Annotated in this window: 50 protein-coding genes, 2 pseudogenes and 1 riboswitch (2 of these 53 running past the window's edge); of the genes and pseudogenes, 17 read left to right on the forward strand and 35 right to left on the reverse strand. The window is 51.1% G+C overall.

All coding sequences use genetic code 11. From position 1 onward, the window contains the following. The 5 genes and pseudogenes from B208_RS23190 to B208_RS0122200 form a co-directional block, all read right to left on the reverse strand. Positions 1-164: the 5' end (the start) of a hypothetical protein gene (locus tag B208_RS23190; RefSeq protein ID WP_018129180.1), read on the reverse strand. 430 nt of this gene lie to the left of the window's left edge; only the first 164 of its 594 coding nucleotides appear in the window; the start codon lies at positions 162-164; its stop codon lies beyond the left edge, outside the window. 82 nt (positions 165-246) lie between these two features. Next, positions 247-1,128, reverse strand: coding sequence for a sulfurtransferase (locus B208_RS0122195; RefSeq protein ID WP_007979174.1), 882 nt, complete (start codon positions 1,126-1,128; stop codon positions 247-249). Between the two features lie 145 nt (positions 1,129-1,273). Next, a pseudogene (gene crcB, locus B208_RS23630) lies at positions 1,274-1,633 on the reverse strand (fluoride efflux transporter CrcB). Beyond that, on the reverse strand, positions 1,633-2,025 hold the full coding sequence (locus tag B208_RS23635) for a CrcB family protein (protein WP_007979172.1): 393 nt from the start codon (positions 2,023-2,025) through the stop codon (positions 1,633-1,635). The pseudogene crcB and the gene B208_RS23635 overlap by 1 nt, the downstream one beginning before the upstream one ends. Before the next feature lie 9 nt (positions 2,026-2,034). Then, a riboswitch (Fluoride riboswitch) is annotated at positions 2,035-2,103 on the reverse strand. Between the two features lie 169 nt (positions 2,104-2,272). Further along, on the reverse strand, positions 2,273-2,998 hold the full coding sequence (locus B208_RS0122200) for a helix-turn-helix domain-containing protein (protein WP_007979170.1): 726 nt from the start codon (positions 2,996-2,998) through the stop codon (positions 2,273-2,275). A 189-nt stretch (positions 2,999-3,187) separates the two neighbouring features. On the opposite strand from B208_RS0122200, the pseudogene B208_RS23640 reads away from it, so the two are divergent. Further along, positions 3,188-4,141, forward strand: a pseudogene (locus B208_RS23640) (transcription initiation factor IIB). Between the two features lie 12 nt (positions 4,142-4,153). Here the strand turns inward: B208_RS23640 and B208_RS0122210 are convergent. The 4 genes from B208_RS0122210 to B208_RS0122225 form a co-directional block, all read right to left on the reverse strand. Then, a complete protein-coding gene (locus tag B208_RS0122210; protein ID WP_232423937.1) occupies positions 4,154-4,423 on the reverse strand; it encodes a hypothetical protein in 270 nt (89 codons plus the stop codon). A gap of 77 nt (positions 4,424-4,500) precedes the next feature. After that, positions 4,501-5,331, reverse strand: a complete 831-nt coding sequence (locus tag B208_RS0122215; RefSeq protein ID WP_026178035.1) for a DUF1641 domain-containing protein — start codon at positions 5,329-5,331, stop codon at positions 4,501-4,503. Positions 5,332-5,335: 4 nt separating this feature from the next. Next, the gene (locus B208_RS0122220) at positions 5,336-6,562 is read right to left on the reverse strand and encodes an NAD(P)/FAD-dependent oxidoreductase (protein ID WP_073096810.1); all 1,227 of its coding nucleotides are present in this window, start codon (positions 6,560-6,562) and stop codon (positions 5,336-5,338) included. A gap of 110 nt (positions 6,563-6,672) precedes the next feature. After that, positions 6,673-7,671 (reverse strand): YeiH family protein, encoded by a 999-nt coding sequence (locus B208_RS0122225; RefSeq protein ID WP_026178036.1) that lies wholly within the window; start codon positions 7,669-7,671, stop codon positions 6,673-6,675. 426 nt (positions 7,672-8,097) lie between these two features. Between B208_RS0122225 and B208_RS25130 the strand changes: the two genes are divergently transcribed. Then, positions 8,098-8,511, forward strand: coding sequence for a hypothetical protein (locus B208_RS25130; protein ID WP_073096808.1), 414 nt, complete (start codon positions 8,098-8,100; stop codon positions 8,509-8,511). Positions 8,512-8,792: 281 nt separating this feature from the next. Here the strand turns inward: B208_RS25130 and B208_RS0122230 are convergent, their stop codons facing one another. The 5 genes from B208_RS0122230 to B208_RS0122265 form a co-directional block, all read right to left on the reverse strand. Beyond that, positions 8,793-9,257, reverse strand: coding sequence for a DUF2243 domain-containing protein (locus B208_RS0122230; RefSeq protein WP_007979161.1), 465 nt, complete (start codon positions 9,255-9,257; stop codon positions 8,793-8,795). A gap of 914 nt (positions 9,258-10,171) precedes the next feature. Further along, positions 10,172-11,110: a cytochrome c biogenesis CcdA family protein gene (locus tag B208_RS0122240; RefSeq protein ID WP_007979157.1), complete on the reverse strand. Its 939-nt coding sequence runs from the start codon at positions 11,108-11,110 to the stop codon at positions 10,172-10,174. 547 nt (positions 11,111-11,657) lie between these two features. Continuing rightward, a complete protein-coding gene (locus B208_RS0122250) occupies positions 11,658-12,395 on the reverse strand; it encodes a DsbA family protein (RefSeq protein ID WP_026178038.1) in 738 nt (245 codons plus the stop codon). A gap of 180 nt (positions 12,396-12,575) precedes the next feature. Beyond that, positions 12,576-13,121: a class I SAM-dependent methyltransferase gene (locus tag B208_RS0122260; protein ID WP_007979320.1), complete on the reverse strand. Its 546-nt coding sequence runs from the start codon at positions 13,119-13,121 to the stop codon at positions 12,576-12,578. A 17-nt stretch (positions 13,122-13,138) separates the two neighbouring features. Next, entirely contained in the window at positions 13,139-14,263 is a 1,125-nt protein-coding gene (locus tag B208_RS0122265; RefSeq protein WP_007979318.1) for an MBL fold metallo-hydrolase, read from the reverse strand. Positions 14,264-15,249: 986 nt separating this feature from the next. On the opposite strand from B208_RS0122265, the gene B208_RS0122270 reads away from it, so the two are divergent. Continuing rightward, positions 15,250-15,783 carry a ribbon-helix-helix protein, CopG family gene (locus tag B208_RS0122270; protein ID WP_018129182.1) on the forward strand — a complete coding sequence of 178 codons (534 nt, stop codon included), beginning with the start codon at positions 15,250-15,252 and terminating at the stop codon, positions 15,781-15,783. Between the two features lie 171 nt (positions 15,784-15,954). On the opposite strand, the gene B208_RS0122275 is transcribed toward B208_RS0122270, so the two are convergent. After that, positions 15,955-16,362, reverse strand: a complete 408-nt coding sequence (locus B208_RS0122275) for a hypothetical protein (protein ID WP_007979313.1) — start codon at positions 16,360-16,362, stop codon at positions 15,955-15,957. Between the two features lie 1,002 nt (positions 16,363-17,364). On the opposite strand from B208_RS0122275, the gene B208_RS23655 reads away from it, so the two are divergent. Further along, complete coding sequence (locus tag B208_RS23655) at positions 17,365-18,555, forward strand: orc1/cdc6 family replication initiation protein (RefSeq protein WP_007979312.1); 1,191 nt, start codon at positions 17,365-17,367, stop codon at positions 18,553-18,555. Between the two features lie 738 nt (positions 18,556-19,293). On the opposite strand, the gene B208_RS0122300 is transcribed toward B208_RS23655, so the two are convergent. Together B208_RS0122300 and B208_RS24855 are read right to left on the reverse strand one after the other, a co-directional pair. Continuing rightward, complete coding sequence (locus tag B208_RS0122300) at positions 19,294-20,163, reverse strand: hypothetical protein (protein ID WP_232423938.1); 870 nt, start codon at positions 20,161-20,163, stop codon at positions 19,294-19,296. Positions 20,164-21,261: 1,098 nt separating this feature from the next. Then, positions 21,262-22,395 (reverse strand): transcriptional regulator FilR1 domain-containing protein, encoded by a 1,134-nt coding sequence (locus B208_RS24855; protein WP_232423939.1) that lies wholly within the window; start codon positions 22,393-22,395, stop codon positions 21,262-21,264. A 116-nt stretch (positions 22,396-22,511) separates the two neighbouring features. Between B208_RS24855 and B208_RS0122320 the strand changes: the two genes are divergently transcribed. Further along, on the forward strand, positions 22,512-23,849 hold the full coding sequence (locus B208_RS0122320; protein WP_007979306.1) for a cytochrome P450: 1,338 nt from the start codon (positions 22,512-22,514) through the stop codon (positions 23,847-23,849). Between the two features lie 168 nt (positions 23,850-24,017). Here B208_RS0122320 and B208_RS0122325 read toward each other — a convergent pair whose 3' ends face one another. Together B208_RS0122325 and B208_RS0122330 are read right to left on the reverse strand one after the other, a co-directional pair. After that, positions 24,018-26,021 carry a hypothetical protein gene (locus B208_RS0122325; RefSeq protein ID WP_007979304.1) on the reverse strand — a complete coding sequence of 668 codons (2,004 nt, stop codon included), beginning with the start codon at positions 26,019-26,021 and terminating at the stop codon, positions 24,018-24,020. A gap of 140 nt (positions 26,022-26,161) precedes the next feature. Then, positions 26,162-27,013: a geranylgeranylglycerol-phosphate geranylgeranyltransferase gene (locus B208_RS0122330; protein WP_026178040.1), complete on the reverse strand. Its 852-nt coding sequence runs from the start codon at positions 27,011-27,013 to the stop codon at positions 26,162-26,164. Between the two features lie 133 nt (positions 27,014-27,146). Here B208_RS0122330 and B208_RS0122335 point away from each other — a divergent pair, with 133 nt between their 5' ends. After that, positions 27,147-27,587, forward strand: coding sequence for a helix-turn-helix domain-containing protein (locus B208_RS0122335; RefSeq protein WP_007979302.1), 441 nt, complete (start codon positions 27,147-27,149; stop codon positions 27,585-27,587). A 276-nt stretch (positions 27,588-27,863) separates the two neighbouring features. On the opposite strand, the gene B208_RS0122340 is transcribed toward B208_RS0122335, so the two are convergent. Further along, positions 27,864-28,730, reverse strand: coding sequence for a hypothetical protein (locus tag B208_RS0122340; protein ID WP_007979301.1), 867 nt, complete (start codon positions 28,728-28,730; stop codon positions 27,864-27,866). Between the two features lie 597 nt (positions 28,731-29,327). On the opposite strand from B208_RS0122340, the gene B208_RS23205 reads away from it, so the two are divergent. Next, a complete protein-coding gene (locus B208_RS23205) occupies positions 29,328-29,705 on the forward strand; it encodes a hypothetical protein (RefSeq protein WP_007979300.1) in 378 nt (125 codons plus the stop codon). A gap of 20 nt (positions 29,706-29,725) precedes the next feature. Here the strand turns inward: B208_RS23205 and B208_RS0122350 are convergent, their stop codons facing one another. From B208_RS0122350 to B208_RS0122370, 4 genes are all read right to left on the reverse strand, one after another. Continuing rightward, complete coding sequence (locus B208_RS0122350) at positions 29,726-30,130, reverse strand: hypothetical protein (protein ID WP_007979299.1); 405 nt, start codon at positions 30,128-30,130, stop codon at positions 29,726-29,728. A 102-nt stretch (positions 30,131-30,232) separates the two neighbouring features. Continuing rightward, a complete protein-coding gene (locus tag B208_RS0122355; RefSeq protein ID WP_018129189.1) occupies positions 30,233-31,114 on the reverse strand; it encodes a ParA family protein in 882 nt (293 codons plus the stop codon). A 261-nt stretch (positions 31,115-31,375) separates the two neighbouring features. Next, positions 31,376-31,579, reverse strand: coding sequence for a hypothetical protein (locus tag B208_RS0122360; protein WP_007979297.1), 204 nt, complete (start codon positions 31,577-31,579; stop codon positions 31,376-31,378). Positions 31,580-32,033: 454 nt separating this feature from the next. Further along, on the reverse strand, positions 32,034-32,276 hold the full coding sequence (locus tag B208_RS0122370) for a hypothetical protein (protein ID WP_007979292.1): 243 nt from the start codon (positions 32,274-32,276) through the stop codon (positions 32,034-32,036). 177 nt (positions 32,277-32,453) lie between these two features. Here B208_RS0122370 and B208_RS0122375 point away from each other — a divergent pair, with 177 nt between their 5' ends. Next, entirely contained in the window at positions 32,454-32,852 is a 399-nt protein-coding gene (locus tag B208_RS0122375) for a hypothetical protein (RefSeq protein WP_026178042.1), read from the forward strand. Between the two features lie 22 nt (positions 32,853-32,874). Beyond that, complete coding sequence (locus tag B208_RS0122380; RefSeq protein ID WP_007979290.1) at positions 32,875-33,441, forward strand: SprT family zinc-dependent metalloprotease; 567 nt, start codon at positions 32,875-32,877, stop codon at positions 33,439-33,441. 1,298 nt (positions 33,442-34,739) lie between these two features. Here B208_RS0122380 and B208_RS0122385 read toward each other — a convergent pair. Then, positions 34,740-35,873, reverse strand: a complete 1,134-nt coding sequence (locus B208_RS0122385) for a DUF63 family protein (RefSeq protein ID WP_007979289.1) — start codon at positions 35,871-35,873, stop codon at positions 34,740-34,742. Between the two features lie 395 nt (positions 35,874-36,268). Here B208_RS0122385 and B208_RS0122390 point away from each other — a divergent pair, with 395 nt between their 5' ends. Next, positions 36,269-36,805, forward strand: a complete 537-nt coding sequence (locus B208_RS0122390) for a cell division control protein 48 (protein ID WP_007979288.1) — start codon at positions 36,269-36,271, stop codon at positions 36,803-36,805. A 574-nt stretch (positions 36,806-37,379) separates the two neighbouring features. On the opposite strand, the gene B208_RS24065 is transcribed toward B208_RS0122390, so the two are convergent. The 3 genes from B208_RS24065 to B208_RS0122405 form a co-directional block, all read right to left on the reverse strand. Then, positions 37,380-38,243, reverse strand: a complete 864-nt coding sequence (locus tag B208_RS24065) for a halocin C8-like domain-containing protein (RefSeq protein ID WP_139025500.1) — start codon at positions 38,241-38,243, stop codon at positions 37,380-37,382. Between the two features lie 1,235 nt (positions 38,244-39,478). After that, entirely contained in the window at positions 39,479-39,871 is a 393-nt protein-coding gene (locus B208_RS0122395) for a PIN domain-containing protein (protein ID WP_007979287.1), read from the reverse strand. A 398-nt stretch (positions 39,872-40,269) separates the two neighbouring features. Further along, entirely contained in the window at positions 40,270-41,739 is a 1,470-nt protein-coding gene (locus tag B208_RS0122405; protein WP_232423941.1) for an MFS transporter, read from the reverse strand. 531 nt (positions 41,740-42,270) lie between these two features. Between B208_RS0122405 and B208_RS24620 the strand changes: the two genes are divergently transcribed. Beyond that, the gene (locus B208_RS24620) at positions 42,271-42,678 is read left to right on the forward strand and encodes a hypothetical protein (protein WP_171970547.1); all 408 of its coding nucleotides are present in this window, start codon (positions 42,271-42,273) and stop codon (positions 42,676-42,678) included. 738 nt (positions 42,679-43,416) lie between these two features. Here B208_RS24620 and B208_RS0122420 read toward each other — a convergent pair. Beyond that, entirely contained in the window at positions 43,417-44,151 is a 735-nt protein-coding gene (locus B208_RS0122420; protein WP_007979276.1) for a CPBP family intramembrane glutamic endopeptidase, read from the reverse strand. 264 nt (positions 44,152-44,415) lie between these two features. On the opposite strand from B208_RS0122420, the gene B208_RS0122425 reads away from it, so the two are divergent. From B208_RS0122425 to B208_RS24070, 6 genes are all read left to right on the forward strand, one after another. Further along, positions 44,416-44,769: a winged helix-turn-helix domain-containing protein gene (locus tag B208_RS0122425; protein WP_007979274.1), complete on the forward strand. Its 354-nt coding sequence runs from the start codon at positions 44,416-44,418 to the stop codon at positions 44,767-44,769. Then, positions 44,766-45,167 (forward strand): DUF7521 family protein, encoded by a 402-nt coding sequence (locus B208_RS0122430; protein WP_007979272.1) that lies wholly within the window; start codon positions 44,766-44,768, stop codon positions 45,165-45,167. Before B208_RS0122425 ends, B208_RS0122430 begins: the two co-directional genes overlap by 4 nt. A gap of 131 nt (positions 45,168-45,298) precedes the next feature. Beyond that, the gene (locus B208_RS0122435) at positions 45,299-46,090 is read left to right on the forward strand and encodes a sensor domain-containing protein (protein WP_232423942.1); all 792 of its coding nucleotides are present in this window, start codon (positions 45,299-45,301) and stop codon (positions 46,088-46,090) included. A 268-nt stretch (positions 46,091-46,358) separates the two neighbouring features. Beyond that, positions 46,359-46,964 carry a tyrosine-type recombinase/integrase gene (locus B208_RS0122440; RefSeq protein ID WP_007979268.1) on the forward strand — a complete coding sequence of 202 codons (606 nt, stop codon included), beginning with the start codon at positions 46,359-46,361 and terminating at the stop codon, positions 46,962-46,964. A gap of 230 nt (positions 46,965-47,194) precedes the next feature. Further along, positions 47,195-48,907 carry an ATP-dependent nuclease gene (locus B208_RS0122445; protein ID WP_073096796.1) on the forward strand — a complete coding sequence of 571 codons (1,713 nt, stop codon included), beginning with the start codon at positions 47,195-47,197 and terminating at the stop codon, positions 48,905-48,907. A gap of 286 nt (positions 48,908-49,193) precedes the next feature. Next, positions 49,194-50,387: a hypothetical protein gene (locus tag B208_RS24070; RefSeq protein ID WP_139025499.1), complete on the forward strand. Its 1,194-nt coding sequence runs from the start codon at positions 49,194-49,196 to the stop codon at positions 50,385-50,387. A gap of 135 nt (positions 50,388-50,522) precedes the next feature. Here B208_RS24070 and B208_RS24075 read toward each other — a convergent pair whose 3' ends face one another. The 6 genes from B208_RS24075 to B208_RS0122485 all read right to left on the reverse strand — a co-directional run. Beyond that, positions 50,523-51,326, reverse strand: a complete 804-nt coding sequence (locus B208_RS24075; protein WP_139025498.1) for a hypothetical protein — start codon at positions 51,324-51,326, stop codon at positions 50,523-50,525. A gap of 574 nt (positions 51,327-51,900) precedes the next feature. Further along, positions 51,901-52,122 carry a hypothetical protein gene (locus B208_RS25145; protein WP_073096793.1) on the reverse strand — a complete coding sequence of 74 codons (222 nt, stop codon included), beginning with the start codon at positions 52,120-52,122 and terminating at the stop codon, positions 51,901-51,903. A 145-nt stretch (positions 52,123-52,267) separates the two neighbouring features. Then, the gene (locus B208_RS0122470) at positions 52,268-53,002 is read right to left on the reverse strand and encodes a M48 family metallopeptidase (RefSeq protein ID WP_007979266.1); all 735 of its coding nucleotides are present in this window, start codon (positions 53,000-53,002) and stop codon (positions 52,268-52,270) included. Further along, complete coding sequence (locus tag B208_RS0122475) at positions 53,002-55,971, reverse strand: type I restriction endonuclease subunit R (RefSeq protein WP_018129195.1); 2,970 nt, start codon at positions 55,969-55,971, stop codon at positions 53,002-53,004. The genes B208_RS0122470 and B208_RS0122475 overlap by 1 nt, the downstream gene beginning before the upstream one ends. A gap of 3 nt (positions 55,972-55,974) precedes the next feature. Beyond that, positions 55,975-57,288 (reverse strand): restriction endonuclease subunit S, encoded by a 1,314-nt coding sequence (locus B208_RS0122480; RefSeq protein ID WP_007979264.1) that lies wholly within the window; start codon positions 57,286-57,288, stop codon positions 55,975-55,977. After that, positions 57,285-57,671, reverse strand: part of the annotated coding region (locus B208_RS0122485; RefSeq protein ID WP_018129196.1) for an N-6 DNA methylase (this coding region is incomplete at its 5' end). Its footprint extends 159 nt past the window's final position; 387 of its 546 annotated nt are in view. The genes B208_RS0122480 and B208_RS0122485, both read right to left, overlap by 4 nt.

The following is a 57,671-nucleotide window of genomic DNA, read 5'->3' on the forward strand; positions in this document are numbered from 1 at the left end:
CGGCTCTCTGAGAGTGTCTCCGCATAGGACTCAATTGTCTCGCGTGAGATCCCTGGCTGTTCGTGGGGATGATGACGCTCAATGAGCAAGAGTAGATCCTCAAGAAGGAGAGACTCTCCCTTGTGTCGAATTTCTCGGAGGGCATCCTCATCGATTTGTGCCATATCGAAGATACAACGACGAGATCAATAATTGCGTTGGCTACTCTTCACTGAGCTCGCTTCCGTTATAACTTACTCAACTGTTTTACGACTGGGGAGATGGCTTCGCGTCTGCGTATCTCCCTTGTTCGATCGGTGCACCGACAGTGTTCCCCCACTCGACCCACGAACCGTAGTAATGTCGGACGCATTCATACCCGAGCAATTCGTGCAGAACTACCCAGGCAAGTGCTGACCGCTCACCGATTCGGCAGTACACTATCGTTTCTGCGCCTGTGTCTGTGATCGATTTGTATACCGCTTGGAGTTCACTCAGGGACTTGAACTGTCCATCCTCTCTAACGACTTGATTCCACGGGATATTGATCGCACCAGGGATGTGCCCGCCGCGCTGGACCCCCTCGTTCCACCCCGGTGGAGCCAACACTTCGCCTCGATATTCCTCCGGAGAGCGGACGTCGACGATCGACACATCACCGTTGAGTGCGTCTCTGACGGTCTCCCTATCGACACGAATCTCATCATTCACGTCAGTCACTGTGTACGTCCGTTCAGCGACAGACGGACGCTCTGTGCTTAGGGGGAAGGATTGCTTGATCCAGTACTCTCTCCCGCCATTGACGAGCCTGACGTCCTCGTGCCCGTAATACTTCAACAACCAGTAGGCGTAGGCAGCAAACCAGTTCTTCATATCGCCGTATAGAATCACAGTCGTATCGGGGGTTACACCGTACGATCCGAGCAAGGTTTCGAAGTCGTCCCGGGGTGGAACGTCGAAGGTTTTTGGATCTTGTAACTTGATGTTCCAATCGAGGGCGAATGCACCAGGAATATGGCCTTCTGCATATACATCGGTGTCAACGCTGACTTCAAACAGTCGCAAAGCTGGATCATCATCTCGAATATCGTCAAGTCGGTTCTTAACCCACTCGGGAGAGACAAGAATATCGTTTGTGTACGCCACCATTCTTGATACGGATTCTTTCTGGAAGTGCTTTAAACTCGTGTTGTAGTCCGCCAACGGGAGAGGTATGTAATCCAAACACGGCTACCTGCCATAGCCTTCTAACGGTTAGGACAAGATGTGAAAGGTACTTATCGGGGAACGATACCTACAGATAAAGGGCAACTCCCCAAGCTATGGCAAGTGCGATTCCCGAACCTACAAGGGTTCCTAGAGCATTTCCTATCGCTTGCGGACGCCTACCGATCTCCCAAAGTCGAACTGTCTCAACGGAAAATGACGAGAAGGTCGTAAACGACCCACACATACCGGTTCCAAGCAGAAGTGCGACCGAATTATCCAGATTGACAAATGTAATGAGACCAAGAACGAAACTGCCGAGGACATTGACGATGAATGTCCCCACTGGAATCTCTTCAGTTTCGACCCATTAGCTGACTGCTGTTCGCAATAGTGCACCAAGCGCACCGCCCGTCCCAACGATGTGGGCTGGATCAAACACAACCATTAGGACCACCTCCAATCGACGTGCCGTGCTAGTGACCGTCCGAGAAAGACACCTGAAAATCCGAGAGTATAGTTTGCTATGACGTTCAGTGCTAACCATATTGGCGCTGCCTGCGCCGACTGGAGAACGAACGTACTGTACGTGGTAAACGACGAGAGAAATCCTGTCGAGACTACTGCTCGCGTTTCATTTGCAAGTACCCCCGAATAGAGCGTCTCGTACAAGACGAATCCAAGGACAAAACTACCGATAGCATTTACGATCAGTATTCCGTGCATCCCACCGAAGAGCGATTCGGTGAAATAGCGGAGATTCGAGCCGGCGAGTCCTCCAATTGCTATCAATACAATTGATTCGACACGAGCGAGCGGATGAGTCTCTTTGCCTGCCATGAGTATCTTCTTTGAAAAGGAGTCATCACCCGACGAATTCGGCGGTTGTATCAGGCAGACTCCATTGCCCTTCACAATAATCAAGACGGGACATTGTTATACAACCTCCAAAATTGTTTACAGATAGATAAGGAAGGAATTTATATATTATACTGTAATCTTCAATTTCTATGATGGTGAATTTCGAAGCGTCTCGAGTCACTTGCTCTCTAGCAGATCACTAGGTGACGTACATGGGTTAGTACGACTAATCCTCGACAGACTCTCCGATATACCCCCGAGCAAGCTTCGCTTCGGCTTGTCGAAGTCGATACGAGAGCGTCGAGCGGGGCATGTCCAGCTGGTCGGCGAGGTCGTCAAGTTTGATCTGCCGGGGTGTTTCGTAGTATCCGTTCTCGATTGCTACTTTCAGTGCTGCCCGTTGTGAGGTAGGGAGCGACACCGCTGCAAGTGTATCCTGTTGCCAGCCCTCCGCGTCACGAAGATGGCCCATTCGGAACGTGAGACTTGACCGCAGTGCCGCCCCGAGTGAGTCGTAAAGCATTCCAACCTTCTCGTCAGACCGCATTAGAATGCGCCAGTCGTGTCGATCTTCCTGGCGGTGGGTTTCAAAAATTAGGCCTGATGGCAAATATCGCCCTGCGAGGGTGTGGACTGATTCACAGCCACTAATGCCCTCGAGGTACGTGTACAATACCCGTTCGTTGTTCGTTCGTTTGAGTACATCGTGATGACGTGTTGCCGTACAATCTATTTCAGTTATCGATTCACCACAGATCGTATCGTCGAATCGGAGTTCTTCGATACGGTTCAGTGCCGCTGTCGGTCCGGTAATGCGTTCAATACGCCAAAATTGGTCTTCGGTGACACAACTATCGAGCGAGTGAGCGGTCATCTCCGGGTTTTCGATGAACACCTCCATCACAGGGTCGGCAGTTGCGTCGTACTCGATGCCGAACGTGAATTCGCGCATTATCCCCCTCCTCGAATCGTAGCCAGCGAGAAGTTTTGTCCTTTCGAGTTCCACTGAAGATACCTCTTCATGGATAGTCGATGGGATTGTGATCTCAGGTCCGGCATGCTCCAAACTAAGAAGTTCAACATAAAAAGTGTTGTCGTACGCCAAACACAGATCTACAGTTGCTCAACCTAATTGTACTGTATGCATGGGCAGTCGAATGTGGCCGTCCAACTCACCCACAATTCAGAGACGGAAACTACAGGTGAGTCAACGTGTCCTGAATGTGGTGCCTTGCTCCGGCAGGATGAGGAACACGGTGAAACGGCGTGCTCCGAATGTGGGCTCGTCGTCCAAGAGGACGAACTCGATCACGGGCCGGAGTGGCGAGCATTCGACGCCGCCGAAAAAAAGAATCGTTCACGGGTCGGGGCGCCGACAACAAAGTTGTTACATGACGATGGATTGAGCACGGTGATCGATTGGCAAGACACCGATGCAAACGGCAACGCGCTTTCCTCAAAGAAGCGCCAACAGATGCAACGGTTGCGGACATGGGACGAGCGATTCCGCTCGAAGGATTCCCAAGAACGAAATCTCAAACAAGCACTCGGGGAGATCGACCGGATGGCGAGTGCACTTGGTCTCCCGAAAGCCATTAGAGAAACAGCAAGTGTTATTTATCGACAGGCTCTCGACGCTGACCTCCTTCGGGGTCGATCGATCGAGGGCGTTGCAAGTGCTAGTCTCTATGCCGGTGCGCGACAGATGGGAACTCCTCGAAGTCTTCAGGAGGTGGCGACCGTGTCTCGGGTAGAAAAACTCCGTATCCAACGCGCCTAACGCTATATCGCTCAGGAACTCAGTCTCGGAGTTGAACTGGCCGATCCTCATAGCTATATCACCCGGTTCGTCTCTAATCTTGACGTCACACATGAGGTCGAGCAGATCGGACACGAACTCCTCGATGCAGGGCAGGCTCAGAACGTCCACAGCGGAAAAAGTCCGGTGGGACTCGCTGCGGCGTCGGTCTACGCTGCTTCCCGGCTCGCAAACCAACGGGTCACCCAAGAGAACGTAGCGGCTGCGACAGATGTGAGTATGGTGACGATCCGGAATCGGTATCAGGAGTTGCTCACGGCCTATGAGAATAGGTGAGTGCTGGAGTCTCTACCCCTCTGGCATTTCTTGCAGCTCCTTTGCTCGCTGAATACCTTCATTGGCCACACCTTCGATCGAACGGTCGTTGTGCTTTGCAAGAATCTGAATGAGGTGGGCTAAAAATAGGCCATAGTCGGCGCTACTTGATTCTCGACAGCCGCTCAACATCACTGGACCATCTTCCATTGCGGTGAATAGCTGAAAATACTCGACTTCCTCGCTATCAAGGAGAATCATTGCTCCCTCCCGCTGTCGTTCGAAGTCTGATGGTTCGTTCATTATGTATCTGCCTTAGTTCGCAGTAGGCTAGAGTTTAGCCAGTGGATCTCGGGAAGGGAGAAGCCCGTTAGCCCGAGTTAGTCGCCCTTCTGTGCCTGGCCCATCCGTCGGAGGAACTCTACGAGGGTCCCAAACCCTCGCTGGACATCATTGTCTCGAAGAGCGTTGAGTAATCCCCAGACGCTTGTTCGTTCCGTTGTTCGGTCATCCGTGAATGCACTCAGTCCAGCGTCGACCGAATTGATGAGGTTGGGGTCGCCGAGTCGTTCGGTCAGCGAGAGCATATTCCCGAGGTTCTGCCCCATCTCGTACGGTTCGAGTTCCCGATCGCCACGGGCATCCGAGAAGCCCGCTGCAACCATTCGGAGTTGTTCGAAGGAACTCCGTGAGTCAGCGGCAGCAGCCTTCAACTCGGGCGTCAGATCGGTCACTAACCCCTCGGTTGCCTCCAAGATGTCAAGGAGTTCGATGAATGTGTCTGTGTTCTCACCGAGTTTCTGGAGCAGGACGAGAGGTTCCTGCCCTTCGAACGCGACCCGGAGTTCTTCAAGCGGTTCGCGGGCATCAGTGGCGACGGTTTTGACCTCCGGCACGAGGTCGTCCGCGAGCGATTTCGTCGCATCCAATAGCTCAAGCAGTTCAGTGAGTGTCTCCGCGTTTTCTCCAACCGTCTGGAGAAGTACCAGCGTTTCCTCCCGTTCGAGCGCCAGTCGGAGTTGTTCGAGTGACTCACGCGATTCGGCGGTTGCAGTTTTGAGTTCCGGCGCGAGGTCGTCACCGAGTCGCTTTGTCGCTAGCAGGAGATCGAGGAGTTCAACGAACTCATCCGCGTTCGCTTCGACGCGCGTGACCAGTTCGTCCATTTCGGACTCTGATGGGGCTATCGTCCCCTCAACGTTGCTCGTCATCAGTTTACACCGGGGCAGGGTCGTACCCCTTCATCCACATGTTCCAGTAGGTCGCGGGCAATACGTTGACGTCGAGAACCCAGTTGGCGCGGCTCTCGACGGGAGCAGAGAGCGCGTCCTCGTAGTCGAACTCCGCGATAACCGCTTTCCCCTTCTGAGTGAGGAGCGGACAGGCCGCGTACCCGTCGTAGTGGCCGCGCATGGGCTCACCCTCCATGTGTGCGATGAGATTCTTGGCGACGACAGGTGCTTGTTTGCGCGCTGCTGACGCCGTCCGGGATTTGGGAGCGCTGTCACAGTCTCCAAGCGCGAACACGTTGTCGTACTCGGTGTGCTGGAGCGTATGTTGGTCGACCGTGACGTACTGCGGTGGTCGCTGTGGGTCACCGGAGTAGATCCCCTCCTGCTTGTCGAACGTAACGGGGTCACCACCCTCGGTCAGTGGTGAGTTCTCCGCGATTGAGTCAGCCCCATACTGCGGCGAAACCGGCGCATACATGTCGTACTCGATTTCGTCACCGTCCGTCGAGCGGACGACCCGGTTCTCGTGGTCGACTTCCGCGACGGAGAAGTTCGGGACGAACTCAATGTCGCGGTCGGCCCAGATCTCCTCCATCTTGCTTTTGTACGGTTCCACGCCGAAGACCGCCTCTCCGGGCTTGGTCATAATGACCCGTGAATCCTCCCGAATACCCGTACGGGACATGTAGTCTTCCATCAGCATCGACATCTTCAGCGGTGCGCCCGCGCACTTAATCGGCGTATCGGGAACGGTCACGAGGAAGGTTCCGCCATCGAACTCGTCGACGGCGTCACTCATGTCAGTCGCGGCGTCGTAGTGGTAGTACGGGAACACCTCGTCCGTTTCCTGCCATCCCTCGGTCATCCCTGGAACCGTCTCCGGTTCAAGTACGTGACCGGAAACCACGATGAGGTAGTCGTACTCAACGTTTTCGCCCGCACACTCGACGACCTGCTCGTCAGGATCGACGCCAGTCACTTCGTCCTGGTGGAAGTCAATTCCCGGTTTCAAAAGGTCATCTACCGGCCGCATCTGTGCCTCCGGCATCATATAGTCGAACGGAAGGAGGTAGTACGACGGCTGGTAGTAGTGCGTGTCGCTCTTATCGATGACTGTGATGTCGGCCTTGTCACGCTGGAGTTTTCGTCGAAGGATGTTGGCTGTCATCGCTCCTCCGGACCCAGCGCCAATGATGGCAATCCGTGTCATATGCTGCTTTTTATCAAACTCGGTGCAAACGTGTTAGGGGTTCTCTTGGCGAGCGCCAACTTTCAAGATAAGCGGTAAGAGTACCGCCTTGAACTAGACTGCGATATCGGTCAGAAGAAGTAGAGCAGTGCTCCGAGAGTGAGGCTACTCACCAAGACTAAGCTGATCGAGACGACGACAACGGGAGTAATTCCCGACTCCCGGAGTTCACCGATATTGATACTGAGCCCTAACCCAGCGAAGGCGACGAGAAACAGCCAGTTGGACGCGTTGTCGAGAGTTTGAATTTGCGCCTCCGAGAAGATGCCTGCACTCCCGAGCAGCATGAGGACGACGAATCCAATAATGAATTTCGGGAAGCTATCCCAGAGGTAGTGCCATTTGTTCTCGACCGATGCAATCGTTGCGCCTCGTCGACTGTAGTACAGGGCATATCCGATCGCGACGACGCCGATGAGAGCGTTTCGCGTGAGTTTGACCAATACCGCCCACTCTCCCGCTGCTCGCGAGTACGCAAACCCAGCTGCCGTGACTGGACCAGTACTGAACATCGTCGTGCCGGCCCAAATCCCGAAAACGACATCGGGAAGCCCAAGCATTCGTCCGACGAGTGGATAAACGACGAGCGTAGCTGCATCGAACAGTAGTACCGTCGCGGCGGCATACGCAATCTGCTGCTGGTCAGGTTTGATACTTCCTGCGACCGCAGCCACAGCCGACACACCACAGATACTCGAGCCAGCTGCGAGAAGCGATCCGATTTTCTCGGGGATGTCAAAGAGTTCTCGGGCCAGTATCTCGACTGTGAGGACCGTCACACAGACCGCGATCCCAACTACGAGAAGTACCTGCAGGCCGGCGTCAACGACTTGCTGAAGCGCGACTGTGACCCCCATCAGGACGATTCCTGCTTCCAGCCAGAGACTATGTGTATCGACACCAGCCGCAGCCCAGTCGGGGACACCGACCGTGTTGGCGACGAAAACACCTAATCCGATGACGACGATCAAATGACTCCCGAGTGGAACAACTGATGTGATGCCACGAGCGAGGAGTCCAAGCGCCAATAAAACACTCAAACCTGGAAGGAGACGATGCAGTACTCCCATCGTCACCACGGAATGGGCAGCCCCAATCCGACCGCGAGAACGAGAACTGACGAGAGACAGATCGCCTGCCATCCACGGTCTAACGACGTCCAGTAGTGACGGAGGCTGCCGAGTGGTTTATCAGAACGCTGAGTCGATTCCTGAGGTTCTGCTTTCCGGTGTCCCTCGTTACTCATCATATACTATGACCGTTGAAATTCGGATAAGAATTCGTTTGGCGAGCGCCAACTGTTATACTACTCAATCTCTGAGCTACTCGTCACTAGAACGTTAAGTCGGGCAATCATCGTTTTCTCACGGAAGACACCCGTATTAATGAGCACCGGAATACTAGCATCATTGAACAAACCAAGTTAACTGACTGCATCTGCTTCCAAGACGATGTTCGCCAATTCTATTGAGTCAGAAACCTAATGGCAGGATACTGTGGCTTCAACTTACTACACCGCTCTCAAGGGAATTGCTTTCAGTATTGGCGCGTTCCTCCTCTTTGGGATCGTGACCGGACTAATACCGAACCCCTTCTATGTACGGATGGTTCCGCGTACGCCAGCAGACTACCTGTTTCTCACCACTACCTCATTATTTGTGGGTGCATTTATAATCCAACGAGAGATGGCTGATGAACCGATCGGAGGACGTACGGCAACAGGAGGTGTCATTGGCGGGTTCTTAGCATTCGGATGCCCAATTTGTAACGCTGTGTTACTTACACTCTTCAGTTCGTCGGCTCTCATGACGTATTTCGATCCACTTCGACCTGTACTAGGCGTGGTATCCATTCCCCTATTCGCTGCCCTCCTGTACCACCAACATCAACGGAATTGTCCGACCTGTTGAGTAGACTGAGTGCTCTAAAGATCGTCCTAAGAGACCCACCCCAAAATATAGACCTCATCGTTGTACCCCAAATCGCTGTAATACTCTGTCTACCGCTATTACAGTACTGCCAATAAAGATCCATAGGGCCAGAACGGCAACAAGTAGTACTACCCAGTGTGGTACTGGTGTTGGCGCCATAGTGCCGTGTAATGGAGTGCTCCACACGAGAATGCTGAGAGACAGTAGGACGGGTGAATCAATCATGGATTCTTCGGTTATTTCGAACTAGAGACGCCAATTCAATCGAGCTCTTCCGCTCCCCTGGCTCGTTCTTGTAGTCCCGTTCTGTAGACGTAATACCCAGCGGCGATAAACAGAAGACTGACCACGAGCCAATGCGGGTTGTATTGGCCTCCAAACGATAGTGGTTGACCCCCCGGTCCTACAGGTTGATGCAGACCTAAGAGGGCATGGTCAACGACGGAGTCATACACGTCAAATACACCGAGGCCGATTATCGCAGCGCCAGCCAGTGGTCGCATGGCCAATGGAACATCAGTCCGCCGTTCGGACTGCCAGAGAAGCCCCGCCCCGACGCCCATGATAATCAGCATCCCAACAGAAAATAGACCGTCAGCGAGGATGTTTGTTTGGAGGCCATTTAGCGTGTTCATCGGGTACAGTCCTGAAACGAGATGATGCCACTGAAGGATATGGTGTAGCACGAGGACGTCAATGAGTCCGCTAAATCCAAAACCAAACACCCCTGCTGCCAGAAGCGATCGTCGAGTTATCACGTTATGTGCGCGATTAGCTGCTGAAGTCGTTCGTCCACCCATAGTCAAAGAGAGTTCGCGGGACATTCGGAAAACTCTGGGGGCACCAACTAGAAATTGGATTTCTGAACATCGTAATTTGTGCCTCGCCAATATCATTTGAACCGAGCAGGAGATATATCGAAGGATGATACACGAATTAGTTGGCGATCAGAACACCGACTGGGTGACAGTTCCATCAATACCATTCGTGTACCACGGTATATGAGTACAGGCACGAATGACAACGACGACATTGTAAAGTTCAACATGAAGGTGCCAAATCGGCCTCTCGACGAACTCTATGAGCTGGCGGCGGAATTGAATTACACTAACCGCTCAGGATTCATCCGTGATGTCTTGCAGGACATCACGGAGCCGATTTCGACATCCGGAGCACAGGAAGGCGTCTCTCAAGGATATGTAGATGTGGAAGCGAGGCGGACGATGTCGATTACGGAAGCGAAGGATCGACACCACAGACGATCGCAAGGAGTGAGAACTGACGAGTGCACGACGTCGTTCTGACAGAAATATTCTCTTTAATCGTTAGTATTTTAAAACAGAAGACTCAAAGATTGTTATTAACAAATTCAAAGACATTGGGGATGCTCTTAGATACTTCCTCGATCGGTTGAAGAGCATCCTGGCTACAAGCTTCGCATTGGTGACTTCCGTGACCTGATCGACTGGAACAAGGACAACGAGATGATATACGACATCAATGTTTTTGAGCGGAAGAAGGAGTACCGAGAGCTAGGGAAATACCGTGAAGTGTGGGGGAATTTTGGCGAGACGACGAGCAGCATACTCAGTGGGCCGAACGTCCCAGGTATGACTCCAAGATCGTAGCTTGTCGCCTCTTAGCCGAGGATCGAACCGCCAGGTATGTACCCGAACGAGCGGAGTGAATACCACGTCACATAGATGCCGATCACTACGAAGGCCGTACTCCCGACGAGGCGAGCGGTCTGTCCGTACTGGCCGAGCGAGAGCGTGTTCCCGGTGACGCGTGCAGCGACGCTTACTCCCAGCACGAGAGTCCCCATTCCCGCCGCAAACGATCCAAATACGGCGAGTCCTTCAACAATCCCCTGTGTTGTGAACGACGTGAGAACCAGTCCCAGAAAGACTGGGAGATTACACGCAAGGCTCCCAATCCCGTACACAATGCCGAACACAACAAACGCTGGAATCGTTGCTGAACCCCGCTCTGGTAGCTGAACTGACTGCAGCGGAGAGACGTTGTAGTAGTACATGATGCCAATACCAATCAAGAGCGGACCGACAAAGAGTTCCAACGACACGAGATACGGTTCGATCCACTGACCAAGAAGAAGCACGACGCCGCCGGTGAGCAGATAGACAGCAACTACACCGGCCGTAACGAATCCTCCGACGCGAAGTCCATCGAGTACAGCGCGTCGACCGAGGCCCATCAGCATAAGGATGGTACCCATGACGACAACTGCAACTGGTGGGAAGTAACTTCCCGAACCAAATTTGGCGAGTGGAACAATTAGATTGTACCCAGGGAGCAAGACACGAATGCCGGCGACCGCCATGTAGAAGAGTGGGATCGCCCCAACGATGAAAACGAGTGCGCCATTCACAAGGAATGCAATCTGTATGGGTCCAGACGTTCCTGTATCGGTTTGGTCTCCGTGAGCTGGCTCTTCGTCATGCGTAAAAAAGTACGAAAGATAGGCGGGGAGGAGCCCAACACTACAGGGGGCAAAAAACATCAAGACACCCGCAGCGTACGCTGCGACTAATACTGACGAGGATGCAAACAGTTCCATTAATTAGTCCTCTCCAGTAGACTAGTTGATCGTACAGTAACGCGGATCGCCGGCACGAGCCAAATACGCAAGTAACAGGACGACCCTGCAAAGCCGTAGCAGATTGCCGTGGAACGGCATCGTCGCCAGTGCACAGCAAAGCCAACCAAACCGAGAACGCCAGCCCCACATCTCGCACAGCCGGACGCGAGAAGGCCTGGTATGGCACTCGACAATCCACCAGTTTTGGAAAGTCCGAGTTGTGTGATCCGACCAATGACGTTCGTGATAGCAATGCCAGTCACTATCGCGTACGAAACAATCAACCCGAGACCGATGGCTCCAATCGTTGCGTACGTGTTCGCAGTGAGCGCAACAAGTGCGGTATCGAGATACCCGAGATCGGCACTGAGCATCTGCAATGAGTATTCCAGAAACGAACTCAGAATGAGAAGGAGATACGTCGCAACGGCAAATCCGACGAACAGGAGACTCCGAGCGTGAGACGTCAACGGATAGGCCAGCGCTGCAACGAGCTGTTCGGTATAGTGTTCGAGTCGAAGTTCCGTCACGCGTTCTGCACCCGAGTAATCGCTTCGTTGAATCGATCGTATGGTTGCGCTCCGACGGGTTTCCCGGCGGTATCTGCATCGCGATGGTAGAGAATGAAGGCAGGAGTCCTACGGATCCCGAACTGTGATGCCTGATCGATATCCTCGTTTATCGGCGCCTCGATCGCGTTCCGATAAGTCCGCACACAGGTGTCGACAGCACTTGCATCCACTCCGTCGACGGTTTTTGTGATCTCGAGCAGGTTTTCTTTTGACGCCCATTCCGAGTTCTCTGAGCCCTGTTTATCGAAGAGCGTCGAATGCCACCGCCAGTATGCTTGCGGGGTGTCGCCTCGTACTTGCCGCCAGACACAGCGATCCATCACCGCCGCGGTCATTGACGCCTCCCCGAGATATGGGAGTTCAATGAATACGACCCGGACAGTCCTCGATTGGACGTGATTCCGAATGAGTTTCGGAAACGCATTCTGCTCAAAGCGACGACAGAACGGGCACTGGTAATCACACCAGTAGTACATGTCGATTGGGGCGTCTAAATCGCCCATAATCGGATGGCCTTCAAGACGGATCTCGAATCCGGTCGTTTTGGAACTTCGATGGAACGGGGCTGTTGCGGATGATGACTGACTCGACTGGAGTGTCGAGTCCCCGTACACGACTTCGCCGCCTGCGAGGAGGGTTCCGACACCGCCGAGAACAGCACGTCGCGTCGTCAGTGAGTCCAGAAGGTCCATTCTATATTGTGCAGAATATCCACGACACTAAACATCTGGTGTTATTCAGTGTGGACTCGGACGAGCTAGTCGCGCTCGAAAACCAGCCCATAATGGTAGGACGGAAGTTCGACGAGTGCACAACGCTCGAATTCAGCCGATTTAACGAGTTCAGTCGTTGCTTGGGGGGATAGCCGTAGCTCAGTCGGTGGCCCTCTTCGTGTACTCCTGCTTCTTCGCTTCATATTCTTCTCGGGATAGCCGTAGCTCAGTCGGTGGCCGTCGTGGCTCACCAGCTACTGGCGTTTCCTCACGAGAAGCCGGATACCAGTTGACGATGATGAATCTCCCATTCGAAGCGAGTGCGCGCTTGACGTCGTTGGCGAACGCTTCCTGATCTGCAATCCCATGGAAGGTGTTTGCGAGTAGAACTATATCGACTATGTGGGGGAGTAGGCCAACCACGTCACGAGCATCACCATGAATGAGTTGGATGTTCTCGAGTCCTTGCTCCGTCGCTCGTGAACGTAACTCTGCAAGCAGCGTTGCATCGATGTCAATAGCAAACACGGGAGTCTTGTCGACGAGACTGGCAGCAAGGAGAGTGAAATATCCGTTACCAGAACACACGTCAGCAACTGACTGGTTTTCAGTAATTCCGAGTTGCTGTAGGACGTTCGCGGGGGTAGGCCAGAGATCGGACCACCAGTCCCAACTGGGTTGTCCCGTGTTCTGAAACTCAGCCATCAAATTGTAGTGGCGGATTAGTTCGCTGCGCAGTTGTTCGGCCCAAGTTCGAGATCTTCTGCGTCGTCGTCGAGCGGTTCGTCGCCCCAGTTGATATGCTTGATCTGCTGGTAGTTGTTGGGGGTGTCCGAAAGGGCGTCGACGATAGTCTCAACAAACTCCTTTTCGTCGTTGTCTTCGACCATCCCGAACAGTTCGTTGTTTGCTGTGAGACTGTACAGCGTCGTCGCGAGTGGGCGGACCTCTTCGTCACTGAAGTGCCCGGGCAGGACGACCGTATCGTCGGGCATCTCACCAAGTCGCTGCAGACTGTCGAAGAGGTCTGATGCAGCCTCGCGGATCGCGTCCTCGTTGCTGTCCTCGAGGTCGGGCCGTCCGACGCTCTGGAGGAATAGCGTGTCTCCGGAAAGCACAGCGCCACCGAAGTCGAAGGAAACACTTCCCGGTGTGTGACCGGGCGTGTGGATGACTTCGAGGTCACGTGCTCCCACAGACAGCGTTTCGTCGTCTTCGATGGGCGTGTACTCGTCAAGCGAGCCAGCGTCGTCCTCGTGGAGATAGTACGGGACATCGAATTTGTCGGCGATCTCGCGACCGCCACTAATGTGGTCGGCATGTGCGTGAGAATCGATGGCACCGACGATGTCGACGCCGAGGTCGTCCGCGATGTCGCGGTATCGAGTCACGTACTGGCTTGGATCCACAACGAGTGCCTCGTCACCGTCGTAGACGAGATACGACACGCAGCCGGTCCCAGGGCGAACGATCTGAAGGACACTGCGTTCGCCATCAACTTCGTACGTTTGGTGTACGCGGCCCCAGCCCCGCATTCCATCGCTCATGGACCGAGCCTCATAGCCTCGCTTTTGCAGGAATTCGGCAGCACGGGCGGAGGTAATTCCACCGACGCAGATCACTGCGATCTCCTTGTCCTTCGGGATCTCGTCAAGTGCCGATTCGAGCCCCGAGAACTCCTCGTCGAGGAGTTCATCGTAAATCGGGAGGTTGTAACTCCCACTGACGGCCCATTCCTCGTAGTCGTCCTCGTTGCGGACGTCGAGGATGAACAGCTCGTCGTCGTCGCGTCGTTCCGCGACCTCCTCTGGACTAATCTCGGTCGATGCGAAGTCTGTCTTGCTCATTCTATACAAGATTAGTAATTCTCGATGCATAAGAGTATATTTGGCGAGCGCCAAGAAATCAACCGATAGTATATTATTGCCGGTCGGTTCCCATAGAGCCACGATATTGTGCCAAGCGAAGTTAGCGCTTGCTAATTCGTCACTGCTTGATAAACTGTTTCTCCAGTTATAGGTGTCCTAAATGCATACTCTATGAGAAGATCACACCGACGTTCATCATACGAAAAGAACACCTAGTCGATTTGCAACGAAGGGGATATACTCTGGTTATGTGCGTTCAAATTCAACTAACAAGTGTATACTGACGGGACCCAGCCACTCAGGACGGTTAGCCATATACATCTGTTCCAATAATATTACACATTGCCATATATCTGTTATTGAGTGAAACCACGGTTCATTTAATTCTCTGAAAATAATATGTACTAAATCGTTCACAGCCATTACAACGAACGAGATAGCACAGAAACGCACGCAGGCCGAATAGTGCTCTTTTATGACAACTCCACTCACCGGAGTTACTAATGAGGAGCACGAAAATCCTGTAGATCACCAGTATATCGTTTCCATCGACGATATGACTGGCGTCGGTGACGGAGGAGTGGAGCGGCTGACCAGCCGCACCATCGGGCGCGCGCCTGTGACAGAATTAGTCTGCGTTAGATTCCTACTACGGAATGCGCACAGATTGATCTTGATGTCTCGGGGATAGTCTACTTCCGCTTACTCCGTTATTAGGAAGTAACCAACACACCACCACTTCCAGTGTAAACCGCCGATACAAAGCCCCTATCACCCGTAAACAACCTTTCCTATCCCTATGAATCATATGCCGCTACATCAAACAGCGCCAGACCAGGTTAGTATAGCATACTAACGAACTTCCGTTGATTGTCGATCATCTCGATTCGAAGTGGCTGTATTTTTCTTTTCTGCTGTCACATGTCTGACGCGCTTTGATGCAGGTCGTGCGTGTTCTCTGCGACATGGATCAGATCACACTCCGCCTCGATGAGGATGTCCTTGCATCTGTTGAAGAAGAGGCAGAGGAGTCAGATACAACACGGACAGAATTTCTCCGTAATGTGGTTGAATCACGGCACGAAGGCAAAAGGATCCGAGACAGCTACGAGGAGCAGCTAGAAAGCCTTCAAATCGAACACGGACAGAAGCTGAGTGAACTAGAAGCCGAACACGAGCAGGAGGTGAATCGATTGGAGGAGAAGGTCCATGAACTTCAAGCAGAACACGAGCAGGAGATGAGCGAATTAGAGACAGAACACGAGCAAGAGGTCTCGGAACTCCGCGACTGTATCGACACGCTTCGTGAAGATCGTGAGGAGAAGATTCGGTTAGAGGCTCGGGTTGACCAGTTGGAGCGTGATCTTGAGCGGGTGCGTGAGGAGCGAGACAGTGCAAAAGCGCGATACAATGAGGCTCAAGGGAAGCTGAAAGTTCGCAACTCCTCAGACGGACAAGACGATTCACGTGGCCTTCTTGCTCGTCTCTTCGGACGATAACCGTCCACTGTTTCCAATCAAACGACAAAAAGAACATTATACCGAAACAGGATACGCCAGTCACACGTCGGAAACCAGAACCAGTGTTTAATACGTCTCAGCGAAACCTATCCCACAACAGTCACAGCTCACTAGCCGCTGACGGTGGCGTTTCTTCGACGTACTCCGCTGCTACTGACGCCAACCGCTTCGCGAGTGCCCTATCACCCTCGACCCTGCCCCTGACGTTACTCGATACTCATCGCTCAACTTCTCAACTACGAGACCACCTCGTTCAGTCGTTACCGTCGCCCCGTTCGACTCCAATCGCTCACCAAGCTCGAACAATTCTTTTGGCGGTTCAGGAACCCAAGCGTCGTCGCTCTCGTTGTCTACGACAGACTCCTCGGGCGAGTCGGTCGTCTCGGTCGTCGTCTCATCCGCAGCGTCCGCACGGTCGCGCTCGTCGATCTCATTCCACTGACTGTCGCCAGTCGATGCCGCGTTGATGGGCGCTAACCGGTCCTCTGGAAACCCGTAATGATGAACCTCATTCTCACGAACGCCCTTGAAGAGGTCTGCTGGTTCTGCCTCGTACATTTCGACCAGCACCCATTCAGTGCACTCTTGAACGCGATAATCACAAGCTGGCTGTCAGCTGGATACTTGGGATTCACCTCGACGGCCGTCGTCGTCCCGTTGTTGGTCGAAATTTCCCGATCTGCAATCGTCTTCTCCAGTGGTCTTACCACGACAACCCCTACGTTTGGTTCGTCATCGTCGGTGTTGATCACGCGACCCCCAACCGACAGGCGCGTCATGCTTGTGTCACTAATATCAGCTTCTTCGAAGCGGCAAACAAAAAATCCATACTCCCTGACTGACCCAACGCGGACGCTTACTCACGATTTCCGGTGAGAAAATCACATAGCGTGAGACAGGCGTATCGAATCGGAGAGTCACGACTGTTGACCCGACCAACTCGACTCAGTGGGCTTTCGCTTAATCTGCTGATGCTACCCCCGTAAGTTCATCAAAGCGTGCCGACTTCGGAGATGATGCGAGACAGGCGAGCATTCACTGATCAGAATTAGTATTCTCTTCCACCATCGTCGGTAGATATCGGTAAAGCATTCTGGCGATTTCTTCGACCCCCACACACCAGTTGTCGAGTGTCTAAGTGAGGAATGGAGCAGAACAGCAAGTGGGACACACCAATTGTCGAATGTCCTTGTATCGGTTTTTGTCACCCTCACACACCAGTTGTCGAGTGTCTTGAGTCGCACTACGGAGGCAAGCTAAAGCAAAAAGCCACGGTATATTTAAAGAGACGATTCTAGGCGCTGATATTGTAGTTAGTATATTCAGTACTTTGCTGTTATATGGCCTAGAGAACCAGAATTCACTATTCACTGCTTACCGGATAATACTACTACTACCCATAACCTTATTATATTATTATAGAGTGGGTTGCTATTCTTGTGCGACCCTCTTCGACCCAAGACACTCGACAACTGGTGTGTGAGTGTATGGAGAGAACTCACGACTCTAACGACACATACGACAAGACCTAAGTCAATCGACACGCGTGATTAATACAAGATGCCAACAAGTGACGACCCGTTTGCCGACGTCACTAACCTCTTCACCAACCGTGACGCTCTCACGATCGATTATCAACCGGACAACGTTGTCGAAAGAGACGACGAAATTAGCAAACTTGCGAATGCTCTCAACGCTGTTCGTAACGGTTGGTCGCCAGACAATATTTTCATCTATGGCAAAACTGGAGTCGGCAAAACTGTCGTCACTCGCCATGTCTTGAGTAAACTCCAGCAACACGTCGATATTTCCACCGTCCGTGTCACTTGCAGTTCTCAATCTTCATATCAGACCGCTATTAAGACCGTAAACAACCTCCGTCAAGGTACTGATCGCCCTCCGCTCCCGATGACCGGACATGCCACACAAGCCATTTTTGATGCGCTCTATGGCGAGTTAAACGATCGTGGCGACCCAGCGATCATCGTTTTAGATGAAGTAGACTCGCTTGGCAGTGATGACAAACTCCTCTATGAACTCCCGCGAGCAAAGGATAACGACCATCTTGACGACGATGTTACCCTTGGTGTCATCGGTATCTCGAATGATTTTACCTATCGTCGAAACCTCTCACCGAAAGTCAAAGATTCGCTCGCGGAGAAAGAGATCCACTTCCAGCCCTATTCGGCAAGTGAACTTCAAGCTATTCTCCAGAGCCGTGCCGATGTCGGAGTCACCGACGATGTCCTCGAAGATGGTGTAATCCCGCTCTGTGCTGCCTACTCGTCGCAAGAACACGGTAGTGCTCGCCAAGCAATCGAACTTCTCCGGGAAGCCGTTGATCTTGCCAGTCAACAGGGACACATGACCGTTGGTGAAGAAGAAGTTCGAGATGCTCGTGGATTGGTTGAGAAGAATCAAATCCGAGATGCTATCGGGAGTCTCACCGACCATGGGCTCTTTGCATTGATTGCGTTGAGTTACGAAACAGAAGACAGCACAGGAGTTCGTGGCAAAACAATCTATGGCCAATATCGACGACTTTCCGAAATGAATGGCCGTGATCCTCTTTCATATGATCGCCTTCGTGATCAGCTTGATGAGCTTTCACTGGGTGGATTTGCCGAAAAGACAGTACAGAACAAAGGTGAAGCAGGAGGACGGTATAACGAATATCAGTGTCAATATCCATATGACGTAGTGATTGATGCTGTGAGTGACCATCGTGATTGGGCTGTTTTCGACATCTGAGTACTCTCTACGGCCGAATTTTGTTTTGCAGAAGACACTCTACAAATGGTGTGTCTTCCGTCCTTGTGTAGACATTTCGTGTTCACTACGATGGAGTCTTGGTGTGATTTTGTCCCTTACTCGTTTAAAACCGAAATCAAGTGTCTGTCCCGTTCCGAGGATTACCTGTTTCATGGAAGTAGTATGGAGCAACCATGAGTTCTAAAGGGACGTCGCGACTCACCTCATTTGCGCAAGACGCACTCGATACGCTCGCGAGCGCTGCTCCCAACGACGGGAACTTATCTACGGGGACGCCTATGAAGTCCTGGCACAAGAAGACGATCTCCAGCAGCCTGCTGCCGCGGATATTATCGAACGGCTGCATATGCACGGCCATCTCTATGAGGTCGAGGACGGCTTTCGTCTCACCGATAACTGACCACAGAATATCTCTTGACGATCAAAGAAACGACGAATGGTGATGATGTGACGATGCCATGCCAACCAAGATTACACTGTCGTAATTAACGCCCGAAAGAGAACCGTAATCACGCTAGACCTGCTCTCCCAATATTTTCCACCTCGCAAGCGCGGTGAGAAAAGTGAGAGTAATTACACCCCACAGTAACCAACCGTTCGTTCCGCATCAAAGGGGGGCGCAAATTGCGCCCCCCTTGTCATCTGTGGAGGAATACTCCGGAACCGCTTCGGGGCCAGATTACGCCCCGCGTTCGAGGGATAATTACGACAGTGTAATTATCGCGATTCCTCACCTCCCTGTTCGAGCGCAGCCCGTGACTGTTCGGCAGCGAACTCACGGAACTCCTCTGCGTTAGCGACCAACCGGGCAACCTGTCCGCCCCGCTCACCGGGTTCGAAGCGAACGAGGTTGTCTTCATCGTCCCACTCGCCTGACCCACTCACGCCACCGTCTCGCCGCGTGTGGCGCGCCAGCATTTTCATCGACCGCTGCACCGTGTTTGTGTTCGGATCGTGAATCCCGGCGCGGTGTTCCAACCGACGACGGCACGCCGACGAATCAAGTTCCAGCTTCCCGCCTTTTGTTTTCTGCGCTGATTCGATGAACTCGCGCCAAAGGAACGTCATCCGATGCTTGTTCCCCGATAGAGGCGAGTCGGCGTCTTCCCGTTCAGCGACCAGTCGTGCGGCTGTCTTCCGTTGGATTTCGATGTCGTGGGTCACGTCTGAGTTGATGAGGTCGCTCACATCCACTCGGTCGTGTTCCAAATCGGAGATTCGAGAATTGAACGACTTGATTTTCCCCGTTCCATCGTGGCTATCACGGTCTTCCCAGAGTGTCTTGTTGATACCTTGCTGACCCTTTCGGAGTGAGTTGAGTTCCTTGTGGAGGTTCCGAACGTGACCAATTGCAGCGTCGGCCACGGCTTCGGCGTGATCGGCACGATCTCGTGCATCGGCTAGTTCTTGCTCCAGTATCTCCACGCATTGCTGGAGCGATTCTATTTGTTCGTCTTTCTGATCTAATCGCTCCTCGAACGATGAGAGTCGTTCCTCAACTTCTTGGTGTGTTCTCTCCGTCTCGCACTGCTGGCTGTTTGCATTTCGATGCTGTTGGGTCGTTCCGTGTGTTGCTGAATTACTCATTAGACGTGTCGGGTGACACGCTGATCCATCTCAGAACCACTCAGACTAGCACACTCGGAGTTACGACTACGAACGTAACCCGAAATATTTTGCCGACTGAGCAAGAAACGACAGTTGTGGAAGCGTCGGAGGGAGCGGGTGGTAGGACACCCATTGACCTCCGACGAGACTGATATTTCTTGGCGCTGAAGTTCACCTAGTTTAGCTGTACATCTCTCAACCAGTGGCACAAACCCATGACCTATACAGTCATTTCTCAATCGAAAATCAATTGAAGCGAGTCGCTGCGAGCATCGGCTTCCGTCTCTCGTATTGACGAACGGTGTTGAATCCATCACTCTCATCGTTATTCCTCCAATGGAGGAAGCCCAAGATCCTCGGGTGACAGCTCTTCCAGCTGATTAGCAACGGAGTTCACTCCTTGTAATTCGGGATCATAGATTCCGTGGTGAATCAACCATATACGAGCGGTGGTATCTGACACGCCGAAGTGGGCAGCAGTACCGGCGATTGTTCCAACTTCGTCATAGACCGTCTGCAACTGCTCTGGATCACGGTACGGATACAGTTCGAGTTCGTCGATTGACGCCAGCGAGGACTGTTTCTGTGAAGTGCTTGTTGACTGTATGGAGGAATTCGTGGACGAACTCGAGGGGTTCTCAGGTGCACTATTTGCCCACTGGTTTAGTTGGCATTGCGCGTCGGACAGCGGGGAAGCTTTACAAGAACTGGTCTCTATGCTTCGCTTACTCTGGGACATACTCATTGGCCTGTTGCTTGGTCATGATACGCCAGAGGTGGCTGGTGCGCCCGCGAACGAGTGATTGGACCCACAGACGTTCGCTGTTCTGCGCACCGCCGACATTGATCCGAGAGCGATGTGACCATCATGTGCCGTCTGCATGACATCACACGATGATGTATCCAGGCTCTCGGATTACGAAACGATCTCCAGCGTGGCTATCGCTTCTCACGGGGGTGTATTATTTGCACCGCTGTTACCAATGTTAATCTGTGTGAAATTAAGGAAAAGACGCTGATATATTGGGAATATATAGATACAGTAGAAAAGTACCGTAATAGAGGCTATAACCGGTGTTACGGAAGGATTGGTTCGATTTCAGAAGGTCGTTTTGCCTCTGCACGATACGATTTATAGAGATCAGTTGCCCAATCGACAACTTGTTCGTTTGTACTGACGATCATTGCAATGTGTTGCCCTTTGCCGGATTTATTGTATGCGCCAATCGCTACCTTTCGAGAATCATAAATCCCGATGCCAAGCGTATGAGACCGATCAAGAACAAGTGGATCATAGTTTGGATCATCTGATTCATCAACCACATATCGAGAGTCCGTTGATTCAACGGCCTTCATGAAGGTTGGCCGGTCAAGGATGGCTTCAAATTCTGGCCCGATATTTAGCTTATGCATAGTTGAGTAGGTTTTGAATAAGACAGAGTTGTAAATAGAGCAGAGACCACGAAACCGATCAATATTCCGGTCATAGAGGGAGAGTGCGGTTGCAAGCACCGATGATGGACTACTCGGGTTTGAGACAACTAAATCAGCATCAGTGAGTGCTTGGATTGGAACAGTAGCATCTTCCGGTGGCAGCCGCTGAAACCATGGGGCCTTTTCGATGAGTTGCGTGAGCGATGCTGCCAACTCATCATACTCAGCCAGTACTTGCTCTCCGGTGGCTGTGATTTGATACTCACCACTGGTCTTTTCGACCCAGCCGTTCTCAGCGAAATGCTGTAAAACACGTCTGAGTGTCGAATCTGAGGGTGGATCATCAAGTTCTGTGCGAAGTTCGGTTACATGGACTTGCTTGCTCGAAACCGCTGCCAAAACTGGTACTGGATGGTCTGACCGAGTGCAATATGCCAATTCCTGCCGCGGAATTGTGGTAAGGCACGTGTCGATGATATCAAGAAACAGAATACCACCACCAGTCATCTCGATTCCCTCGTTATGCCGATTCACAAATCCACGATCGCTAAGAGCTGCAAGATGATTTGAGATCGACTGCCGAACAATATCTGTTTCGTCATGAATGTCCTGGACGATCGGCTCCGAAAGCGTCTGGACGCTACGAAGTACAATATGACGAGTTGTATCGACAGTCTCATTAATGACTTCCCGAATGACAAGCTCTTCTCCGGAGAGTGGATTTGTCGCTCGGTAGTCCATAGTAGTCATAGTAGCATCTCCGGCAGTAGTTTTCATCTATATCATTTATAGAATTGTGATTTAATCCATGTAAGATGTGAATTGTAAATACAGAATCATGATCGCGGTAGAACCTCACTGGATTTATTTGTAGGCTCGCAGGATACGATACTATGAAATCAGATCTTCGCCAACCGCCAACTCCCGATGGCCACCCATTTATTGGCCACACCATCGACTTCGCCCAGAGTCCATTCGATTTTGTTGATCGAGCGATCGAAGAGTGTGGCGACGTCTACCGAATGAAACTCCCGAGTACGCAGGTCTTCGTTTTGGCTCATCCGGACTACTTTACACAGGCTCTCGTGACCGAGATCGATGCCTTCGGGAAGAGCGACGATTTTCAGACTGCATTTGGGAACGGGGTGATTGCGACGGAAGGTGACCAGTGGCGTCGGCAGCGAGGCGTGCTTCAACCGTTCTTTACCAGAAAGCAGGTCGGAAAATACAGTGATCAGATGGTCAAGGCGACACAGCAACGCGTCGATACATGGTTGGATCGAGAAATTCTCGACATGGAAACCGAAATGAAGAATCTTACATTAGAAGTGCTGTTCGCTACCTTATTTGGACGAGAACTCCAACCGGGCGAAGGCGACGACCTTCGAACCGCAGCCGATGGCCTTCACGGATGGTTCGCTCCGACATCGTGGTTATTACCGAACTGGGTACCAACTCTGTCACGACACAGTTTCAAAAACTCAAAGGAACGACTTCGTACCGAAATTCAGCAACTACTGACAGAACAGCGCACGTCTGATGCGAACGGGGGATCTCACTCAGAAACGCTCCTCTCGAAACTCCACAACGCACGCAATGGGACTGGTCAAAACCAGTTGAGTCAGCAAGAAGTTGAGGGGATGATGATTACGATGATTTTCGCGGGGTATGAAACGACTGCCTCGGCACTCGCGTTTGCGTGGTACGCACTTGCGACACATCCCGATCTCCAAGAGGCGTTTCACGACGAAGTTGATACTGTTCTGGATGGTGATTCGCCTACTCAAGCAGATATTGATGAGTTGGAACTCACGCGTCGAATTCTCAAAGAAACAATGCGGCTCTATCCGCCGATACACACTATTCCTCGTAAAACAACTCGAACGGTTGATGTAAACGGCTATCAGCTGCCCGCTAATGAAGAAGTACATCTGGGTATTCTCGCTGTCCATCGTGACGAACGGTTCTACGATGATCCGCTTTCGTTCCAGCCGGATCGATGGGAATCAGATTTAGAAGATGAGCTTCCAGAGCATGCCTACATGCCGTTTGGTGGGGGCCGCCGGGCGTGTGTTGGCCGTGAATTTGCCTTGCTCGAAGCGACACTCGTGCTCGCGACAATCGGACAAGACTGGGAATTTGAGTGGAAGGGAAAAGATGAGCTAGCGGTTGAACCCGGACTCACACTCCAGACTCAAGGTGGTTTGCCGATGTGGCTGAAACGACGATAATCGGTGGTAGTTGGTTTTCAGTCGGTCTCCGATGCGGTATGTCTCTCTTGAAATTCTCAGAGCGTGGTGAGAGTAGCATGCTGAATACAGAGCGCATATGCAGCAATCAGATTGAGAAAATATTTACCATCAGTTGTGTGCTAAAGAATGGCGTTACTTCTCCGTGGGTCAGTCGCTGCCTTCGTCGAAAGGTAGCTCGTCGCCACCGAGTTCAGGGGGGTAGAATTGATGACCAACCTGGTCTTCGACTATATGGGCGAAGTTGCACATGTCGACACGAATATCGTCTGGCATATCGAGGACTTCCAGTCCGTTGTCGATATATGCGCCAAGATAGTCGATTTCATCTGGACTCGCGAGCTTCTGTACTCCGGAAAGCTGGATACGTTTCGTGACATAGTCGATGAACCGGTCAGAGGATTCCAGGCATTCGGTGATGACTTCGAGGTCATAGACGCTGGTAACGTAAGGCAGGTTGTCCTCGATGTCAGCGATGGTGGGATACTCGGTTGTGGCAATCCAATCGTACTGCTCGCGTAGTACAATGACAGGAAGATAGCGTTCAATCGTATCAGCATCAATCGTGATGGTATCGTTGTCAGTGCTAAGTTTGGTGACCTCGCCAGCTTGGATATTGTCGATGAGGCGGGATGCTTGGTCGTGTCCATCACCGATTCCGTCGATAACGTCATCTTTTACCGCTGGATAATCGCCACGACGTGTCTGGAGAGTGAGCTTCTTTGCTTTGCATTCGATGACAATGCAGGTGTCCTCGTGGAGAATAACAAGATCAGTCTCGTAGCTGTCCCCTGCAACCGAGTATTCCGGATTGATGAGGATCTCTATGTCTGGGAAAATAGTGAGCAAGCATTCATGCGTCCACTCTTCCACGTAGTCTCCCCATTGTGATCCAAATTTGCCACCGTGTTCATCTTGACTACCGTAGCCAGTAAGACCAATGAGGTCGTAGTAGTATGTCTCGGCAACTGCCCGAAGTAAGGCATTGAAATGCGGAATGATATACTCGCCGTCGTGTTCGATGATTGGTCTTCCGTGCAGTGGGTTATGTTCGTAGGGGTACGTAAAGTCGTCTTGTGGGACTGAGCCGAGTGAAACGGCCATTCGATCGAGAAAACTTTTGAATTCCTGTTCATTGTCATCGATGCGCTCAATGAGGGTTTCTTTCTCGAGCCAGAGATCCTGTTTTGCTTCCTGATAGCGTTCCTGTGCTTGATTTATTTCGTGCTGAGCTTCCCCATAGTCATCTGAATCAAGGTATGCCTCCATTCCTTCTTCGTCATCATCGTATTGATCAAGGTGCCGGATGAACCCGCCATGAGCAACCCGGGTTATCCTGCTAAATTCTCCAAAACGGTCAAGCATCCGTTGATACTGCTCTTGATACAACTGAGAGAGATCCCTGACAAACTGGGTCGCATCTTGGATTGTGAATCCTAGCTCATTCTGTAAGATATTGTTATGAGGCGTATACGCTCGCTCGGCTGCTTCGAGATACTGGGAAGGATATACGAACCGACTGGCAGCCAGTTCACGCCCCAATACCTGACTTTCGATAAAGTACTGATGCCGTTCCTCCTCAGGCAGAGACTGGATATCGACTTCGTCACCAACCACGTGTAATATCAGTGACCGGGTGAGCCTGTCCGTAGTTTCGTGAACCTCATCGTAAGGGAGATCTCCTTCTTTATTGGGTTCAAGCGTACAGAGTAACCCCAACAGATACTCGATCATTTTCGGTGGGATACCCACCCCGTCCTTATGCGTTTCCGGATCAACAGACACGGTAGACGACATCACGTAATTCTCCCCCAGCGATCCAATCAATTGCCGTGTATTCACAGTACCGAGCAAATCTCGGAGGTCTTCGATTACTTCCTCTGGCAGTGGGGTTGCATCCCGCATATCTTCAGTTTGCCCCTGGAGAGCGTTTATAAGCGGTGTGAGGTCAGTGTAGAACGCGTCCTCAGTCTCATGTTTGGGAAGTTGATCGAACATTTCATCAATCTCATCGTCCTCTTCCGCCTCTTCTTCGGCCTCGGCAAGGAGACTCCGGGCTAAGTCCCCTTCTTCAATAAAACAGGAATGACAGATTGCGATATCCCCCGTAGTATGACTTTTTGTCGGCTTGCCACAGAATTTGCAACGCATCATGATCAGATAAATAGAAATTCACAAACATGATCGCTTCAATCTACCGACTCAACACTACAGATTGTATTTGCATACCTTCTGTTCAGCACAATCTCCTCAAATTGCCACTGGATAGAAGTTTAAACAGAGCTGGCGGTATTTCACAGAAGGAGTGTCAGACGGCCACCGATGAAGGCTACTGCCGAGAAGTACATTCCAAATTTCAATAACGACTGGCCACCCGTTGGGTCGTCGAAGCTCCGATATCCGGAGTAAAGCATCACGAACACTGCTGGTGCAACCAGTACAAGATACGCCATCCCAAACGTTCCAATGAAATACGGCACCGGACTTGCAACCATCGCGATCAGCAGCACCGCCATCGCGATCAATAGTGCGGGACGTTGCCCAATGGAAATCGGGAGTGTATTAAGCCCTTCTTCTCGGTCTCCAGCAAGATCTTCAACGTCCTTAATCACTTCACGTGCGAACGTCGACAGCGCTGCTAAGAGAAAGAGTACACCCACGGCGGGACTCAGCTGCCCAACAGCAGCGGCACCAAAGAGAAACGTACTCCCACCAAGATACGACACAAGTAGGTTCCCGACACCCGGCAGCCCTTTGAAGAACTCCGTATAAGTGACGAGCGCAACGAGATTCACTATCGCAATTCCCATCGCTAGCGGTGGAAGTGTGAGAGCGAATCCAGCAGCGACGGCAAACATGACGAGACTGAAGCCAAGTACTGTTCTTGGGGCTACTGCGCCACGTGGGATTGGTCGCTCAGGGTTGTTGATCCGATCAATATCTCGGTCAAAGTAGTCGTTGATGGCCATTCCTGCCCCTGTCGCGAGAATCGTTGTGAGGGTGGCGGCACTGGTTGCGCCGAGGTGTGAAAGTATTCCACTGCCTTCCGCAACGAACGCGCCCGTGAACGTCAGCACGCCGGAGGCAATCGCATTCCCTGGCCGAGTAAGTTCGATGAGTCCACCGACCCGCTCTGCATGCGACACGCTGGGGGCTTTCTTTGCCGTCACTATAAACAGCACGAAACGCATGCTGTCACACTCAAACTGACAAGATCTCATTGCGCGCTTACGTTGGTGTGTCGGAAAAGCCTATTAATTGTCACTAGATAATTCATGCATGGATCAGTCTGGCTACGAGATGACACGAAGGGAAGGACGCGCTGATATACGAGATGTGGACGTATCCGAACGAGTCCAAGCATTTCAGCAACTACTGGCAGAGAACTCTAAGATAGAGCTGACAGATGCGATGGCTACCATTTGTGGCATCAACGAAGCCGAGTTTCGGGTGTATCTGACGGTTCTCGACCATCCACACTGCTCAATTGCTGAAATTGTTGATGTTCTCGACCGCGACTCGAGTACAGTTGGCAAGCAGTTGAAACCGCTGCTTGAACAGGATCTTGTTGAGCGATATCCGCGAACGGTGGACAATGGGGGTATCAAGTACCTCTACGAGGCACAGTCACTCCCGGAAACCAAACAGTGGCTCCAGCACGAGTTGGATGCCTGGACAGATGCGGTTCTGTCTCAATTTTCGCGTCTTCGCGTCAACTGATTCCATTATCGGATTGACCGCGAACGCGTCGACGATTACGATGAAACATTACGGATTTGACGAGTCACACCCGTTGTGACCGGACACGAGAGCGAAACCACGAGGTAGCCGTAACATACCACTACACTACTACTGAACAAAAGGGGTCTTCTTCCGTAGTTGTGACTAGAGTAAAAGGCGTCGGAGACGTGAGGAACCGCCCAAGCTGAAACCAGAGGCGGTCTACATGTCACGTCCCGTCCAACGTGTCAATGTGGTTCTGTTTTCTCGCCGTTCTCACACCCCGCTACCATCACGTCCGGTCACAACGGGCGTGACTCCACCCGTGACCGTGCCATCTTCAAGGAGATCGAACTCGTGATACCGCATTTCATTCAACCCTTCCGCCGTGTCTATGTCCATCGCCACGATTTTGACTTTCTCTTGTTTTTGACTCACGCAGCGCTCTTTGACCGTTATGTCCGAGCCACCGAGTTCAACGAGCGCGTTCCAGACACGGGTAATAGTTGTCCCGTGCGGCTTCTCACCATCGATGGCGGTGATAGCTTCTTTCAGATCTACACGCGTCCAGAAAATACCTGAGCCGTTTTTCCGCCGCGTGGCGAATTCGTCCCATCGTCGAGCGGCTGTCACCGCACGCCACGAGTTCTTTTTGTTCTTCTCGTCCACGAGCCGCCTTTTCACTTGGTACGGCGAACAGTTCGTGTACAGATCCAGCGGAGATGTGGCTGGATCTACGCCACCCGGCAGTCCAGTGGTGTTCGACGAATTATCGTCGTCTTCGATCTCGGATTCGAGCTGGTTTACCTTCGCCGTGGCCGCTTTCGAGACCTCTCGCGCGTTCTTCGCGTTTTCTTTCGCTTCGTGTGCGTTTGCAGCCAGATCCTCTCGGGCTGTACTGGCTTTCTCAGCGTCCACTTCGAGTTCACCAACGCGCTCTTCAAGCGCATCGATCTGCTCGGCCTGCTGTTGAATCACCGTCCACATCGTTTCCCGGCTTGGGAGCTTCTGCTCGTAATCCGACTTGGACACGACCGCGTTCGACGTATTCGACTCTACTCCGTCTATTCCCATCGCGGCGGCAAAGTCTTCGTCCGATACTGTGTTTTTATCGACTTCCTCGGGTGAGAGTCCGATAGACATCAGTTCTCACCTCCGAAACCGTTCCCACAATCCAGAGAGTGACCAAAGTGTCCGATATCGGCGGAACCAAAACTATTCATCGCCGTCGCACCCCCGAACGTGCTGTGGCCAAGCACTCATGCGGACTGGAGTGTGGCAGTTCGGGCAAGGTCTAGTTCGCTGCGCGCCATCGTACTGGATGCGGCAATTCTCACAGAGACGGTCGATCTGCGAACGTGCTTCTTCAACTGCGAGCTGTGAAAACGATCCACGACAGCCACAGAGTGGTTGTCCGTCGTCGTTCATCAGGTGGCAGACGCTCACAGATGAATCGCCTGTAACGGAATACAGGACAGTCTGGACGTCTTCGGGTAGCCCGTCGAGCGTGCTGGGTTTCGGCGTGGACTGGTCCCACTGGTGAGTAAGTCGTGTTTGAGTCGTCTCGGTTCGACCGGAGGGAAAGTTCCTTGGGGGTATCGTGCGTTGTGACATATGCGGTTTTCGGCCAACGCGGGCGTGTGCTTGTGACACACGTCCGTTTGACTTCTGGGCACTGAGTGCCCGCGCTGAGCCGTTGGCATATCTTTTTTTATCCTGCAACTTAATTCTATTCCTCGTATGGGGTTCCATGTTTCCTCAGAAGCGGTCATAGTTGGTTTGAATGTCGCTGACTTTAGTGTCAGAAGCAACTGTCTCAAACGAATGGTGACACACGTTTCGTGGTTTGCGAAAATCGACTATCCCATCTTTGCGTTCTTCGATAACTATGATATTCGCGCCACTCCGAAAGTCGTCGCTGGCAACATCGAGTACGATAGATCCTATACTGGCAAACGGTTGCGTGCGCTCCGCGATGCTGGCCTACTCATACAAGACGATGAAGGATTCTACAAGATTTCTGACCTTGGTCGTGACTTTCTTGCTGGCAATCTTGCGAAAGAAGAACTCGAAGCGCTCGACCCGGAGAAAGCCGAAGACGACGTTGACCAATCCTAATCCCTGAACGCTTTTCCTCTTTAAGGCGCTCGAACCCAGTCAGCAACAGCATCCCGCCACATCTCAAACAACTCTGGGTCAGCCTCTTGCATCCCAACTCGAACAAACATTCCTAACAGCTCCCCCCGTGTCATCTGTTCATCTTCGGATGTGGGTCGTCCAAGCTCATTTTCGAGCTCTGTTCCAACTCGATCCAACAACTCAGGATTCGCCTTCAGTACATCAGTGAGAGCGGCAAGTTCCTTGTCCCAAATTGAGACTGTTTGATTCGTTCCGCTTGCCGATCGGTTGTGCAAGCTCTCCACGACCGCCTCCTGAAACTCCCGATACGCGTCTTCTTTCGCTACGTCCTGGATTCGATTCCCGCCCTGTGTTTCTTCCTTCAGAGCCTTGAGATCGCTGTCAAGATCGCTTTCGTCTACCATTTATGATCTCCTATGTGTGTTCCCATGTGTATCTCTAAGTGATTTCCTATGTGTATCCCTATGTGGATTCATCTGTGTGTGTCTATGTGGTATCGATTATTTTCACTGGACTGATGGAGTGTTGGCAGTGGACTTGCCGACACGTGTCTCGAGGAGTTCTGCATTCGCTTCATACGCCTCTAACGCACGATGGGCTGTCTTGGATGGTTCTTCGAGTGCAAAGACTGTCTCACCACGTTTCTGTTGATTCTGAATGTCCTGACTGGACGGAATATGCTCGCCGATTGCATTTGGGTACTCGTCGGCAAATGCCTCGACATAGTGCTTGCCAAGCTTCGTTCGGAGATCAACCTCGTTTGGAATGACGAGCGTGAGTTCAATAGCGAGGTCGAATTGGTCGTTGATCTCCGCAACATCATCTTGGAGTGCGGCGGCTTGTTCAGCTTCGAAGGGACCTGGACGGACAGGAACCATCACATTCTCGGCAGCCCACAACCCATTGAGCGTGACATTGTTCGTCACTCCTGGTAGGTCGATCAGTACGAAATCATAGCGGCCGTCGATTGAGTTGGTGAGGAACTGATCGAATCGAGAATACCGCTCGCGAGCGTTGTCAACTGAGTTGAGTTCGGCATCAAGACCATCGAGTGCTTCTGTTGCAGGGATGAGATCGGGGCCTTCGCCGGTTGGGGTGACAAGTTCATCAACTACATCAGGAAGTTTCTCAGTGATTTCTTTCCACTTGTCGCGGAACACGGTGGAGATATCGGGCCACGCATCGGGATCTGGCGTAATCCCAAACTGCTTGCTCAAATCGCCTTGTTTTCCAGCAAGATCGATAAGCAGTACATCATACCCTCGCTGTGCGAGTGCGACGCCGAGATGAGCGGTGGTTGTGGTTTTTCCCACGCCGCCTTTGTCAACGAACGTTGCAATGGTGTGTGTCGGTTGAGAGTCTGTTTCTTCCGTCATTGGGATCACCATCTAAACATAGCTAATGCTCTATGTATAAATTTATCTTAAGCATTGTGTATAGATATGTGGATACACATAGGCGTGATATGTGGTGGTAGAAGGTCTAGAAACCCCGAATAAGGTTTAAGGAGAGTGGTGAATTTCGCACTATTCAGCGTCGATCTGGGCGACACTGACGACTGGTTTCCTGGCGGTAATTGAACGGAAAGCGGGATGATGTGCCTCTGACTTGGCGGTGGTTCCCGCAAAAGTGAGAGACTTGTTGTTGTCCTACGCTCGTGACGAACGCGCGAGCAAGTCTCGCACATCGTCGCGGATACCGATCCCCGCGAGGACAATGAGCGCGATCCCAATCACGGCAGCAATCGTCTTGCCAGCCGTTGCGGCAAGCCAGTCATGGCCGAACAGGGCGAACGCGCCAAGCAAGATCAGCAACAGTTCGTTGCTGTCTCGGATGTGAGTGATGACGTTCATGGCATGATCGGCGGATGTTATCTGTCCCGCCCCGCCGGGAGCGGGCTGACCGACACGGCACCCCAAAAAATGGGGGCCTCGACCTTAAATCAGGCCGAGGATTTTCATCGCCGTTGCGACCGAACCGAGTGCATAGAAGGCGATTTTGACCTTTTTGAGCACTCGGTCAACGTCTTCGTCGGTCATGGATTCCATCTGAGGACGGGCGTTCCGTCCTCGGCTATAACTACAATCTTCGCCCCCATAAAACTATTGAATCAATGATTGTATAGAACAGAATGCCAAGACAGAAGCGCATTCAAAAATATAATTGTACTGCCTATTCTACGCTCTATAATAGAGTTTTGCGGGAAGAAGAGTTATATCCAAAGCACGCCCTATCACTAGACGGATTCCATCTGAGGACAGGGCTACGCCCTTTTTCCTCCGATGTCAACATTCTCCAGAGCGGCTGCTATTCCGGACGAATCCAGATTACGCGCCGGGCTTCGGGCTTCTTCTTCCGAATCTTGCCATCTTCCGCGAGATGATCGAGTACAGTATAGGTGGACCGACGCGGCCAATCAAGGGCGTTTGCAACCTCGCTGGTCATATAGGGTTCGCCGGGGTCCATTGCGGCTAACGCATCCTCGGGCTTGCGCTCTTGGACATATTCGCCGCCTTCGTTTCGCTCCCTCTCTCGGTCGTTTTCGGCCATATTCATCGATAGGGATTCTACCCTCATATAGCCTTGGCCTTACAAGGCCAACGTAAGTTTTAATACCTTGGCCCTGTAAGGCTAAGGTAGGAAGAACGGTGCCCTCGGGCGTGTGTAGAAACGCGCCGGGTGTTCCAGCACCCGGCACTGGTCTTCCAAATGCGACTCCGAAAGACCATGTCAACGAAATCGCCTACGGAACTTGAATCTGACGAGAAGGCACAGAAACGCGCGCAGTGGGAACAGTTCGGCTTCCACGTTGAAGCCCCCGGACAGGTCGAAGTGACCAACGAAAGCCACGACAACCCCGCTGACCACCAATACGTCGTGACGCTGGACGACGTGACGGGCAAAGCAATGGCGTGTACCTGCCCGCATCACGTCCACCGGAGCGCGTTCTGCAAGCACATGACTGCCGTCGAGAATGCGACTGATGACGGGACGCTCACGGCGTTCCCATCGGACGACGAGACGGACGAAAACGACACTGAATCGGCAGAGTGCGACTGTGACGGCCTGAATGGCTTCCCGTGCTGGCCGTGCGTTCGTACGGGTCGCAAAGAACTGCCGAACTAACCCCGTCTCACTCTTTTCATTTATGTCACGTCAAACAACGCTGTCCGATGGTGCCCAGCGAACGCTGACCGAGTGTGCGAATGCGGCCGAACGCGCAGACACACTGACGACAGAGCGCGACCTGCTCGACCGAGCGCAACAGCATGCGGTGGACGTCGCCACTGAGTATTTCCCCGATCTGCCTGTTGAAGCGATTGAATGGGAGGTGTCCCACCGACGACAGCGGTCAGCAGGTGCGACGAAATACGACCCGGCGACCGACGAGATAACGATCTCGCTCGCATGGGACGCGTTCGAGCAACACGGCTGGGAGCAATTCAGTTCGACAGTCCGCCACGAGTTGATTCACGCATGGCAGTATCACGAGTTCGGAGAGGCGGACCACGGGCGGACATTCACCCGCTGGACGGATGCGCTCGACACGTCGCAGTACTGCGAGCGGTTCACATCGCCGAACTGGTGGGTGATTTGCGAAGACTGTGACGGGCGACTCGCGCGTTATCGGCGCTCGAAGATCGTCAAACAGCCTGAGAACTACAGTTGTGGCAACTGCGGCGGGTCGCTCCGCGTCGAGGAGGCCACCGAATGACGGAGAAGTACCGCTGTCCTCACTGTCTGCGGCTTGTTGGGACCATGACGGTGGCTGGTCCGTCACGGGTCCATGTGAGTCCGTGCGGCCATCGTCTCGTTGCACCGGATGCGGTGCTTGAGATGGGTGATTTGCACCCTCCCCGTCCTGATGTGTGGGTGCTGAACTTTCTCGCTGACTCTCACTGACTCCCACAAACGCTTTCGGCCCTCCCTTATTATCTCATTCGCTCGTTTTTCGGTGGTACAGATGCTAACAGAAGTTAGGATTCTATACTAACCTATACGGCTCTACTGAAGACAGAGATTAAGCCTCGCACCCGATGGCTTAATTGCTACTGCAAATACATCTCTGCTATGGTGGAAAATAATCACTCTTTGATTCCCCGTCGTTCCTCGCTACTCGCGTTCCTTCCTGTGGTTCTACTCTTACTTCTCGTTCCATTTTTCATGAATACACCTTATTACCCGAATCTTGGATTTCTGTTGATTTTCGGCTCCTTCGGAAGTGGTGTCGTTTTCTTTTTGCTGTCACCGATTCCGTACATATATTGGGAGAACTCAAAATGGAGCATCGCTCTGTTCTTTCTTGGCAGTTCTCTCACTGCAGGATCTGTATTATTATATCTTTTTTACGGCTGTGTCTTCGGATGTGCGGCATGAAATACTATTGAGCGATACACACCCTGTATATAGTCCAACCGTTAGAACCTATCTCCTCTTGAGGGTTTCAAAAAGCCTATGTTAGTAGCCTATGCTAATCCTGGCATATTTACTTTCGCTCTGGCTGACGACTAATTACAGTGATTCCGAGCGGAGACACCATGCATGTCCATTTTCCTCTGCTCAGCGTTTCGTGCGAACTGCCCGATAGTAGTGTCCATTCTCACCTCGACGAATCTCAATTACGTCCCATTCGGTTCCGACCACGGCATCACGTAATCGACGCGGGTTTACTAACCGGAGTAACAGTGGTTCGCTCACATCGCCTTTGTATTGGAAGTGGTAGATGCGAAAGCCGAGCCCTGGTGGTGGATCAGCACGATAGCTGAAGAGCTTGGGTACGTGCTCGTGGTCTGGGTCGTTGCTATCAATGACCGCTGTGGTATCGTCTGTACCAACCAAATGGTGAGCCCATCACTTGCTGGGAATTTCAGTACGGCCAAATTGACTGCTACTACCTTCTACCCCCTCTTTGCTGATGCAAGTACACGGGCGATATAGACGAGCAGACATTTGAAACCGATCGTCACTCGTGTAAGTAAAGACCCACAGTGGATAAGAACCCGAGCGGCTACCTTAAATTCCGAACGTCGCTCGGAGCATGTCGCGGGTTCCAGGTCCAAGGCCGACCGCAAGGATAGCGATGAGCAACAGGATGGCATAGCGCGGACTCTCCTCGAAAATCTGCTCGTCGAATACCCAGACGACGGCGGTTGCGGCGACGATTTTGACGAGCAGGAACGGCCATACCGTGCCGATAGCCGCCGCGACCGATTCAGGGAGCACCGTCGACGTGACGTCGATGATGGCCGCATTCACCGGATGTTTCGCGCCGTACTCGCCCTTCAGACCGAGCGCGCTAGCCCAATCGAGCACCACGACGTTCGCGACTCCATCCACCGAGTGACCCCAGATGACCACCGCACCGATGAATCCCGTTCCGGCATTGATTTCGGGGGCGTAGCGATCGATGCCCCACCACGTGACCGCAGTGACCAGCGTTGCGCCGACGAGGACGACAACCAACACCTGCGGGTAGAAGCCGACTCGTCGGGTCGTGAACGCCAAAACACCCAGGTAGCCCATTGTGGCGGCGAGGACGAGCGTCCCGATTCCGGCGAGTGGACGTTCGTAGTCCTCGAAGACGCCCCGCCGAGCGAGTGAGATACTCACGACGAGTCCCGCCAGCGTGACGAAGAAGACGGTGAAGTAGATGATGGGGCTGATGATGAGCGTGTTCCATGGGAACGGAATCGCCTCGGCTCCGGTCTGTCGGAGGGCATCGTTCGCGTCCTCGACCACGCGGAGTGCGCCGCCGAACAGCATGAAGGGAAATAGGGCGTAGAAGAGGCCCCTGTCCCGACCCACGTTGAGTCGTCGGAGGAGCAAGACGACGCCGAGGAGCGCAACGATGAGCGTGACAGCGTACCCGACCTCGGAGACGAGTGTATACCCTGGAACGGCGACGGGTTCCGGCGCGCTCGCGCAGGCGCTCGCGCTGTCGATGAATCTTGTCGTTCCGCCCTCTCGGACGGCGCACGCCGCACCTTTTGCGTCGGCGACGACCGGCCCCCAGAAGTAGTGCCAAATGAAGCCGTCGTATACCCATTTCGGGAAGACGAGGGCGCCGCCCACCAGTGCGACGACGGCGGTGGCGACTGCTCCCGCCCACGCGCGCTCGTTGCCGAGGCGCTCGCTTGCGGTATCCATGTCGCACGCACCGGAGCGAGTGGATTTTATATTTCCGGTCTGTCGATTCTTTGAACACATCCTCGGGTAGGGTTCCTCGCTCTCGTAGGGCGACCCCGTTCATCTGGCGATGGTGTCAAACATCAACTTGTGGAGGCTGTCAGCGTTTTCGGCGTAGACGCGGATCCTCACGTCCCACGAACTGGAGGTAAGGTAGACTGCCTAGATCCCCGCGATTCCTGGTCGACGCTCGTGTTGTAGCTTAAAAATCTATGCGCGATTTGTGGTGGGTTTTTAGCGTGCCACCAGTCGAGTGAGAGCAAATCACAGCAGGAAATGTCGTCGGTACATCACCGCCGGTACTTTTCTTCTCCTTACCACTTTAGTAGTGTAGCGGCCTGTATCTAGGGACACCAATGGTTGATCTAAAAATCGAGAAGGAGTACCCCTCGGATCGGGCGAAAAATGCCGCCCGAATCCCGAGAAACGTTATACGTGACACTGCCCTACGGGAGGGCGATCCTGTACTCATACAGGGAACAAAACGAACCGTTTCAGTGATTAAACCGTTGGACATCGTCGATCCAGACGATAGCGTCCGATTAGACTCGTACACGCGCTGGAACGCTGGTGCTGAACTCGGTGATATTGTCTCTCTTGAATCTGTTGAGCTAAAACCTGCGGAACTCGTCTCTATTGAAATTGCTGATTCAAAAGGAAACAGAGACGAAGAAATCACAAATGAACTAGTTGGCCGAGTCGTAATGAAGAATGACATTGTTCCTATTTCTACAACGGAAGAGCCGTTTGTGCACGCACAGTTGATAGATTCATCTGAAGACCTTGTACAGGTAACTATCGACAAAGCGCAACCCGATGAGTGTCTCATCATCACTGAGGAGACTCAGATCACCATCAGTCCTGCTGAGGATGAGGAACGTCAGAATCGCTGATTTCCCTGTATATACCGGGTAACAGTTCGGAATCGATACAGTAGCTGAGTGACTCTCTCCTGTCTCTTGCCACACTGAATCGCGCCCTGGGTCCCCCGAATTGATCTGTGCGCAATTCGTGGTGCATATTTAGCGTGCTAACTGTCGTTGAAACTGACGACTGGATTCGGCGTAGCCGAACCATCGTGCAAAAGCAGTCTGATTGGTGAGATTTCGGCACGTTTCAAGATGCGTGATTGGTTTGATAACGAAAATAGAACGTGCGACGGCGGAGAGGTCGATTTCTGAAATTTGGCCGGTTTTGGCGATTGACTTCCTGTGGGCAGTATAAGCGGCAGTGCAACGACCCCAAGGCATCTAAATTAATCTACGGACTCTAATTCTTACATCGTTGTCGCAGCGTACCCAATTGAGGTATTTGACGTAGTGACAAGCCAATATCCAATGGATTAGGGCATATACCATCCACGGGCTGCGATAATCTGCGAAAGATTCGGTAGGTCCGAACCTTCGTGTGTTCTGCTGTAAAGTTGTAGTTTCTGTGCGAGTCAATTATTAATAGTCATATCTTAAATTAGCATCCAAAGTCAACAGGCGAATGATTCTGTGCATAAATGCAAATCTGTTTGTCGACAGTTGTGCATCCGACAGCGGTAGCCGCTTGTATTAGTGCAGAGCATATTGCCGCACAGCCGAAAATAGCAATGAAGTTGGCACCAAATACTGCCGAGCATGCAGCTACACAAACGTATCTACCACCGATTCCCCCAATTACTTTTCCACAAACAGTATCAACTAATACTTGGCAAGCCGCACAAGGAATAGTATCCATAGTGGTAACTCCCCCCGGCGTAGAGAGCTGAGAATCCGCGATGACCTCGTTGGAATATTGATGAGGAGACTCATCTTTTAGACCAAACTCTCGCCGAATATATTCTCCGCTATTGATTTCTTTGGACGTTAGTCCATAGAGACCAACTGGAACACGTGTCCCTTCTTCCTTTACAGTGAATACAAAGAGAAAGCCTGCACCATTCGTAGAATTTCTTTTTTGTGACTGGCTTGTGTCCACTCCAAATGGAATTACAGAGATTCGGGGATCGAACTGATTCGCCTCTGAATTATCAGTTTGGACATTAATATATATCTCAGAACTACTTTCTGGCTTTAATCCAGATTTTCTTTCCATATAGTTTATTAAGTTCTCTACTCTTATTTCAACAGTAGAAGCAGTATTGAGAGTGTGGATTGCTGATCCGGTATTTAGCGTTGCATCGACAACATTCAAACCTTGTCCATTCTCGGTCTGAATAGACTTGCCCGGTTTCGCGCTCCCTGACCCTACAGAAAGGCCACTTAGTGCCGTGAATGAGCTTGCTACACCAATGGACTTTAGTACTCTACGTCTGCTATTGTTGCTACCATTGTCTTTTTGCATTGCATATTATATGAACAAGAACGCCAATAAATATTTTCTCTAAAAATTTAAACATTCAAATAACATAATTAAAATAATAATAATATTTATCATATAATGTGTATCTATGGAATATATAGATGAGCTGGCCAGTAAAGTAGATCCAAGGAAACGAGCAGTCGGAGTACGTATTTAACATTTTCACCACAAGAGGGAGATTATCTATGTAAGTCAAGCATGAATATAATCATGTCCAGATATTATTATACACTATCAACGGGTTAACTCAGGTGACAACTACAAGTTTTAGTTTAGAATTTTAGCTCCAAATCAACTATTGCAGATTCGTAGCTAAATCCGGACCGTATCAGCTATTAGTCGTGAGTTTATCGGCTGATAATATACCGTAGAGGAGTCAATACTAAATACATGGCAATAAATGCGATAATGAACTGAGTCACACCAGAACCTATCGATTGAACATTTCCTAAGGCATAGTTCACTATGACCGCTGCAATACCTACAAAAAAGGCAAAAATAAATCGTCTTTTGTTAAGAATTTCGGACGTACGATTTGAACTTGATGACGCTGATTTGTTTGAACCCATACCCACTAGTTTTAGCTCACGAGTTATAAAGCTACTTCTTAACTAACCATATGGTGGTAAAATAATTACGTAGGCTGCCCCAACAATCAGTATCCTTTCTACAAGATTGTTGAAGCAGGAAAAGCACAATCCAACCACTGATCGTTATGGTATGTAGCGTCATCACAGCGAGCAACTTACACCGTATCTCACCGTGTGAAACTCTTAATGGGTTAACCTTTGCAGCATGACTCTCTAAATAGGAGTAAAGAGGTGATTCCCGCAACGGCTACTCATCTATATTTGGTTGGTCTATTGTTTGGTAGCGCAGATATGCCACAATGATCAATTTGCCTGAGTACACGCAATCACCCTCACGATTTACACGTTGTCATATTAACGAGTAGGGTGACTAAGGCGCATAAAAAATGGTGAGAAGGACTGGCGTTCCGAAGTAGGATACTGACTTAGGAAGTCCAAAAACACCGTACAGATTGAATCGAGGTTCCATGGTGATTCCCACGTCTGCTTAGTGCAAGATAAGGCAGTGGGACAAATGGAGCTCACCAATTCACTCTTCATGCAGAAGTGGGCCAAATTTACTGTCGTCTGACTTCATAAGCGACAGTAGTCACTCCGGGATTTCCAACTCACTCAATGCGTATTGGGTCACGGTCGCTCGTCTTCGGGCGGCTCGAGGGCGACGCGATCGATATCCAGATCGTCATAAATGTGATCGGACGCAAGTATCCTGAGTCGCTTTGTCTCGACCGTTGCGGCATGGACAGCATCGAATGCGGTTGCGCCCTCCTCGTCTTGATACTTCGCGGCCTTCAACGCGATTTGCTTTTCCTCGTCGGTGACCGTCACAATATCGAGCAAGTCAGCCATCGCCCGTGTGCGGTCGAACTCATAGCGGTCGCTCACGGCGAGAAACTCTGCCAACGCAACGAGTGAAGTTTCGAGCGTCTCGTACCCGTCAACGGCAGCGACAGCGCGCTCTTGTAACCAATCGTCGTCTTTCGCGAGCGCGAGCAGAAAGTCAGTCTCGACGAACATCATTCTCCGCATCGTCGACGGCTTGATCACGCCCCTCTTGTCGGAGTTCATCAACGGATTTGCCCTCGAAGGCATCACCGACTGCTTCGCGAAGCCCCTCAAGTGGGTCCTCGTCAACTGGAACGAGTTCGATTCGATCCTGATATTCGACGACATGGAATCGTTCGCCATATCGTGCTCGGAGGTCCTTCGAGAGGTATAATCGGCCGCGTTCGTCGGTCTTCGTTGTCATAGGTCGGTATACGTTGTGGGACAATATTAGCTTTTTCCCACTAACATCATTTCCGTAGGATGACGAGTTAGTAGATTATACTAACTTCTATTTCTGTGAGTGGTTGAATCTCGTGAAAGACATTTTTTCGTGTTTATGTAGAGGTACGCAGTAGCGTAGATTGATCGGATTAGAAAATATCTTGCTTTGTCAAAAAGGCCCCGAGACAGGCCACTCCACAGACAACAGCAATTGCGGGGTAGGCAACGACAAGCCCGGTTTTCTCTGCAAGTCCACCAAAGAGCGCAGGACCAATGACTCCACCGAGGGCAGATGCCGTTTGGACAATTCCAAACAAGCTCCCACTACTCTCTTGAGTTGCATATTCTGAGATAAGCGTATTCACAACCGGGAGCGTCGCATATACTGCCATTCCCAGAACAAAAAACCAGCCTACAAATACGAGTGGTTGTCCTGGAATAAGTGCCGTCACACCAATCAGAATCCCTGCAACGAGAAACATCACTGTGATCAAATGGAGGCGATCATAGCGATCAGCAAGCGATCCGAACCACAACGTTGTGATCGCACCGCCAGCGAGAAACATCCCAAGAGCACCATTTGCCATTCCAGTCGACATTGCTGTTCGGACGACTGCATACGAAGTCGCATACGTCCGCACCCCATACGTTTGGAGGGTAAACGCGAACTTCGCTAACACCAGCCCAAGCACCCACAGCGCAATCGGAATTCGAATCGCCTGAAACACTCGCTTTCGAAAGCTACCTGGAGAACCCGATGACGATGGGTCTGAACGACTGACCGCTGGCGTGGGTTGAGTGGCAGTTCTGGTTGTTATTGCAAACACGCCCGCATAGAGGACGCCAAAGATGCCGGCGACCCGAAGGCCGGTTCGCCACCCTGTAAGTGCCGCGACACCGCCGATCATAAGCGGGGCGAGCAAATTGCCGAGCAGGCCGGCAACTTCGTGGACCCCCATTGCTTTTCCAACAGTTGTCTCCGATTCGATATCGCTTATCAGCGACATTCCCGCAGGGTGGTACACACTCCCGCCGAGACCCGAAACTGCAACGCCCATCGCGATAAAAAGATACGATGATGCGAAGCTTGCACCGACCAATCCAAGACCCATAACAACAGTTCCGAGCGTGATGAGGCGGGCTTGACCGACTCGATCTGCCAGGAAGCCAGCCGGAAGCTGAAAGAGTGCGTACATCGCAAAGTACACCGAGACAAGCAATCCAGCACGTGCATATGTCAGTCCATAATCGGTAACGAGGAGCGGTAGAATTGGTGGGAGTGCAAGGCTGAAAAACTCGTTGACGCCGTGGGCACCACTGATCAGGACAACACGTCGGGGATAGGTAACATCAAACAGTGGTGCTGCTCGATTTGTGAGAAACTGATGGATCAAGGGAGGTGAATCCAACTCGCTGTCGTATTCTTCCGTGCGAGATATATTAACGTGTTTTCGTAGCAGCAATCTCAACGTATGGCGCGAACAATACTGGTGTCTCTCGGGTCGTGTTCTCCACGGCTCGTTTGCTTCTTGTGCTGCCACGTTTGCACGCTTATCGAGGAACGCGACATCAAGAAACTCCAAAACATGACGAGTTTCGACGCGAACCAACTCGAACACCTGGGTAAGCGACGGTGTATCGCCGAGAACAAGGATTCGGGTGAGTCGAAACAACTCGACACGAACGAGATGACCCCTTTGCTAAAAGTTGATGTCTGGTTGACCATTCACAATGGTCAGCTGTTGTGTGATCGAGACGTGTTCGTGGTCGTCGTCATCCTCGTTATACTCTGGGCATTTAATCCCGCTCCATATTTCATTAGCACCGCTGTCTGTTACTTCGATACTGGATTACAATTCTTATTCGGTTATAAAATATTCTATCACTTTCGTGCCTCCGAGAAATTGGAAACTGCTATCGTTATATTTCGATTGTCGGTACCGGTGATGTTCCACTTCTGCTTACTTTCGAAGTAACCCATTTTCAGCCGTTTCTTTATTACTCTCTCCCTACAGACGAATGAGATACTTAACGATCTCAAAGAAATACAATCCGGAAGGAGTATAACGGTAATTCCCTGTTTTTATTTTACTTAGAAGCATAGTAATAATTAGTTAGTTTATATTTTTATATCATAGTTTTAAAATCGTATGACGGAAAGAAACGATGTGCTTAGACGAAGAGAAGTGATCAATAAAGGCGCCGCAGTCACCGCTGGAATTGCAGGACTAACCACGTTGTCTGAGTCTGCTTCAGCTGCCACCTGGGATGCAATTTACCGGGCTGAGAGCACTGGTGGTTCGGGAAGTTGGTCAGTAAAACTCGACCTTTCGAATGTCCCAAGTAGTAATTGGGATTATGAGACAAGAAGTTGGGAAAGCGCGGCCGATCAAGACGGAGCACGTTATGATCCAGATACAGAAATTATTAGATTTTTTGGCGAAGTCGATAATGGTCCGTTCTCGCCTGGATACGATGAAATCGCTGTTAGCCCAGATCCACCAGTGGTGAATATTTACTCTGATTCCGGCGTATCTGTAACAAAATATGATGCTTAGTATTTGAAACCCAGCACGGATCGATTAACTTTGAAACAATAGCATCAACCTCTAATTCACCGCCTTTTGCAGAATGAACAAATATTTATCACGGATCAGTCGTCTGCCGGTAGGATCCTCGTTGAGCCACCCTTCCGGAGATTCACCGACTGCTCAGCAACGCCTTCGGTGGAAGCCCGATGCATCAACTCGTGACTGACGTCGGTTTGTGACTGTTTTGTGAGGGCTTCGCCAGGTAAAGAATTGACTGTTAGGATATCTAACGAAAGTAGAACGCAAGACAGTAGCGACTTTGCGATTTTTCGATTGGGTGAGTTTGTAGAGGTGTGGGACTACAAGGGATGCTAAGTCTCGCGAACACCCCACATAGGACCATTGAATTAGTATAGGATCCTAACTAGACACCATCGTGATTCAGCACGACATATAATTACGGGTGACTAAACAGAGTAATGAATGGGCCTGTTTCTATTCATCATATAGCTGCTCTTTTGCCTGATTTGATAAGCGGAAGTGGAATCGGCCGGGTCACCGCCCTCAATGAACCAGATTTTGTTCGATTGCATCAATGCGATGGCAACGATCACTGCTGGCACAAACCCGGAGTATCTAGCGAATACCCAATTAGTCGTGGTTTCGTTCCTCTCCGATTTGACTGGGGATTGGGAAGGATAGAAGCCGATCTAGATGACCTGTTCAGTGTGCTGATCAAGATCGATTATTTCAATAACCCCTCTCTCATTCGTGGTCTGTTCGGTCGTTAATGGAGCCATCCTCGATTGATGGGCGGGCAGGAGTCAGCCGCGCAGGCCCATAACGGACGAGTAATACAACTGCAAGAGTGCCGTAGATCGCAAGTAACAAACTACCCCCTGTTAGTGACGTTGTTACGCCTTCACTTCCCCCGACCAAGTAGTATGATATACTCACGTTATAGCTAGCGTGAAAGAACATTGCTGGGAGGATGCTGCCCTCAACGTCATTCGTAAGCCAGGTCATAATAACCGAGAGCGCTATCAAACCCGGGAGGTAAATCCAGGGATTAATTCCAGTCAGGCTGTGGCCCGGAAGCATCAACAGCGGCAGATGCCACACCCCCCACACGATACCTACTAGGATACTTGCGGTGAGCGCACTATGGGTCGCTTGCAGCCGCGGAAGCAGGAATCCGCGCCACCCCGGCTCCTCGGCTACCCCGTTGAATAACAGTATTATCCCAATATAGAGGGGAAATACTACCACAGATGGGACTGCGGCAGGAGTTATCCTCCCGCCGAACAGCCAGACGTGAGCTGCTCCAGCGAGCACAATCGCAAGAATGGGAATCAGGAGGGCAGCGAGATAGTAGCGCGCAGCAATGCGGATTCGGAATATATCCGAGAGCCACATTCGGAGGTTTTGACCACTCGCTTTGATCAACAGGGCCCCACCGATGAAGGGACCAAATCCACCGATGGTAGTCAGGATAAACATATCAGTCCAGGTACTTAGCCCCCAGCACGACCATGATATGGTATATACCAGAACGATGAATGACACAACTGGATAGCGGTTGGTCAATCGACGGACAAGGGGGTGTTCATCGGTTACCGCGTCTGACGGTCGATGAGCAGGTATTTCGGACATAGTTTCGTTCATCCGAAGAGATATTGGCAGGGAGTATAACCCCTGTAGCGAAGTTCCTGGCTCGGGAACTGCTGCTCTTGTTTTATATAGCGGTGCGACGACTCTTGTCCTGTGGACGAGGAAACCGAGAATGATACGGCGGCAATTGCTGCCATTCTCGATGACGAGTACGCTCGGGCGATCCTCGCCGCGACCAGTATGGAACCAATGTCAGCGACCACCCTCAGTGAAACCTGTGACGCGTCACCCCAAACGATCTATCGCCGGGTCGACGACCTCAAACGCCACGAGTTGCTCACCGAGCGGGTTCAGGTTGATCCGGATGGAAATCACTACGCGGTTTACACAGCTCGCCTTGACGCGGTCACCGTCCGATTAGACGACGGAAAGTTCACCGTCGAGATCACCCGGACGGAGCCCGATGTCGCAGACCGGTTCACTCGATACGTGGAGAATCTCAGATGATGAACATATCCATCACTGACTTTGATCAGCTAATCCTCCAGATTGCCTCACCCGAGCTGTCACAGGTGAAAGTGTTGATACTGGTTGCGAGTGGAATCCTCGCTGCAGCGTTCGGTCTCCTCATCGGCTACCAGGCATTCCGGGGCTACCGTCGTAATCGAAGCAAGCCAATGCTGTACATCGCCAGCGGGATCGTGCTACTGACGACGGTGCCATTCATCGGGTCGGTCCTGCTGGCCTCAATCGGTGGACAGAATCCGTTTGTGACTCTCCTCCTCCAGCGTCTGCTCGAATTCGCTGGACTTGCGTGTATCACATATGCGTTATATGGCGATCACGACCAGGCACAACCACACGATGAACAACCGCAGGAAAGACACCCAAATGCGAACAGATAACGACACCATCCAGCTGACCAATCCCTCCAGGGCTCCACCATCGTCCCGGAGTGCTCGATCTCTGCTGCTTTTATGTGGAGCAGAGCAATGAGGAGTTTCGCTCTATCAAACAACATTCACGGAGCTGCCACATGATGGTGCACCTTTCATTGACTGTCTTAGGAGTAATGAACACGGGCAGATCCTTCGTCAGCGTCATTGCCCGTAAACAGACCTACCGGAACCTCGCTTATCTCGTAACGACATCCTCGCTCGGGCTGTATTATCTCTACGTCCTCGCATATGCGTACGCCGGGGTCATTGAGAGTGAAATAATGGTCGGTCTGCTCGGATTGCCACTTCTACTTTTCCCATTAGCAGCTTTCGGTCCGTTAGCGCGCGTCGAACGGTGGCTTACGACATGGCTACTCGGGGTCAACCTCACCCCGAGGGTCCCTGATAAGCTGCCTGCTAATTCGGCGACGGACGTCAGAGCTCGAATTTTGAGCCTGCTCACCGCTTCTGAGCCACGACGAAGTATCCTCGCTTTATTCGTGATTGCTATCACTGGATTCCTTTGGCTGACAACTATAGGATATCTGATGTTACAAGGAGTGGCGTATGTGGTGACCCCCCTGTTTGCCCCAAAAATGATGGCACTCATTGGCGTCACCAGCCCGTCAAATATGTATGCTCGGTGGACAGTAATCACTATTGAGACTGACGTGTGGATAGCCAAGACGGCAGGAGCAATTATCGGAAGTTCCATTGGCCTATCGATTGGGGTGGACTCCACAGAGATTCGCACGCTAGGGACCGCCTTGCTCTTCTCGATCGGTGGAGTCGTGCTGGTGCTCGTTTCCCTGCACCTGTCCAATGGCATTGCTCGCAGACTTGGCCAGCTCATTCAGGTGCTCCTCCGACCGGAAGCTGAAACGGAATAGTAACACAATATCGTGTTGGTTTAGCCCCAATGAATCTCTTCTCTTCCGTGGGTCTCTGTGCTTCCGTGGGTCTCTGTGAGTTAGTAGAATATGCTCACTTCGATTTATTGTGAGCAATCGGATTTGCGGATGCTCATTTTCGTGTTTATCCAAAAACGTGCAACCAGAACAGCCATCACCCCGTGAAACGCCCGAAATCAGCCGATCCAACATCCCGATAGTGCCGTCCCCAATCTCTATATTGCACGAAACTCACGATTAACACGCAATGAGGACAGAACGGAACAAAGACGGAACCTACAATGTCTGGCTCAGTCGGGAGGAATACCGCGCGATCCCTCGCGCCGCTAACTCGTTCGAACACGAGATCGCCATTCGCTTGATGGGTGACTGTGGCCTTCGCGTCACGGAAGTACTGGGCGTCACGCCCGCGAACATCTCACGGATGGACGACGGTCGCCACTACGAACTCGAAGTCACAAATGGGAAGGACACGACTGGAAGCTACCAAGGCGGGAAGCAACGCGAGACATGGCTACCGGTCGAGGTTGAGGCAACGATCAATCGGTACGTCCAGCAGGCTGATCTTCGGGACAACGACCCCCTGGTTGGACGATCGAAACGCACCGTCCAGTACTGGGTTGAGAACGCTGCCGACCGCGCTGCCGACGAAACGGACAACGACGATTATCGGCGAGTGTCTACCCATGATTTGCGCCGCTGCTGGGCAAACCACCTACTGGTCGAGGAGAATGTGTCACCGCGCATTGTGATGGCGCTCGGTGGCTGGTCGAGCTATGACGCGATTGAGCCCTATCTCGCCGCACCCACTGAAGGGAATATCATTGAGTCGATGAGTGCTGTTGAGTTGTAAGCAGCTAATCGAGGAGCCGAGAATCACTACTCCTGAAACCTCATAGGTTAGTAGAATATACTAACGAATGAACACACACAATTGCCGTTATGGCTTGGTGGTCTATGTCCTCGATACGTTGGAGATGAGAATTCAAACGATATATGTGTGTATACAGCGAATTGATTGAGCAACTTAGTACACCTAACTTGTTCACCCATATTTATCAACAACGACCCTAACTCAACAACATGAATATTGAGAAATGGAGGGTTTCTGGATATCGAAGTATCCAAGAAGAGCATTTCCCTTGCTCCGATTTCAATATTTTAATCGGGAAAAATAACTCAGGCAAATCCAATGTTCTAGACTCGATGCTGGATTATCGAGCACTCCTAAGAGATGATCTAAATCCGAGCTCATGGTACTCAGAACACATCATACGGAAGGACGATGTCGAAGAAATTGAGTTTGATGTAACCTTCCGACTTTCCCCCCAAGACCGTTCCTCTCTGGTCGAAGAATTAGCTGACAGAGGAATTTTTGGAACCTCTCAGACTGATGATTTTCTTTCTTCGGACAGTTTCTCTGCAATTCAACATTACGTATGTATATCTGATGGTCGAATCACTCGAGAAGAGTTCAGTACGAATGTTGGCGGGTCTATGCAGGACTTAGCCTATAGAAACAACCAGAGAAGAGATAGTCAGGTATTGGTGTTGGATAATCTACCGTCGATAACACACAAATCTGCCAAGTATCGGGTGGACAAATCGTTCTTGAATTTAATTACGGATTCCCTCTCTGGTTGGCAAACACTCCGCGGAATACGGAAACCGGAAGGAGCCCTTGACCTTATCAGAACAACTCAGATAGATGAAGCCGGTGAAAAACTTGCTCAGGTACTTGGCACACTAAAAATGAACTCATCGAACACTTTCGATGAGATCTCTAAGAATTATCAGTCAATAATGGAGGGTGTGACTGGCATTGAAGCCCATCTGTTAGAGGATGGAAACGTAACTACTGAAGTCATTGAGGAAGGATTCAGTGACGCCTTCACGTTGGATGAGATTTCGGCGGGTTCCCAACAGATTCTGATTTTGCTGACAGCGATTATCCTCGCCAAAGATAGTTCTGATGTCATACTGATCGAGGAGCCTGAACAGCATCTTCATCCGGGAGCTGAACAGCGTGTGTATGATTTGTTGGAAGAAGTTTCCTTGAATGGGACGCAAGTTTTCGTTACCACACATTCAGATACGTTCGTTAATGAAAGTGGGACAGAGGACATTATCTCGGTCTACCGAAATGACGAGAACATCACCGAGCTAGAAATTGTGGAAGATCCTAATATCGATAGTACATTGTCTATGCTTGGATATGAGAAGAGTGACGTCTATTACTCAAATGCAGTAGTCTTTGTTGAAGATCAGTCGGATAAGGTTGTATTCGACCAATTTGCTAATACCTTGGGCTATTCACTTAAGGAGCGAGGGATACGCTTTGTTCGGCTAAAAGGAGATAACCTGTATGCAGATGCTGAGCCTATGTTGAAGTTGATTCAGCAGCTGCGTATGCCGTACATGTTTATATTGGACTCGGATGACATGATCCCAAAGGAAAAATCGAAATCGGTGGCCTCGAAACTTGCAATAAGCCCTGACAACGTGTACGTGTTGGAGAGACCCATTATCGAGTCATACCTGATCGATTATCCTGACTCCATCGTTAGGGCGTTTAATATTCGTGATGAGGAAGTGGTCAAAGAGGCTCTTGAGAGGGCAGGGAAGAGAGACCACGCAAGGATTTTAAACAGAATCTGTAAGGAAGAGTTCGAGCAGAGTATGAGTAAGAAGGCGATCAATGGGTTAGTTGCTCGTCATATGGAACGAGATGAGATTCCGAGAGAGGTTGATCGGCTGTTGAAAAGAATCCGAGATCTGACGAAAAATAACGCATAAGTAAAGGACCAAATATAGCTGCTTGTCGATGAATCTCTTCCATCGAATTTTAATTAGTCATTGTTGACGTTGTCTTCCTGTATCTTCTATTATGGTATAATATTCAAATTCAGATTATAAACCGATAATTTCATCCGTATCAATTAATCACCTTACAATACATCAACGATGGTTTGCTGTACAGTATCGTCTACATGTGTTGGCCGGTTCTCATTAAAAGGGGGTGGGTAGTGTGTCATCATTGGATCCACCCCCTAGCAAAGATAGTCCTGGAATTTTCGGGTTCGTGAAGAATGCAGTTGAAGAGAGACTTGACAAGTGGCAAGCATGGCCTGCGAATATTTTCAAATTAGAGTTAGAAAAGGCGGGTGTTTACCAGAATTTTTCTGGCCGATGTTTGCTAGAGTTGGCTGATAACGACGAAATTGAACGCATATACATTGATAACATTCCGTACATGAAATGGGCGGAAGAAGAACATTCATTAGAAGAGTCGCAAATCAAAGAGGCAACAGAAACGTTCTACGACTTCACAGATGGTAGCCATAAATCGACATTTCCTGAATTAACCCTCTATGTAGCATTATCTAAGGAAAAAGAATTGATCAATGATGCTGTCCAAATCGACGTTCATCCAAAAGGTCACTATACATCTCTACTTCGGGGCATTGATAACGAAATTGACGGTTTATTGATGTTGAATCACGAATATTTTCCACTTCAAGTTTATAATGGAATGCAATTGATTTCTGATACAGTGGGTAATGGGCGACAGAAGAAAGTCAAACAAGCAATTGATGTCTCAACTGATGAGAATCCACCCAGCAATCCAGTGTTGATATCTCATCTTGCAGCAGAGAATGTTCGAGATGTTATGCGGTCGTATAATGGCACGGTTATTGATACACAGAAACTCATTGCTTGCAAAGAAACTAATCCAGACTTAGCAGATGCAGCGCGATTCTTAAATGTTCGTGACTGTGTAGAAATCATACCACGTTTACAAATAAGAGACGGACTTAGTTTGGACGGCAAGCGATTTGATGAACTTGTTTTCAATGTACCACATGCAATTATCCCTCGGAAAATGGCACCTGCAGCAACCCAGCTGCCGGATTGGTATCGCCGCATCGTTCGCGGTGCACTCCATCTACTCTACGTAAATACGTTTTATCGGCGAGCAGATAACCGAACAAAGAGAGAAGCGAGTATACTTGTTCAGGAAGCATTTCACCATCTTCTCAGAAGTGACCATGGGATGAATGTTGACAGGTTCATCGATACAGGGTGGAATGAATTTCGCCAACGGTACCGAAATATAAAATATGCGGAGCAGCGACAAGACTCGATTGAACAACAAGCCCGAGAATACGTCTTAACACTCCGCAATCACAATGTGCTAACTCAAAATGGAGACACAATCTATGCACGTGCTTCTGACCATCCCCATTCGTCACTTTCGTTCCCTTCTGGCTACTAAATATCTGAACTGACTTATTCGGACAAGAAACCCCCAATCTGTTTTCACTTTCACAACCGAAGCCGACCGACTCGACGTACGAAAGAGACAACTATAGACGACAATAAGTCTTAGTGACCAGATTCGATTAGATCCTTATTCGCGATTTGACGCCCATGCGCACGCATCTTCCGGAAGATCTTTTGCCCCAAGGGAAATCTGAACTGTTTTCTGAAGCTTGTCTGCAGACTTCTGATCTTCTATCGGTTGATCCCAAGAACTGACAATATTATGTAGGTCTTCAGTCGGATCTCCATCTTCACGGAGTTTAACACCCATTCTACACGATCGGATCCCTTCCCAAACTTTTCCCCAAGAAAATACGGCTCTGTGATCAATTGCATGGTGTTCCCTGTCTTTACAATAGCAAACCGCTCTTCTTAGATCATCAATGTCTGTTGAGACAGAGATTTTGGTAGCTCCTGCTGGTATATCGTGAACATCAATAAAGAAAACTCGGGGTAGTTCTCTCCGTTCTAATTTGCCTCTAGAATATATATGGTAAATTAATTTTGAACTAAGAAGAGGTGGTTTGAGATCATTCCTCGTGGGGAAAACTGGCAGAGTATAGAATGCCATCCGTGAATGTGGAAAATAATACTTTAACTGACTATGCTGTTCCTTATCTAATTCATACTTATAGTAATTTTCCTTTGTATTGGAACCATTGAGCCGGATTGAGCCCTTAGTACGGAATGCTTTGAATTGGAGAGCAAAAATTTTTAGCCAATTCCAATCAATTGAAATATCATAGCCAAAATCTTTCTCTTCACCACGAGTTGGATTCACAGCAACAGCATATTTAAATACTTTCCTGATATCTTGCAGTAGTTCGTGAGTAACATTCACCTCTAATGTATTTTCAGTTGGAGGTCTATCAGATGAACGTCCTACATGCATAATCTAAATCTATACGAAGGTGGTATATATTTACCTGTAATCTGCATATCCACTGTGTCAGTCACACGGTCTTTGACACAAAATCAGCAGATCGCCATCGTGCGCTGGTTAGATGGTGCAAATTGACGGAGCTTCAATGACGCTGTCGAAGGTGACATCTATTTATCGATCCAGTTAATATTTCACTTTCACTCTAGTTGGCAAAACTTTATATCTATTCTGGACAACAATTCGGCATGCCAGTGTATGCTATTTGTTACGACCTCAATAACCCAGGCCAGGAATACGACGAACTTTATAACGATATCAAGAAGTACGGATCTTGGTGGCATCATCTGGACTCCACATGGTTGGTTGAGACGTCCTCTTTGGCCAGTGACATTCGAGATGACCTAAAATCGCATCTCGACTCAAATGACGAACTGCTTGTCGTTAAGCTATCTGGAGCTTGGGCTTCGTCGGGAGTCGATAGTAGTGGAACGGATTGGCTTTATGACCATCTGTAATCGTTGAGTAGCTAGTGGAGATTGCACATTGACGATAGGAAGCAAAGCGTCTGAGTGGATTCAGTACCTCATAGCGGTCGCAAATCTCTCCAACGAAAATCCATTTGCTCCCCATCGCTAAACTGAACCCGATATATCCGATTATCGCGCTTGTCACCAGTGACATCACTCGCATTATCAGCAATGATTTTGGTAACCTTTCCCTTTCGACCATGGGCGGTCTCAAAGTCAGGATCAGTCTCATCAGGAATATCGACACGGATGCGATCCCCTTCACTGAAGCGGTGCATGAACGCCACTAGAAGATGTTGACGGTTATAACCACCTGAAATCTACCTAATACCACCGAAGCTAGACCTCTCTCGTTACAGTACCGAATTGGGCATCGGTTTTCAAGCGTGTAGTCTAGAACGATGCTCTCAGGAGCAAGTTTAGTTATCCAGTAAGGAGAGGTCCATTAAGACGAAGCCATTCACGGCGGTCTTCATAGTCTGGGATCACTGACCCAACTGCATTCCAAAACCCAGCTGAATGGTCGTCGTACTTTGCGTGAGCCAGCTCATGTACCGCGACGTAATCTTGAATTCGAACTGGGGCCCGTACAAGTCGCCAGTGCAAACGAATACTCTCATCCTCGTATTCGCCCCACGCCCGCGAGAGGTCGCAGACAGCGATTGTCACACCCTCTGCGCCAAGTTTTGGAGCGTACCGATCCACACGTTTGGGTAAATCGTCTTCGGCCTGTCGATAGTACCAATCTTCTACGGCTTGGCGCTTTCGCCGGACACTCACTTCATCGGATGGCTTGTCGCGTTCGTGGACGGTAAGGATGAATCGATCACCGTCAAATGACAATTGTGGTTCGGGTACATCGCCGGTCTCAACGTCGAGATAGTAGTGTCGTCCTCGGTAGACCAATTTCTCACCACTCATGTACTCTTTATCTCGTGGTGAGTTCGCTTGTTTTTCAAGACCATAGAACGTCTTCATCAACCATGATTGCTTGTCGTCCAGCACTGTCTCGATATCGTCTAGCGTCGCCGTCATCGGAGCACAGACAGTGAGCTCCATCGACTCGTCCATAGAGAGACTGATTGTCTCACGGTCACGCTCCCAATCAATCTCGTAAGGAATGACAATCTGGCCGATATGATACTGCCGCATGAGCATTATTGGTAGTGTTCCCGAGCAAGTTCTATGATACGGTTCGTGAGTTCGTCGCGCTCGGCCGCATCCAACTCAAGATCTGATTTGTACAGCTTGATTTTGACGTTCTTTCGTATCTGTTGTTGGATGTTCACTTTCTTCTTCCACTCTACAACAGCTGCAAGACGTTCCACGGCCGTAGCAATTTCCGCCGTTAACGCGACAAGTTTCTCCTGCTCGATGTTGTGATCTCCCCTTTCGAGGACATCTTCGAGCGCGTGATAGAACGAAAGTTCCGTCGTGTTAGCAAGGCCTTTCGACCGAGCCAATTGCTTTCGTGAACGAATTTCGTCCATCACCGCGTGAAGCTCTTCGATGATCTCCTGGTCGGTCAGTCGCTTTTGTTTGTACTTCTCGATGAGTTCCTCGACGCGTTCCTGGAGCGAACCATACTGAACGGGGTCCTCGTTGAAACGAACCGAGATTTCGTGTTTCACTGCATGTCGCATTTCACTCGCCCGTGCTTCGTCGCTCTCTAATCCTTCAATCTTCGCACTGAACACGCCCTCATCCATGATGGACACGGGATCCTCATTTAGCACGTCGATACCCTTCGACCGGATATGCTTCTGGATGAGTTCACGCACCTTCTCGCCACAGCCCTCCAAGTTCATCGAGTCGTCCCGGTAGCGCTGTTTTGCTCGGGCGAATATCTCGCTGAGCCGGTCGAGATCGTCTTTGTAGGGATTTGCCATGGGGTCCGGGAACACGATGTCCATCAACTTCAAGAAGCGCTTGTATGCGTTCTTGAACTCGATGCGGGTGTCTTCGGGTTCGAGTGTCTGAAGGCATGTCTCCATGTCGTCGAGGTCGTCGAAGAATCCGACCGCTTTCGCATGGGCGGCTTCTAGTTCCGGCTGCTTGTCCTCCAAGGGAACCATGGCGTGCTTGATATCGTCGTCGCTGAACATCGCCAGAGCCGTCTTGAGGTCGTCGGAGATACCGTAGTAGTCGACGATAAGCCCATGATTCTTCTCCGGGAATGGTCGATTGACGCGAGCGATAGCCTGCAGGAGATTATGCTCTTTCAGCGGTTTGTCGACGTACATCACCTGTGCAACCGGGGCGTCGAAGCCGGTGAGCAGCATATCACACACGACGAGCAGCTCAACTTCCCCGTCCGGGTCGACGAATTCCTCTTTGTACTTCGAGAGTTCAGTATCGCTCGGTGCCCATTGTTTGACCTCCTCAGGGTCGTTGTGGCCGTGCGAGATGATCACACGAGATTCTGGGCCGTTCAGCTCGTCCAGTTGCTTTTTGTAGCGTATGGCGGCCCGTTTGCTAGTCGTTACGACCATCCCCTTGAACGGTCGAGCGATCTCGTTCTCGAAGTGCTCGACAATGTCCAGCGTCACTTCCTCGATTCGTGATTCGGCTTCGGCGAGATCACGCTCCTTCGCGTATCGTTTCTGAATCTCGGCTTTCTCCTCGTCCGTTTTGTCGCCGAATACACGGTCAAAGATGCGGTCGAGGTTCGCGCCTTCGAGGTGGATGTCGGCGAGGCGGCCTTGGTAGAGGATTTCGACAGTCGTGTCGTCTTCGAGCGACTGGTCGATGGTGTAGGTGTCGATATAATTCCCAAATGTCTGGCGCGTGTTCTTCTCGTCCTTCTCGATTGGCGTCCCCGTGAAACCGACGTAGTAGGCCTCAGGGAGTGCCGTCCGCATATTGTTTGCCAACTTCTTGTACTGTGTTCGGTGAGCCTCGTCGACCATCACGTAGATATCGTCGCTTCGGGAGAGCACCGAGAAATCACGCTCGTCATCGTCGTGGAGTTGGAACTTCTGAATGAGCGTCGTAATAGTCTCACCCGCGTTGGTGCTGAGCTTCTCGCGAAGGTCAACCATGTCTTTGGCCTTCTTTGGATTCGGAAATCCGCAGCGCTCGAACGTGGCGTGAATCTGGTCGTCGAGTGCAGTCCGATCGGTCACAAGCAGCAGCGTCGGGTCTGGTTTCGCCCGGCGGAGCTTCAGACCGAGAAAGAGCATCGTCAGCGATTTGCCCGACCCCTGGGTGTGCCAGATGACCCCACCTTGGGCTTCCCGTCGGCTCCGGCGGTCGATGCGCTCCAGTGCCTTATGGACGGCACGGTACTGCTGGTAGCGCGCGACGAGTTTTACCGTCCCGCTCTGTTTGGTGTCGAAGACGGTGAAGTGGCGTAGTTGGTCCAACAGTCGCTCGTGGTCGAACAGCGCGTACAGCATTCGGTGCTGGGGGGAGACAAAGTCGACGCCAAATCGGTCGGCGAGGTGGTCGTCGTCGACTGGGTATGGGTCACGCCACGGTTTGTACTGCCCCTTCGGTGTTCCGTAAGTGCCCATCACCGCGCCCTCGTACCACGTCGCCACGGAGAACTGGTTGTACCGGAACAGCTCTTCCGCGCCTTCTTTACCGGTCTCAGTGCGCTCATTCTGGTAGCGCTGGAGCTGTTCGAGTGCTTCGCTTCGCGGTTCGGCGATGGTCGGGGCCTTGCACTCGATGACGCCGAGCGGGATGCCGTTGACGAACAGCACGATGTCGGGTTTGATAATCTCAATCGGTCCCTCGACGCGGAACTGGTTGAGCACGAAGAAGTCGTTGTTCTCCTGAGTCTCGTAGTCGATGTACTTGACCGTCTGGTGTTTCAGCCCGTGGCCGCGGTCCTGTTTGACCGACGTGTGGCGAATGAGTTTTTCGTGAATCTGCTCGTTCTCGGCCTTCGTGCTCGTCCCGGCGACCTGCTGAATTTCCCTGACTGCTTTGTTCAGGTTGTTCTCGTTAATCCACGGATTCAAGCGCTCGACGGCGGCCCGAAGGCGCGGTTCGAGTACGGCCGAGGATTCCGTTTCGCGCGGGTCGTGCCACGTGGTGCTTTGTTGGTCGACGACCTCCCAACCGAGTTGCTGAAGCGTGTCGAGCGCAGGACGTTCGGACTCGGCGTACTCTTTGGGCATGGGTTAGTTGTCGGTGTTGACGCGGACTTTTCCGGTGAGGAGATCCTGCATGAGGCCACGTTTGAGGTCCTGAAGTTTCTGTTTGTACTCTCGTTCATTCTGAATCCGCTTTTTCACCGCCTGAATCACCTCAACAATACGATCTTGCTCTGTTCTGCTTGGAACTGGTATAGGCATACTTAGCAGGTCAGACCCAGCAAGGTTCTTTTGGCTCGAACCTCTGGCAAGAACATCCACTTTTTTACTTCCTACTGAGCTGTTGACGTACTCTCGAAGAAACAGTGGGTTCAGTCCATCGTCCAACCGGAACCGTATCATGTATGCGCCCGGAACTGTTGGTATTTCGTAATCATCCCAGATTGTACAAATACCACAGTAGGCACCTGTGCGGCTAATTATGAAGTCGCCTTTTTTCAGTAGATGATCCTCAAAATCACTGGGATCTAAATCTGCGAGAGGCATAGTCTCATGATTGATTCCGCCATCATCATTCAGATCTGTAGTACGTAATGTTGCAAGGGCACCATTCTCATCATATTCATCCGAACTGAAACGAGGGCCGTAAGCACTATCAGTGGTAAATTCTGAGAGCGGAGCAATATCCCAGTCAAGAGGTGCTTCAATCAACCGGCGAGTGCCTACTTCTCGATCATCAGAATAACCAGTGGTGAATAAGTCCTTTTGAACTCCGGAAAGCAGTTCGTTTGTCTTCTCGATAATCACGTCTGTCTGCTGAATCCGCTCATCGACAGTCGAGAGTATGTCGGCGATGCGGCGTTGTTCGGGGAGTGAAGGGAGCGGAATCTGCAACCCACCTTTGAATACGTCACTCGGGACACGCTGGCGGCCGGTCGAACCCTCCATGAGAGAGATGGTGACTGACCGGAACTCGGGGAGGTTCGAGAGATAGTATACGAACTGCTCGTCAGTCACCCCTTTTCGTGGATGGAATACGAGGAACTCGGTTGAGCCAGAACCCACCTCCGTCTCTAACCCATTTATGAATGCAATCTTCCCGTTTTCCGTGCACGGCGTAATCTTGGCGTAGACGGTATCTCCGTTTTTGAACCACGTCGTCGTGCAATCGTCCTTCTCGCGCTCAGTCCAGTATTCGATGGTTTGCTTGTCCTCGTCCACAGCGTCCATCGGGAGGTAGTTGAACGGACCATTATCAGGCTTGTCGTACCGGGGGTTAAGTTCGATAGCCTCCTCAAAGGGCACCGCGTCCCACTCTTCCGGAATCGCAATCGAACGGGGTCCCAGTCGGACAACGTTGTCGTCCTCGTTGCGGTTCGACTGCTCAATTGCTTCACTCATCGGTATTCCAACTCCTCCATGTATTGCTGAAACTCCTCGTCGGTCTTCCGACGCTCTTCAGCCAACTCATCCAACTCCCGAAGTTTCTCGCTCACGTCGATGGGTTCCTCGGGTTCGGTCGTATCGACGTAGCGCGGAACGTTCAGGTTCCAGTCGTTCTCCTCGATTTCTTCCAAATCGACCAGCCGACTATGGTGGTCCTCCTCACGTCCTGTAAGATGCGTTTCGGCCAGATACTCGACACCCTCCTGTGTCAACTGGTTCTGATTCGAGAGTTCCTCGAAGACCTGCACGCCGGATTCCCGAAGCGTCTGGTCCTCTGCGTAGATGAACTGAACCTTGCCCTTGCGCTCCTCGGGCTTGTCCTTGTTCATGATGAGGAT

This window comes from Haladaptatus paucihalophilus DX253 (genome assembly GCF_000376445.1).
GTDB lineage: Archaea > Halobacteriota > Halobacteria > Halobacteriales > Haladaptataceae > Haladaptatus > Haladaptatus paucihalophilus.

Excerpts from the sequence above, each read along its gene's own strand:
- B208_RS0122435 (WP_232423942.1), top strand. The coding sequence starts at position 45,299 with ATGATGGTGCACCTTTCATTGACTGTCTTAGGAGTAATGAACACGGGC.
- B208_RS0122215 (WP_026178035.1), bottom strand. The coding sequence starts at position 5,331 with ATGACGAGCAACGTTGAGGGGACGATAGCCCCATCAGAGTCCGAAATG.
- B208_RS0122360 (WP_007979297.1), bottom strand. The coding sequence starts at position 31,579 with ATGAACGTCATCACTCACATCCGAGACAGCAACGAACTGTTGCTGATC.
- B208_RS0122475 (WP_018129195.1), bottom strand. The coding sequence starts at position 55,971 with ATGCCCAAAGAGTACGCCGAGTCCGAACGTCCTGCGCTCGACACGCTT.
- B208_RS0122420 (WP_007979276.1), bottom strand. The coding sequence starts at position 44,151 with ATGTTTATCCTGACTACCATCGGTGGATTTGGTCCCTTCATCGGTGGG.
- B208_RS23205 (WP_007979300.1), top strand. The coding sequence starts at position 29,328 with ATGGGGTTCCATGTTTCCTCAGAAGCGGTCATAGTTGGTTTGAATGTC.
- B208_RS0122240 (WP_007979157.1), bottom strand. The coding sequence starts at position 11,110 with ATGGAACTGTTTGCATCCTCGTCAGTATTAGTCGCAGCGTACGCTGCG.
- B208_RS0122260 (WP_007979320.1), bottom strand. The coding sequence starts at position 13,121 with ATGGCTGAGTTTCAGAACACGGGACAACCCAGTTGGGACTGGTGGTCC.
- B208_RS0122325 (WP_007979304.1), bottom strand. The coding sequence starts at position 26,021 with ATGATGCGTTGCAAATTCTGTGGCAAGCCGACAAAAAGTCATACTACG.
- B208_RS0122340 (WP_007979301.1), bottom strand. The coding sequence starts at position 28,730 with ATGTCTATCGGACTCTCACCCGAGGAAGTCGATAAAAACACAGTATCG.
- B208_RS0122265 (WP_007979318.1), bottom strand. The coding sequence starts at position 14,263 with ATGAGCAAGACAGACTTCGCATCGACCGAGATTAGTCCAGAGGAGGTC.
- B208_RS24075 (WP_139025498.1), bottom strand. The coding sequence starts at position 51,326 with ATGCATGTAGGACGTTCATCTGATAGACCTCCAACTGAAAATACATTA.
- B208_RS0122210 (WP_232423937.1), bottom strand. The coding sequence starts at position 4,423 with ATGAACGAACCATCAGACTTCGAACGACAGCGGGAGGGAGCAATGATT.
- B208_RS0122370 (WP_007979292.1), bottom strand. The coding sequence starts at position 32,276 with ATGGCCGAAAACGACCGAGAGAGGGAGCGAAACGAAGGCGGCGAATAT.
- B208_RS0122200 (WP_007979170.1), bottom strand. The coding sequence starts at position 2,998 with ATGCGCGAATTCACGTTCGGCATCGAGTACGACGCAACTGCCGACCCT.
- B208_RS0122380 (WP_007979290.1), top strand. The coding sequence starts at position 32,875 with ATGTCACGTCAAACAACGCTGTCCGATGGTGCCCAGCGAACGCTGACC.
- B208_RS24620 (WP_171970547.1), top strand. The coding sequence starts at position 42,271 with ATGACGGAAAGAAACGATGTGCTTAGACGAAGAGAAGTGATCAATAAA.
- B208_RS0122225 (WP_026178036.1), bottom strand. The coding sequence starts at position 7,671 with ATGGGAGTACTGCATCGTCTCCTTCCAGGTTTGAGTGTTTTATTGGCG.
- B208_RS24065 (WP_139025500.1), bottom strand. The coding sequence starts at position 38,243 with ATGCAAAAAGACAATGGTAGCAACAATAGCAGACGTAGAGTACTAAAG.
- B208_RS0122390 (WP_007979288.1), top strand. The coding sequence starts at position 36,269 with ATGGTTGATCTAAAAATCGAGAAGGAGTACCCCTCGGATCGGGCGAAA.
- B208_RS0122375 (WP_026178042.1), top strand. The coding sequence starts at position 32,454 with ATGTCAACGAAATCGCCTACGGAACTTGAATCTGACGAGAAGGCACAG.
- B208_RS0122355 (WP_018129189.1), bottom strand. The coding sequence starts at position 31,114 with ATGGTGATCCCAATGACGGAAGAAACAGACTCTCAACCGACACACACC.
- B208_RS0122195 (WP_007979174.1), bottom strand. The coding sequence starts at position 1,128 with ATGGTGGCGTACACAAACGATATTCTTGTCTCTCCCGAGTGGGTTAAG.
- B208_RS0122480 (WP_007979264.1), bottom strand. The coding sequence starts at position 57,288 with ATGAGTGAAGCAATTGAGCAGTCGAACCGCAACGAGGACGACAACGTT.
- B208_RS23635 (WP_007979172.1), bottom strand. The coding sequence starts at position 2,025 with ATGGCAGGCAAAGAGACTCATCCGCTCGCTCGTGTCGAATCAATTGTA.
- B208_RS0122395 (WP_007979287.1), bottom strand. The coding sequence starts at position 39,871 with ATGATGTTCGTCGAGACTGACTTTCTGCTCGCGCTCGCGAAAGACGAC.
- B208_RS0122470 (WP_007979266.1), bottom strand. The coding sequence starts at position 53,002 with ATGCTCATGCGGCAGTATCATATCGGCCAGATTGTCATTCCTTACGAG.
- B208_RS0122220 (WP_073096810.1), bottom strand. The coding sequence starts at position 6,562 with ATGACACGGATTGCCATCATTGGCGCTGGGTCCGGAGGAGCGATGACA.
- B208_RS25145 (WP_073096793.1), bottom strand. The coding sequence starts at position 52,122 with ATGCACCGCTTCAGTGAAGGGGATCGCATCCGTGTCGATATTCCTGAT.
- B208_RS23655 (WP_007979312.1), top strand. The coding sequence starts at position 17,365 with ATGCCAACAAGTGACGACCCGTTTGCCGACGTCACTAACCTCTTCACC.
- B208_RS0122350 (WP_007979299.1), bottom strand. The coding sequence starts at position 30,130 with ATGGTAGACGAAAGCGATCTTGACAGCGATCTCAAGGCTCTGAAGGAA.
- B208_RS0122250 (WP_026178038.1), bottom strand. The coding sequence starts at position 12,395 with ATGGACCTTCTGGACTCACTGACGACGCGACGTGCTGTTCTCGGCGGT.
- B208_RS0122430 (WP_007979272.1), top strand. The coding sequence starts at position 44,766 with ATGATGAACATATCCATCACTGACTTTGATCAGCTAATCCTCCAGATT.
- B208_RS0122270 (WP_018129182.1), top strand. The coding sequence starts at position 15,250 with ATGGATCAGATCACACTCCGCCTCGATGAGGATGTCCTTGCATCTGTT.
- B208_RS0122275 (WP_007979313.1), bottom strand. The coding sequence starts at position 16,362 with ATGTACGAGGCAGAACCAGCAGACCTCTTCAAGGGCGTTCGTGAGAAT.
- B208_RS0122335 (WP_007979302.1), top strand. The coding sequence starts at position 27,147 with ATGGATCAGTCTGGCTACGAGATGACACGAAGGGAAGGACGCGCTGAT.
- B208_RS0122445 (WP_073096796.1), top strand. The coding sequence starts at position 47,195 with ATGAATATTGAGAAATGGAGGGTTTCTGGATATCGAAGTATCCAAGAA.
- B208_RS0122320 (WP_007979306.1), top strand. The coding sequence starts at position 22,512 with ATGAAATCAGATCTTCGCCAACCGCCAACTCCCGATGGCCACCCATTT.
- B208_RS0122440 (WP_007979268.1), top strand. The coding sequence starts at position 46,359 with ATGAGGACAGAACGGAACAAAGACGGAACCTACAATGTCTGGCTCAGT.
- B208_RS0122300 (WP_232423938.1), bottom strand. The coding sequence starts at position 20,163 with ATGAGTAATTCAGCAACACACGGAACGACCCAACAGCATCGAAATGCA.
- B208_RS24855 (WP_232423939.1), bottom strand. The coding sequence starts at position 22,395 with ATGAAAACTACTGCCGGAGATGCTACTATGACTACTATGGACTACCGA.
- B208_RS0122385 (WP_007979289.1), bottom strand. The coding sequence starts at position 35,873 with ATGGATACCGCAAGCGAGCGCCTCGGCAACGAGCGCGCGTGGGCGGGA.